Origin of the sequence: Amycolatopsis sp. NPDC049252 (assembly GCF_043197175.1) — a bacterium.
Lineage (GTDB): Bacteria > Actinomycetota > Actinomycetes > Mycobacteriales > Pseudonocardiaceae > Amycolatopsis.
The window spans coordinates 153124-208901 of record NZ_JBICSQ010000006.1 but is presented as its reverse complement, the minus strand read 5'-3'; the positions used below and the strand labels follow the sequence as shown (position 1 = coordinate 208901).

54 protein-coding genes and 1 riboswitch (1 of these 55 running past the window's edge) are annotated in these 55778 nt (G+C 71.9%); of the genes, 22 read left to right on the top strand and 32 right to left on the bottom strand.

Annotated features, from left to right (window positions below; all coding sequences use genetic code 11):
• From cysD to ACGFMK_RS12020, 5 genes are all read left to right on the top strand, one after another.
• Positions 1 to 654 carry the 3' portion of a sulfate adenylyltransferase subunit CysD gene (gene cysD / locus ACGFMK_RS12040; protein ID WP_392761014.1) on the top strand. The gene continues 267 nt to the left of window position 1, outside the view, so only the last 654 of its 921 coding nucleotides appear in the window; the start codon falls outside the window, past its left edge; its stop codon occupies positions 652 to 654.
• Positions 654 to 1916, top strand: coding sequence for a sulfate adenylyltransferase subunit 1 (locus ACGFMK_RS12035; protein ID WP_392761011.1), 1263 nt, complete (start codon positions 654 to 656; stop codon positions 1914 to 1916). Before cysD ends, ACGFMK_RS12035 begins: the two co-directional genes overlap by 1 nt.
• The gene (locus tag ACGFMK_RS12030) at positions 1913 to 2659 is read left to right on the top strand and encodes a sirohydrochlorin chelatase (RefSeq protein ID WP_392761008.1); all 747 of its coding nucleotides are present in this window, start codon (positions 1913 to 1915) and stop codon (positions 2657 to 2659) included. The genes ACGFMK_RS12035 and ACGFMK_RS12030 overlap by 4 nt, the downstream gene beginning before the upstream one ends.
• Before the next feature lie 193 nt (positions 2660 to 2852).
• On the top strand, positions 2853 to 3485 hold the full coding sequence (locus tag ACGFMK_RS12025; RefSeq protein WP_392761006.1) for a cyclase: 633 nt from the start codon (positions 2853 to 2855) through the stop codon (positions 3483 to 3485).
• 54 nt (positions 3486 to 3539) lie between these two features.
• Positions 3540 to 4052 carry a DUF3291 domain-containing protein gene (locus tag ACGFMK_RS12020; RefSeq protein WP_392761003.1) on the top strand — a complete coding sequence of 171 codons (513 nt, stop codon included), beginning with the start codon at positions 3540 to 3542 and terminating at the stop codon, positions 4050 to 4052.
• A 1-nt stretch (position 4053) separates the two neighbouring features.
• Here ACGFMK_RS12020 and ACGFMK_RS12015 read toward each other — a convergent pair whose 3' ends face one another.
• Positions 4054 to 5334 carry an alpha/beta hydrolase family protein gene (locus tag ACGFMK_RS12015; RefSeq protein WP_392761002.1) on the bottom strand — a complete coding sequence of 427 codons (1281 nt, stop codon included), beginning with the start codon at positions 5332 to 5334 and terminating at the stop codon, positions 4054 to 4056.
• 88 nt (positions 5335 to 5422) lie between these two features.
• Positions 5423 to 5998: an ArsR/SmtB family transcription factor gene (locus ACGFMK_RS12010; protein WP_392761000.1), complete on the bottom strand. Its 576-nt coding sequence runs from the start codon at positions 5996 to 5998 to the stop codon at positions 5423 to 5425.
• Between the two features lie 101 nt (positions 5999 to 6099).
• Between ACGFMK_RS12010 and ACGFMK_RS12005 the strand changes: the two genes are divergently transcribed.
• Positions 6100 to 6873: an enoyl-CoA hydratase family protein gene (locus tag ACGFMK_RS12005; RefSeq protein WP_392760997.1), complete on the top strand. Its 774-nt coding sequence runs from the start codon at positions 6100 to 6102 to the stop codon at positions 6871 to 6873.
• A gap of 103 nt (positions 6874 to 6976) precedes the next feature.
• Here ACGFMK_RS12005 and ACGFMK_RS12000 read toward each other — a convergent pair whose 3' ends face one another.
• Genes ACGFMK_RS12000 through ACGFMK_RS11990 form a run of 3 tightly spaced genes read right to left on the bottom strand, consistent with a single transcriptional unit; the run spans position 6977 to position 8012 of the window.
• A complete protein-coding gene (locus ACGFMK_RS12000; protein ID WP_392760994.1) occupies positions 6977 to 7336 on the bottom strand; it encodes a barstar family protein in 360 nt (119 codons plus the stop codon).
• Positions 7333 to 7797, bottom strand: coding sequence for a ribonuclease domain-containing protein (locus tag ACGFMK_RS11995; RefSeq protein WP_392760991.1), 465 nt, complete (start codon positions 7795 to 7797; stop codon positions 7333 to 7335). Before ACGFMK_RS11995 ends, ACGFMK_RS12000 begins: the two co-directional genes overlap by 4 nt.
• Before the next feature lie 11 nt (positions 7798 to 7808).
• Entirely contained in the window at positions 7809 to 8012 is a 204-nt protein-coding gene (locus tag ACGFMK_RS11990; RefSeq protein ID WP_392760988.1) for a hypothetical protein, read from the bottom strand.
• Positions 8013 to 8071: 59 nt separating this feature from the next.
• Here ACGFMK_RS11990 and ACGFMK_RS11985 point away from each other — a divergent pair, with 59 nt between their 5' ends.
• The 3 genes from ACGFMK_RS11985 to ACGFMK_RS11975 all read left to right on the top strand — a co-directional run bounded on the left by ACGFMK_RS11985 (position 8072) and on the right by ACGFMK_RS11975 (position 11781).
• Positions 8072 to 9037 (top strand): zinc-binding alcohol dehydrogenase family protein, encoded by a 966-nt coding sequence (locus tag ACGFMK_RS11985; protein ID WP_392760985.1) that lies wholly within the window; start codon positions 8072 to 8074, stop codon positions 9035 to 9037.
• Positions 9038 to 9187: 150 nt separating this feature from the next.
• Positions 9188 to 10237 (top strand): alpha/beta fold hydrolase, encoded by a 1050-nt coding sequence (locus tag ACGFMK_RS11980; protein ID WP_392760983.1) that lies wholly within the window; start codon positions 9188 to 9190, stop codon positions 10235 to 10237.
• Between the two features lie 89 nt (positions 10238 to 10326).
• A complete protein-coding gene (locus tag ACGFMK_RS11975) occupies positions 10327 to 11781 on the top strand; it encodes an amino acid permease (protein ID WP_392760980.1) in 1455 nt (484 codons plus the stop codon).
• Here ACGFMK_RS11975 and ACGFMK_RS11970 read toward each other — a convergent pair.
• The 3 genes from ACGFMK_RS11970 to ACGFMK_RS11960 all read right to left on the bottom strand — a co-directional run bounded on the left by ACGFMK_RS11970 (position 11778) and on the right by ACGFMK_RS11960 (position 13785).
• Positions 11778 to 12827 (bottom strand): NAD(P)H-dependent flavin oxidoreductase, encoded by a 1050-nt coding sequence (locus tag ACGFMK_RS11970; RefSeq protein ID WP_392760978.1) that lies wholly within the window; start codon positions 12825 to 12827, stop codon positions 11778 to 11780. The two genes, ACGFMK_RS11975 and ACGFMK_RS11970, sit on opposite strands and share 4 nt — an antisense overlap.
• A 29-nt stretch (positions 12828 to 12856) precedes the next feature.
• On the bottom strand, positions 12857 to 13213 hold the full coding sequence (locus ACGFMK_RS11965) for a nuclear transport factor 2 family protein (protein WP_392760975.1): 357 nt from the start codon (positions 13211 to 13213) through the stop codon (positions 12857 to 12859).
• 62 nt (positions 13214 to 13275) lie between these two features.
• On the bottom strand, positions 13276 to 13785 hold the full coding sequence (locus tag ACGFMK_RS11960; RefSeq protein ID WP_392760972.1) for a MarR family winged helix-turn-helix transcriptional regulator: 510 nt from the start codon (positions 13783 to 13785) through the stop codon (positions 13276 to 13278).
• A gap of 106 nt (positions 13786 to 13891) precedes the next feature.
• On the opposite strand from ACGFMK_RS11960, the gene ACGFMK_RS11955 reads away from it, so the two are divergent.
• Entirely contained in the window at positions 13892 to 15667 is a 1776-nt protein-coding gene (locus tag ACGFMK_RS11955) for a family 20 glycosylhydrolase (RefSeq protein WP_392760969.1), read from the top strand.
• Between the two features lie 86 nt (positions 15668 to 15753).
• Here ACGFMK_RS11955 and ACGFMK_RS11950 read toward each other — a convergent pair whose 3' ends face one another.
• Complete coding sequence (locus ACGFMK_RS11950; RefSeq protein ID WP_392760967.1) at positions 15754 to 16299, bottom strand: hypothetical protein; 546 nt, start codon at positions 16297 to 16299, stop codon at positions 15754 to 15756.
• Positions 16300 to 16394: 95 nt separating this feature from the next.
• Here ACGFMK_RS11950 and ACGFMK_RS11945 point away from each other — a divergent pair, with 95 nt between their 5' ends.
• From ACGFMK_RS11945 to ACGFMK_RS11935, 3 genes are read left to right on the top strand one after another with little or no spacing between them, the layout of a single operon-like run.
• On the top strand, positions 16395 to 16841 hold the full coding sequence (locus ACGFMK_RS11945; protein ID WP_392760964.1) for a pyridoxamine 5'-phosphate oxidase family protein: 447 nt from the start codon (positions 16395 to 16397) through the stop codon (positions 16839 to 16841).
• Positions 16842 to 16869: 28 nt separating this feature from the next.
• Positions 16870 to 17451 (top strand): hypothetical protein, encoded by a 582-nt coding sequence (locus tag ACGFMK_RS11940; RefSeq protein WP_392760961.1) that lies wholly within the window; start codon positions 16870 to 16872, stop codon positions 17449 to 17451.
• 20 nt (positions 17452 to 17471) lie between these two features.
• Positions 17472 to 17993 (top strand): PH domain-containing protein, encoded by a 522-nt coding sequence (locus ACGFMK_RS11935; RefSeq protein ID WP_392760959.1) that lies wholly within the window; start codon positions 17472 to 17474, stop codon positions 17991 to 17993.
• On the opposite strand, the gene ACGFMK_RS11930 is transcribed toward ACGFMK_RS11935, so the two are convergent.
• Both ACGFMK_RS11930 and lepA read right to left on the bottom strand, forming a co-directional pair.
• A complete protein-coding gene (locus ACGFMK_RS11930; protein ID WP_392761083.1) occupies positions 17973 to 18542 on the bottom strand; it encodes a Uma2 family endonuclease in 570 nt (189 codons plus the stop codon). The two genes, ACGFMK_RS11935 and ACGFMK_RS11930, sit on opposite strands and share 21 nt — an antisense overlap.
• 132 nt (positions 18543 to 18674) lie before the next feature.
• Positions 18675 to 20525, bottom strand: coding sequence for a translation elongation factor 4 (gene lepA / locus ACGFMK_RS11925; RefSeq protein ID WP_392760956.1), 1851 nt, complete (start codon positions 20523 to 20525; stop codon positions 18675 to 18677).
• A 115-nt stretch (positions 20526 to 20640) separates the two neighbouring features.
• On the opposite strand from lepA, the gene ACGFMK_RS11920 reads away from it, so the two are divergent.
• Positions 20641 to 21261 (top strand): class I SAM-dependent methyltransferase, encoded by a 621-nt coding sequence (locus tag ACGFMK_RS11920; RefSeq protein ID WP_392760953.1) that lies wholly within the window; start codon positions 20641 to 20643, stop codon positions 21259 to 21261.
• Here the strand turns inward: ACGFMK_RS11920 and ACGFMK_RS11915 are convergent.
• Both ACGFMK_RS11915 and ACGFMK_RS11910 read right to left on the bottom strand, forming a co-directional pair.
• The gene (locus tag ACGFMK_RS11915; RefSeq protein WP_392760950.1) at positions 21258 to 21632 is read right to left on the bottom strand and encodes a VOC family protein; all 375 of its coding nucleotides are present in this window, start codon (positions 21630 to 21632) and stop codon (positions 21258 to 21260) included. The genes ACGFMK_RS11920 and ACGFMK_RS11915 overlap by 4 nt on opposite strands.
• Before the next feature lie 23 nt (positions 21633 to 21655).
• Positions 21656 to 22537, bottom strand: coding sequence for an EamA family transporter (locus ACGFMK_RS11910; RefSeq protein ID WP_392760948.1), 882 nt, complete (start codon positions 22535 to 22537; stop codon positions 21656 to 21658).
• A gap of 353 nt (positions 22538 to 22890) precedes the next feature.
• Between ACGFMK_RS11910 and rpsT the strand changes: the two genes are divergently transcribed.
• The gene (gene rpsT, locus ACGFMK_RS11905; protein WP_247055174.1) at positions 22891 to 23151 is read left to right on the top strand and encodes a 30S ribosomal protein S20; all 261 of its coding nucleotides are present in this window, start codon (positions 22891 to 22893) and stop codon (positions 23149 to 23151) included.
• Between the two features lie 56 nt (positions 23152 to 23207).
• Here the strand turns inward: rpsT and holA are convergent, their stop codons facing one another.
• Positions 23208 to 24188, bottom strand: a complete 981-nt coding sequence (holA, locus tag ACGFMK_RS11900) for a DNA polymerase III subunit delta (RefSeq protein WP_392760944.1) — start codon at positions 24186 to 24188, stop codon at positions 23208 to 23210.
• Positions 24189 to 24323: 135 nt separating this feature from the next.
• A riboswitch (SAM riboswitch) is annotated at positions 24324 to 24457 on the top strand.
• Between the two features lie 13 nt (positions 24458 to 24470).
• Between holA and thrC the strand changes: the two genes are divergently transcribed.
• Positions 24471 to 25736 (top strand): threonine synthase, encoded by a 1266-nt coding sequence (gene thrC, locus ACGFMK_RS11895; RefSeq protein WP_392760941.1) that lies wholly within the window; start codon positions 24471 to 24473, stop codon positions 25734 to 25736.
• A 62-nt stretch (positions 25737 to 25798) separates the two neighbouring features.
• Here the strand turns inward: thrC and ACGFMK_RS11890 are convergent, their stop codons facing one another.
• From ACGFMK_RS11890 to nadD, 7 genes are all read right to left on the bottom strand, one after another.
• Positions 25799 to 28180, bottom strand: a complete 2382-nt coding sequence (locus ACGFMK_RS11890; RefSeq protein WP_392760938.1) for a ComEC/Rec2 family competence protein — start codon at positions 28178 to 28180, stop codon at positions 25799 to 25801.
• Positions 28177 to 28890: a helix-hairpin-helix domain-containing protein gene (locus ACGFMK_RS11885; RefSeq protein WP_392760935.1), complete on the bottom strand. Its 714-nt coding sequence runs from the start codon at positions 28888 to 28890 to the stop codon at positions 28177 to 28179. Before ACGFMK_RS11885 ends, ACGFMK_RS11890 begins: the two co-directional genes overlap by 4 nt.
• Positions 28891 to 29031: 141 nt before the next feature.
• Entirely contained in the window at positions 29032 to 29895 is an 864-nt protein-coding gene (locus tag ACGFMK_RS11880) for a DegV family protein (RefSeq protein ID WP_392760933.1), read from the bottom strand.
• A 4-nt stretch (positions 29896 to 29899) separates the two neighbouring features.
• Positions 29900 to 30628 carry a diglucosylglycerate octanoyltransferase gene (gene octT, locus ACGFMK_RS11875; protein WP_392760930.1) on the bottom strand — a complete coding sequence of 243 codons (729 nt, stop codon included), beginning with the start codon at positions 30626 to 30628 and terminating at the stop codon, positions 29900 to 29902.
• Between the two features lie 3 nt (positions 30629 to 30631).
• Positions 30632 to 31246, bottom strand: coding sequence for a histidine phosphatase family protein (locus ACGFMK_RS11870; RefSeq protein WP_247055188.1), 615 nt, complete (start codon positions 31244 to 31246; stop codon positions 30632 to 30634).
• Entirely contained in the window at positions 31243 to 31638 is a 396-nt protein-coding gene (rsfS, locus tag ACGFMK_RS11865) for a ribosome silencing factor (protein WP_323335992.1), read from the bottom strand. The genes ACGFMK_RS11870 and rsfS overlap by 4 nt, the downstream gene beginning before the upstream one ends.
• 59 nt (positions 31639 to 31697) lie before the next feature.
• Positions 31698 to 32267, bottom strand: a complete 570-nt coding sequence (nadD, locus tag ACGFMK_RS11860; protein WP_392761081.1) for a nicotinate-nucleotide adenylyltransferase — start codon at positions 32265 to 32267, stop codon at positions 31698 to 31700.
• A 197-nt stretch (positions 32268 to 32464) separates the two neighbouring features.
• Between nadD and ACGFMK_RS11855 the strand changes: the two genes are divergently transcribed.
• From ACGFMK_RS11855 to ACGFMK_RS11840, 4 genes are all read left to right on the top strand, one after another.
• Entirely contained in the window at positions 32465 to 34576 is a 2112-nt protein-coding gene (locus ACGFMK_RS11855) for a RecQ family ATP-dependent DNA helicase (protein ID WP_392760926.1), read from the top strand.
• A gap of 383 nt (positions 34577 to 34959) precedes the next feature.
• The gene (locus ACGFMK_RS11850) at positions 34960 to 36231 is read left to right on the top strand and encodes an MFS transporter (protein ID WP_392760923.1); all 1272 of its coding nucleotides are present in this window, start codon (positions 34960 to 34962) and stop codon (positions 36229 to 36231) included.
• A 131-nt stretch (positions 36232 to 36362) separates the two neighbouring features.
• Positions 36363 to 38084 carry an arginine--tRNA ligase gene (gene argS, locus ACGFMK_RS11845; protein WP_392760920.1) on the top strand — a complete coding sequence of 574 codons (1722 nt, stop codon included), beginning with the start codon at positions 36363 to 36365 and terminating at the stop codon, positions 38082 to 38084.
• A 12-nt stretch (positions 38085 to 38096) separates the two neighbouring features.
• Complete coding sequence (locus tag ACGFMK_RS11840; protein ID WP_392760918.1) at positions 38097 to 38498, top strand: PPOX class F420-dependent oxidoreductase; 402 nt, start codon at positions 38097 to 38099, stop codon at positions 38496 to 38498.
• On the opposite strand, the gene ACGFMK_RS11835 is transcribed toward ACGFMK_RS11840, so the two are convergent.
• Complete coding sequence (locus ACGFMK_RS11835) at positions 38485 to 39066, bottom strand: TetR/AcrR family transcriptional regulator (RefSeq protein WP_392760915.1); 582 nt, start codon at positions 39064 to 39066, stop codon at positions 38485 to 38487. The genes ACGFMK_RS11840 and ACGFMK_RS11835 overlap by 14 nt on opposite strands.
• A 58-nt stretch (positions 39067 to 39124) precedes the next feature.
• Here ACGFMK_RS11835 and ACGFMK_RS11830 point away from each other — a divergent pair, with 58 nt between their 5' ends.
• On the top strand, positions 39125 to 39838 hold the full coding sequence (locus tag ACGFMK_RS11830; protein ID WP_392760912.1) for an SDR family oxidoreductase: 714 nt from the start codon (positions 39125 to 39127) through the stop codon (positions 39836 to 39838).
• Positions 39839 to 39865: 27 nt separating this feature from the next.
• Here ACGFMK_RS11830 and proB read toward each other — a convergent pair whose 3' ends face one another.
• The 5 genes from proB to ACGFMK_RS11805 all read right to left on the bottom strand — a co-directional run bounded on the left by proB (position 39866) and on the right by ACGFMK_RS11805 (position 46360).
• Positions 39866 to 40975 (bottom strand): glutamate 5-kinase, encoded by a 1110-nt coding sequence (gene proB, locus ACGFMK_RS11825; RefSeq protein ID WP_392760909.1) that lies wholly within the window; start codon positions 40973 to 40975, stop codon positions 39866 to 39868.
• Positions 40972 to 42432, bottom strand: coding sequence for a GTPase ObgE (obgE, locus tag ACGFMK_RS11820; protein ID WP_392760906.1), 1461 nt, complete (start codon positions 42430 to 42432; stop codon positions 40972 to 40974). Before obgE ends, proB begins: the two co-directional genes overlap by 4 nt.
• A gap of 109 nt (positions 42433 to 42541) precedes the next feature.
• A complete protein-coding gene (rpmA, locus tag ACGFMK_RS11815; protein WP_323336009.1) occupies positions 42542 to 42802 on the bottom strand; it encodes a 50S ribosomal protein L27 in 261 nt (86 codons plus the stop codon).
• Between the two features lie 38 nt (positions 42803 to 42840).
• Positions 42841 to 43155, bottom strand: coding sequence for a 50S ribosomal protein L21 (gene rplU / locus ACGFMK_RS11810; RefSeq protein WP_392761079.1), 315 nt, complete (start codon positions 43153 to 43155; stop codon positions 42841 to 42843).
• Positions 43156 to 43318: 163 nt separating this feature from the next.
• A complete protein-coding gene (locus tag ACGFMK_RS11805) occupies positions 43319 to 46360 on the bottom strand; it encodes a translation initiation factor IF-2 N-terminal domain-containing protein (RefSeq protein ID WP_392760903.1) in 3042 nt (1013 codons plus the stop codon).
• Between the two features lie 540 nt (positions 46361 to 46900).
• Between ACGFMK_RS11805 and ACGFMK_RS11800 the strand changes: the two genes are divergently transcribed.
• Positions 46901 to 48331, top strand: coding sequence for a S8 family serine peptidase (locus ACGFMK_RS11800; RefSeq protein WP_392760900.1), 1431 nt, complete (start codon positions 46901 to 46903; stop codon positions 48329 to 48331).
• 298 nt (positions 48332 to 48629) lie between these two features.
• Here ACGFMK_RS11800 and ACGFMK_RS11795 read toward each other — a convergent pair whose 3' ends face one another.
• The 5 genes from ACGFMK_RS11795 to ACGFMK_RS11775 form a co-directional block, all read right to left on the bottom strand.
• A complete protein-coding gene (locus ACGFMK_RS11795; protein WP_392760898.1) occupies positions 48630 to 49460 on the bottom strand; it encodes an ABC transporter permease in 831 nt (276 codons plus the stop codon).
• Complete coding sequence (locus ACGFMK_RS11790) at positions 49460 to 50266, bottom strand: ABC transporter permease (protein ID WP_392760895.1); 807 nt, start codon at positions 50264 to 50266, stop codon at positions 49460 to 49462. Before ACGFMK_RS11790 ends, ACGFMK_RS11795 begins: the two co-directional genes overlap by 1 nt.
• Positions 50267 to 50552: 286 nt before the next feature.
• Complete coding sequence (locus tag ACGFMK_RS11785) at positions 50553 to 51497, bottom strand: ABC transporter ATP-binding protein (RefSeq protein WP_392760892.1); 945 nt, start codon at positions 51495 to 51497, stop codon at positions 50553 to 50555.
• Between the two features lie 42 nt (positions 51498 to 51539).
• The gene (locus ACGFMK_RS11780; protein ID WP_392760889.1) at positions 51540 to 54890 is read right to left on the bottom strand and encodes a phosphodiester glycosidase family protein; all 3351 of its coding nucleotides are present in this window, start codon (positions 54888 to 54890) and stop codon (positions 51540 to 51542) included.
• A gap of 113 nt (positions 54891 to 55003) precedes the next feature.
• Positions 55004 to 55729 carry a maleylpyruvate isomerase family mycothiol-dependent enzyme gene (locus tag ACGFMK_RS11775; RefSeq protein WP_392760886.1) on the bottom strand — a complete coding sequence of 242 codons (726 nt, stop codon included), beginning with the start codon at positions 55727 to 55729 and terminating at the stop codon, positions 55004 to 55006.
• Positions 55730 to 55778: the final 49 nt, after the last annotated feature.

Genomic DNA, 55778 nt, shown 5'->3' with positions numbered 1-55778 from the left:
GGGCTGCGCCTGGTCGTCGCGAAGGTCCAGGACTGGATCGACGACGGACGCCTGGAGGAACGCGCCGACGGCATGCGGAACCCGTTGCAGACCACGCCGTTGCTCGACACGATCTCGGAGAACAGGTTCGACGCCGTGTTCGGCGGCGGCCGCCGTGACGAGGAGCGCGCCCGGGCCAAGGAGCGGATCTTCAGCCTCCGCAACGCCTTCGGCCAGTGGGAGCCGCGTCGCCAGCGTCCCGAGCTGTGGAACCTCTACAACGGACGGCACCGCCCGGGCGAGCAGGTCCGTGTCTTCCCGCTGTCCAACTGGACCGAGGCGGACGTCTGGAACTACATCGCCCGCGAGAAGGTCGAGCTGCCGTCGATCTACTACGCGCACCGGCGCGAGGTGTACCTGCGCGACGGCATGTGGCTGGCCGAAGGCCCGTGGGGCGGACCGCGGCCGGGTGAAGACGTCCGCGAACGGACCGTGCGCTACCGGACTGTCGGCGACGGCTCGTGCACCGGCGCGATCGAGTCCACCGCGAGCACCGTCGAAGAGGTCATCGCCGAGGTGTCCGCCTCGCGGCTCACCGAGCGCGGCGCGACCCGCGCCGACGACCGGATGTCCGAGGCGGCCATGGAAGACCGCAAGCGTGAGGGGTACTTCTGATGTCCAGCCTACTGCGGCTCGCGACGGCGGGCAGCGTCGACGACGGCAAGTCCACGCTCGTCGGGCGCCTGCTCTACGACACGAAGTCCGTGCTGGCCGACCAGCTGGACGCCGTCACGCGCGCGTCCGTCGACAAGGGACTGTCCACACCGGACCTGTCCCTGCTCGTCGACGGCCTGCGCTCGGAACGCGAGCAGGGCATCACCATCGACGTCGCCTACCGCTACTTCGCGACGCCCAAGCGGTCGTTCGTGCTGGCCGACACGCCGGGGCACGTGCAGTACACGCGCAACACGGTGACCGGTGCGTCGACCGCGCAGCTGGCCGTGCTGCTGGTCGACGCGCGCAAGGGCGTCATCGAGCAGACGCGACGGCACGCGGCCGTGCTGGCGCTGCTCGGCGTGCCGCAGCTGGTGCTGGCGGTGAACAAGATCGACCTCGTCGGCTACGACGAGGCGACGTTCACCGTGATCGCGAAGGAGTTCGCCACCCACGCCGAGACGCTGGGCTACGCGCGCGGTTCGGTGCTCGCGATCCCGGTGTCGGCGCTGGAGGGCGACAACGTCGCGACGCGCTCCGACCGGACGCCGTGGTACTCCGGGCCGAGCCTGCTGGAGCACCTGGAAGACGTGCCGGTCGCGCCGGACCCGCACGACTCGGCGCTGCGGTTCCCGGTGCAGTACGTCATCCGGCCGCGCACGCCCGAGTACCCGGACTACCGCGGTTACGCGGGCCAGATCGCCGCGGGCACCGTGCGCCCGGGTGACGAGATCGTCGTGCTGCCGCAAGGGATCCGCAGCCGCGTCGAGCGGATCGACACCGCCGACGGCCCGCTCGAAGAGGCGGGTTCCGGGACGTCGGTGACGCTCTTGCTGGCCGACGACATCGACATCTCCCGCGGCGACCTGATCGCGGCCGCGGACTCGCCGCCGGAGGTGACCGACGAGATCACCGGCACGCTGTGCTGGCTCTCGTCGAAGCCGCTCAAGCCGGGCGCGCGGGTGCTGGTCAAGCACGGCGCGCGCACGGTGCAGGCGCTGGTCGGCGAGCTGCACGCACGGTTCGACGAGCAGAAGCTGGCCAGCGTCGCCGCGCCGGGTTCGCTGGAGCTGAACGACATCGGGCTGGTCACCTTGACGCTGGCCGAGGAGCTGAGCGTCGACGACTACGGCGTCAGCCCGCGCACCGGCGCGTTCCTGGTGATCGACCCGAAGGACGGCGACACCCTGGCCGCCGGGCTGGTGGGTGAGCGGTTCTCGTGACGCCTCCCCTGGTCGCCGTCGCGCACGGCAGCCGCGACCCCCGCTCGGCCGCGACCGTGCGGGCGCTCGTCGACGTCGTGCGTGACCGGGCGCCGGGTCTTTCGGTGCACGAGTCCTTTTTGGACCTCTCGACGCCCCGGGTCACGGATGTCCTGCGGGAGCTGTACGCGGCCGGGCACCGGACGGCGGTCGTGGTGCCGCTGCTGCTGGGTACCGCGTTCCACGCCCGCGTAGACCTCCCGGCGCTGGTGTCCTCGGTGACCGCCGAATGCCCCGGTTTCCGCGTCCAGGTGTCGGACGTGCTCGGCGCGGACCCGGCGGCGTTGGAAGCGGTCGCCCTGGACCGGCTTTCGTCGGCCCCGCGCCGGCGCGGCACGGGTGTGCTGCTGAGCGCGGTGGGTTCGTCCAACGCGTCGGCGAACGCCGCCGTGGCCGGCCTGGCCGCGCGCTGGGAGTCGCGGCTCGGGCTCCCGGTGACCGAGGCGTTCGCTTCGGCGGCGCAGCCCGACATCCCCGCGGCCGCCGCGCAGCTGTGGGAGCGCGGGGTGAAACACCTGGTCGTGGCGTCGTGGTTCCTGGCGCCGGGGCTGCTGCCGGACCGGATCGCCCGGCTGGCCCGCGAGGCGGACCCCGGCGCGTTCATCGCGGCACCGCTGGCGGACGACCCGCGCGTCGCGGACGCCGTGATCGGCCGCTACGCCACCGCGGTCACCGAGCTGCTGCGCGCCGGAGCCCACGTCTAGACCACTCTCGGTGGTCCGGAACGATCATGCGCGAAGATCACCACCGCCAAAAGGCGAGTCTTATTCACATTTCCGTTACCCACGGTGCCTGGGAACGGTAAATCCTTGACGGTCTACTTAACTTGCCGGTAACTATCTAAGCGCTGCGCAGCTCTCTTTACTCCCCTCCAAAACCGCAGGTAGGTGGATACAGATGAAAGCGCTTCACTTTTCCCGGCTGGCTGCTCTGACCGCGGCCGCGGTTCTTCCGCTGGCCCTCGCCGTCCCGGCCCAAGCGGCCACCACCACCATCGCCTTCGACTGCCAGGCCGACGCCCCGATCATCGGGCCGCAGCAGGTGTCGCTGAACCAGGACGCCGACGTCACCGCGCCCGCGACCGTCGCGCCCGGCGGCGCCTTCGACGTCGTCATCGACCCGGCGCCGAACGAGGTGCCCGGTGAGGTCAGCGGGAACACCGTGAAGAACATCAACACCTTCGCGCTGAAGTTCCCGATCCCCGCGAACTCGACCTTCGTCAGCGCCGACCTGGCCGGCGGCTCCGGCCTCGGCGCCACCGCTCCGACGATCGCCGTCGCGAACGGCGTCGCGACCCTGAGCTTCCCCGGCCCGATCGCCGGCGGCGCCACCTTCGAGCTGCCGACCATCACCGCGCACCTGACCGCGGGCGCGTCCGGCACCATCGAGACGAAGCTGTCCGGCACCGGCTACAGCGACCCCGGCCTGACCTTCAAGGCGGTGGCGGGCACCATCATCGGCGACCTCACCGCGCCCACCTCCTGCTTCCCCAACCCCAGCCCGGTCTTCACGACGACGACCATCGGCTGACCACCGCGTGAAACGGCCACCCCGCGGACGGCGAACCGTCCGTAGGGTGGCCGCATGGGGTACGAACTCGCAGAAGTGAACATCAGCCGGATGAAGACACCGCTCGACGACCCGTCCTTCAAGGACTTCGTCGACGGGCTCGAACCCGTCAACGCCCTCGCCGACGCCGCGCCGGGTTTCGTGTGGCGCCTGCAGACCGAGGACGGCGACGCGACCTCGATCCACGCCTTCGAATGGGACGTCCGCGGCACGTCCGGGATCCTCATCAACATGTCCGTCTGGACGTCGGTGGACACGCTGGCGGCCTTCGTCTACTCCCCCGGGCACCTGGCGATCATGAAGCGGCGACGCGAGTGGTTCCACCACGTCAAGGACGTGATGACCGCACTGTGGTGGGTGCCGGCCGGCTACCGGCCGACACCCGCCGACGCCGAGGAGAAGATCCGGCACCTGCGCGCCCACGGGCCGACGCCCGAGGTGTTCACGCTGAAGCAGCACTTCCCCGCCCCGGACGCGGCCGTCGTCGAAGCCCGCGAAGGCGACCCGGGCTGGCTCTGCCCGGCCTGAGTCAGGGCAGCAGCAGTCCCCAGTAGAGGGCCCACGGCAGGAAGGCGACACCGGCGGCCACCGGGAGCACCCGGCGGCCGGCCGGTTTCGCCACCGTGAAGCCGAACACCACCACCGTCGCGACGGCCAGGGCCTGCAGGGCCAGCCACGGCAGCGGACGGCCGAGCAGCACCGGCCCGAAGTCCTTCATCCCCGACGCCTGCGCCCAGCCGAGCAGGCCGAGGAACCCGGCGACGGTCACCAGGCCCAGCCCGCCCAGCCAGCGGGCCCGCCGGACCAGCGCGGCCACGAACCCGGCGAGCAGCACCAGCAGCACGATTCCCTGGGCCCACACCGATTCCCACCACGCCAGGGGTACGAGCGGCTCGGTCGGCCGCTGGGTGAACGACGGCGTCTCGACGTGCACGCCGTGCCGGTCGGCCAGCCACGCCGTGACGGCCGCGGGGTAGCCGGGCACGACGCGCGGCAGCCGGTCGAACCCGGCGTCGGTGGTCGCGTAGAGATCGGGACCGCCGCCGGGGACGAACCGGATGGTGTGGTCCGGGTTCGCGCGCAGAGCGTCGGCGAAGATCCGCGAGCTCTCCACCGGCGCGTGGCTGATGTCGAGGTCGCCCCACAGCGCCAGCATCGGCTGCTTGAGCCGTTCGAGCACCGGCACCGGGTCGTAGTACGCCTCGGGGAACAGCCCGGCGCCGACGGCGAAGCGGGTGCCCTGCACCGGCAACGTCCGCAGCAGCGAACCCGAGATCCCTTGGTGGCGCAGCACGTTGCCCCAGTACCACGACGTCTGACGGCCGCCGCCCATCCCGGCCGAGCCCTCGGTGATCACGTAGGAGACGGCCGGCGAACGCGTGGCGGCCAGGGGCGCGACCCAGCCGCCTTCGCTGACGCCCCAGACGCCGACGTCCGCCGGGTCGACCCCCGGCTGGGCGCGCAGCGCGCCGACGGCCGCGACGAGGTCGTCGGCGAGCACGCCGTAGTCGCGGTTGGTCTTCGAATACCCGGTCGTGCGGCGGTCGTAGACCAGGGTGGTGATGCCGAGACCGGTGAACATCTCGGCCTGCACGCGCAGGTCGTCGCGCACCTGCCAGTCCGAACCGCCCTGCAGGACGATCGCGGACTTCGGCGGCCCGGCCGGGCGGAACACCGTGCCGTGCAACGGGATCCCGCCGGCGCCGGTGAAGGTGAGGTCGTTCGGTGGCTGGGCGGACGCCGTTCCCGGCGTGACCGCGCCCAGCACGAGGACCGCGGCGGCGAGCCGCGATTTGCCCCAGGGCAGCATGAGGTGTTCTCCTTGCTTCGGGAGATCGTGAGCGGTTTTCCGTTTCCTGGGTGCCGAGTGGCCGCTCGGCACCCAGGGCCTTTCCTCGTCAGTCCAGGCCGGCCTCCTCCTCGGCCGGCGCGGGGAACGCGAGCAGCCGCGTCTCGACCCGGCGCGCGTCCGGCGGGGTTTCGCCGTCCGGGCGCTGGTAGCGCCGCAGGAGCGCGAGGTAGGCCTCGAAGAAGTCGGCGAGCTCCTCGAGGTTGACGCGGATGGCGCCGCGCGAGTACGGCACGGCGTCGGCCCATTCGCCCAGCTCCGGCCGTTCCCGCTCGAACCGGTCGTACAGCTCGGTGTCCCCGGCGAGCCAGAGCCGGTGCAGCTCGCCGATCGCGGCCTTCGCCGGGTCGTCCTGGTCGCCGGGCGGCGGCAGGCGGACGTCGTGCTCGACCGCGCGCCACCAGCGCTCCCGGCCGTGTGCCCGCTCCGGGATCTCCGCCACGAAGCCGTTGTCCGCCAGCACGCGCAGGTTGTAGCTGGTGCCGCCGCTGGTGACGCCGAGCTGCTGGGCGAGCGTCGTGGACGTCGCCGGGCCGCCGGCCGTGAGCAGTTCGAGGATCCGCTGGCGCAGCGGGTTCGCGAGGGCCTTCAACGCCTTGAGATCGGCGGTCCGCGGTTCGGGCATACCGCCACCGTAGCCTTGCACGAGTTTTCGTGCACGTATTTTCGTGCAAGTGCCCGGCATCACAGCGGCCGTGCGGCCCCGGGTGTGTAAAGGTGTCGGTCATGGCTGACGAACTGGTGCACTACGACGTGGTGGGCGGCACCGCCACGATCACCTTGGACTCCCCGCACAACCGCAACGCGCTCTCGGCGCAGCTGCGCCGCGAACTGTCGGAATCCCTGGTGAAGGCCGCGGTGGACGACGCCGTGCGCGTGGTCGTGCTGACCCACACCGGGCCGGTGTTCTGCGCGGGGATGGACCTGAAGGAGGCCCGCGGCGCCGGTGCGGGCGACCAGGGCGTCAACGAGTTCCCGAAGATCCTCGAGCAGCTGTGGAGCAGCCCGAAACCGGTCGTCGCGCGGCTGGCCGGGCCCGCGCGGGCCGGCGGCATCGGCATGGTCGCCGCGTGCGACATCGCGGTGGCGGTGCCGGAGGCGACGTTCGCCTTCTCCGAGGTGCGCATCGGCGTCGTCCCGGCGGTCATCTCGCTGACCGTGCTGCCGCGCCTCAACGCGCGCGCCGCACACGAGCTGTTCCTCACCGGCGACACGTTCGACGCGCGCCGCGCGGTCGAGATCGGCCTGCTCAACTCCACCGTCCCGGCCGAGGAACTGGACGGCGAGGTCGCCCGGTTCGTCAAGGCGCTGGCCCAGGGCGGCCCGAACGCGCTGGCCGCCACGAAGGCCCTGCTGAGCCGTCCCCGCCCGGCAACACCGTCGGACGGCTTCGACGACATGCTCGGCCTGTCCGCGAAGTTCTTCGCCAGCGAGGAAGGCCAGGAGGGCATCCTGGCCTTCGCCCAGAAGCGCAAGCCGAACTGGGTGCCGCAGGACTGAAGCGCCCCAATGTGGCGTTGGTTGCGTCCAACGCACCCAATGTGGCGTTCGGTGCATTGGACGCACCGAACGCCACATTGGGGCGCACGGGCCGGGGCGCCGCTCAGGCGTCCGGCAGCACGACCGTGAGCCGCCACGAGCCGGGGCTCGGCCCGAGTGCGCGCTGCGCGTCCGACAGCACGCTGCGGATCGCCAGATAGGTCTTGGGTTCGGCCTTGCGCAGCGCCTCCGAGCCCGGCCAGATCAGCACGTGCTCTCCCGGCGGCAGCCACGACAGGTCGGTCAGGCAGTCGTAGAGCGCGTCGAGGTTGTGGCCGAAGTAGTCCGGAAAGGACAGTGCGTCGGCGAACGCGCTCAGCGTGCTCGCCTTGTCCACGGTCGGCTGCGAATTCACCAGGTGCGGGTACGCGCCGCGCGCGAAGGCCTCTTCGGCGGCGTCCTTCGCCTGTTCTCCGGCGGTCATCGGGCGGGGTCCACGACGACGAACGACGCGTAGTGGTCGCCGGTGTAGAACAGCTCGTGCGCCTGGCCGGAGATCAGCCGTCGCGCGCCGCGGTCGGCGCTGCCCGGCGTCTTCACGGTGTACTCGTGGTAGTAGCCGGATTGCTTGCCGGGCAAGCGCTTCTCCCGGTTCTCGAACACGACGTCGTCGTTGCGGGGGTAGGGGAACGGGCCGCCCGCCTTGATCAGCTTCCACGTGTCGGCCGCCTGCGGCGGCAGCGTGGACAGTCCCTTGACCGGCAGGCCGGAGTCCGTGCCCGGCAGGGCCGAGCCGCCCTTGGCGGGCGCTGCGGACCCGGCGCTCGTGGTGGGAGCCGTCGAGGAGTTCGAGGAGCCGCCGAGGTTGTCCTTGACCAGCCAGCCCCCCAGCACCAGCACGAGGAGCCCGATCAGCGCGGCGGTGATCCGCCTTCGGTTGAACATGGTTCGCGACCCTATGCCGACCCGTCGGACCGGTCGTCGTCACGCCCCGGAGTGAGCCGCTTGGCGAAGAGCCCGACGAGCTTGTCGAGGGCCCAGGCGGCGGCCAGGCACAGTGGCACGACGACCACCATCACCAGCACGAACTGGACCGGGAACCACGCCTGGGCGAGCCACAGCTCGACCCCGTCCCACCAGTCGGCAAGCCCGTTGAACACGGTGTGAGCCTACGCGCGCTCTGCTGCCCCCGCGCCTCAGGGCCTGTAGGTTCCGGGACATGTTCGCCGTGTACGCGCAGGAACCCAATGCCGACAGCCCCTTGGACTCGCTCGTCGTCGGCGAGCGCCCCGAACCCGACGTGCCGGACGGCTGGGTCCGCGTGCACGTCAAGGCCGCCAGCCTCAACATGCACGACCTCTGGACGCTGCGGGGGGTCGGGATCAAGCCCGACCAGTTCCCGATGATCCTCGGCTGCGACGGCGCCGGCACCCTCGACGACGGCTCCGAGGTCGTCGTCCACTCGGTGATCAACGCGCCGGGCTGGCAGGGTGACGACACCCTCGACCCGAAGCGCACGCTGCTCACCGAGAAGCACCAGGGCACCTTCGCCGACCAGGTCGTCGTGCCGGCCCGCAACGTCGTCCCCAAGCCCGCCGGGCTGAGCTTCGCCGAGGCGGCCACGATGGGCACGGCCTGGCTGACCGCCTACCGGATGCTGTTCGTGAAGTCCGGCCTGCGGCCGGGGCAGACGATGCTCGTGCAGGGCGCCTCCGGCGGCGTCGCGACGGCGCTGGTGCAGCTCGGCCGTGCGGCCGGGTTCCGGGTCTGGGTCACCGGCCGCAGCGAGGAGAAGCGCGCGCTGGCCACGAGCCTCGGCGCGCACCAGGCGTTCGAGTCGGGCGCGCGGCTGCCCGAGCGGGTCGACGCGGTGTTCGAGACCGTCGGGAAGGCGACCTGGTCGCACTCGGTGAAGTCGCTCAAGCCGGGCGGGATCATCGTGGTCTCCGGCTCGACCAGCGGCCCGGACGCGAACGCGGAGCTGCAGCGCGTCTTCTTCCTGCAGCTGCGGGTCTCCGGATCGACCATGGGCACCCGTGACGAGCTCGCCGATCTGCTCGCGTACCTCGACCTGACCGGCGTACGACCGCAGATCGGCGCGGAACTTCCGTTCGCCGAGGCGGCCAAGGGCTTCCAGGCGATGCTCGACGGGGACACCGCCGGGAAGATCGTCTTCACCCGCTGAGCGCTGTGACCTGGGCGGATACGCCCGGAACCCGCCCAGGTCACCGCTTGTACCGGCTAGTTCGTGAATTGTCAACGGACTCTTATCGAGATCTGGTCGTTAGCACCAAAGGTCCACCAGAACTCCACTGTGGCCAGCTAATCTGTAGTCATGACCGCGACGAAGCGGCCCGCTCCGGCTGTACCGGGCGGCCGGCCCAGCAGCGACTCGGACCCCGTCCGGGTCTCCTTCCGGCGCTACGCCGGAGTCCGCACCCGCGTCCTCGAGGTCGGTGAGCCCGTCCCGGCCCCGGAGCAGTCCGCCTCGCGGCGCTCGCTGCGCCGCCGGGCCGCCGCACCGCACGTGCGGCCGTCCGCGCCGAGACTGGTGCTGCTGCACGGTTACTGCGACAGCGCCGACACCTGGCGCCCCGCCCTGGAGCAGCTCGCGGCCGCCGGCGTCCCGGCGATCGCCGTCGACCTCCCCGGGTTCGGGGACGCCCAGCCGCTGCGCCCCGGCCCGATGCTGCCGCAGCTCGACGCGTTCACCACCGCCGTCGTCCGCGAGCAGGCCGTGCTCGGCTCGGTCGTGCTGGCCGGGAATTCCCTGGGCGGCACCATGAGCCTGCGCGCCGCGCAGAACGCCCGGCTGCCGATCTCCGGCGTCGTCTCGATCGCCGCGCCGGGTTTCGTCGACTCGTGGCTGATCCGCACGATGGCGCGCTACCCGCTGCCGCTGCGGCTGTACTCGTCGCTGCCGGTCCCGGTGCCGGGTTTCCTGGTGCGCAAGGTCGCCGAGCAGCTCGTCCCGCGGTTCCTCTACGCCAACGCGGCGTCGGCCGACGCGACCCAGGTGCAGCGCTTCACCGCGCTCTTCCCCGACTACCGCGCCACCAAGAGCCGGCTCGAGCAGGCGCGGCAGCTCGTCGCCGAACTGGCCGACGCCTACCGGCTCGACTCGGTGAAGGTGCCGCTGCTGGTCGTCGCGTGCGGCAAGGACAAGCTCGTCACCGCGGCGTCGGGGCGGCAGCTGCACACGCTGGTGCCGCACAGCAGGCTGCTGGTCCGCGAGGACTGGGGGCACTGCCCGCAGCTGGACGACCCCGAGGAGATCGCCGAGCTGCTCACGTACTTCGCGGCGAGCGCGGTCCGGACCACGCAGGCGAAGCGCGCCGCGGCGAGCGCCGCCGACGGCGTGGCCGAGGACACCGCGGCCGGCTGAGCGCTCGCGCTGTAGCCCGGCGGCGTTGGCGGTAGGTTCCCCCGTTGGGTCCGTGATCCGGGCCGTTCACCGACGTTCGGGAGACGAGAATGTCCGCTCCAGGAGGCCTGGGCAGCAGCTCCGGCATCTTCCGGCGCAAGCCGATCGACCAGATCCCCGACACCTCCGAAGCCGCCGGCCTGAAACGCACTCTGGGCCTGTGGCAGCTGACCGCCATCGGCATCGGCGGCATCATCGGCGCGGGGATCTTCGCCCTCGCCGGCAGCGTCGCGCACGGCGACGACTCGGCGGGCATCCCCGGTGTCGGCCCGGCCGTGCTGATCTCGTTCCTCATCGCCGGCGTCGCCAGCGCCGCGGCCGCGTTCTCCTACGCCGAGTTCGCCGGCCTGATCCCGAAGGCCGGTTCGGCCTACACCTACGGCTACGCCGTGCTCGGCGAGGTCGTCGGCTGGTTCATCGGCTGGGACCTGCTGCTGGAGTACACCGCGATCGTGTCGGTGGTGGCGATCGGCATCTCCGGCTACTTCAGCTTCCTGCTCGGCCAGCTCGGGCTCGACCTGCCGGCGTGGATGCTGGGCGCGCCCGGCACCGGGCCCGGCCACAAGGTCGACCTGTTCGCCGCGCTGCTGTGCCTGCTGATCGCGTACCTGCTCAACCGCGGCATCCGCAGCGCCGCCCGGTTCGAGACGGTGATGGTCGGGATCAAGGTCCTGATCGTGCTGGTCGTCATCCTGGTGGGCTTCTTCTACGTCAAGACCGGCAACTACACGCCGTTCGCCCCGGCCGGCTTCGGCGGCGCGGTCACCGGCGCCGCGACGGTGTTCTTCGCGGTGTTCGGCTACGACGCGATGTCCACCGCGGCCGAGGAGTCGAAGGACGCGCAGCGGCACATGCCGAAGGCGATCATCTACTCGCTGGCCATCTCGATGGTGCTGTACGTGCTGGCCTGCCTGGTGCTGACCGGCATGCAGAAGTACACCGAGATCGACCCGAAGAGCGGCTTCTCGACGGCCTTCAAGTCGGTCGGCCTCGACGGGCTGGCCACCGTGATCGCGATCGGCGCGATCATCGGCATCCTGACGGTGCTGTTCACGTTCCTGATGGGCGCCACCCGCGTCGGCTACTCGATGAGCCGCGACGGCCTGCTCCCGCCGTGGTTCGGCAAGACCCACCCGAAGAGCCAGGTGCCGAGCCGGATGACGTGGATCCTCGGCGGCGCGTCCGCGATCATCGCCGGGGTGCTGCCGATCGGCGAGGCCGCCGAGCTGACGAACATCGGCATCCTGCTCGCGTTCGTCGTGGTCTGCGTCGCGGTGATCGTGCTGCACTACAAGCGGCCGGACCTCAAGCGCACGTTCAAGACGCCGGGCATGCCGGTGGTCCCCGCGATCGGCGTCGTGTTCTCGATCTGGCTGATCACATTCCTGCAGCCGGCGACCTGGATCCGGTTCGCGGTCTGGTTCGTCATCGGCATGATCATCTACTTCGCCTACGGCAAGCGGCACTCCCTGATGAACCGCACCGATTCCGCGCCGCGGGACTAGCGGATCCGGTCGAGGCGTGCGACGGCTTCGCGCGCCTCGACCTTCAGCCGTTCGATGATCACGGCAGCCGAGGCGTCGTACGCGAGCGGATAGGTCTGGCCGGCCCAGAGCGAGATCGCTTCCGGGTCACCGGCTTTCGCCGACGCCTTGCGCACCGGCCCGGCCATCCGGTTGATCTGCGGGTACGCGGCGGGCGCGCCGTCGGACAGCTCGTCCATGAACCGGTTGACCAGCCCGCGCGCCGGGCGTCCGCTGAAGGCACGGGTGAACGCCGTCTCGCGGTCGGCGAGGACCAGGGCCTTGCGGTGCGCCTCGGAGGTGCCCGCCTCGTCCGCGCGCAGGAAGACCGTGCCCAGCTGGGCGGCGGCCGCACCGGCGGCGAGCACGGCCGCGACGTCCGCGCCGTGCACCAGACCGCCGGCTGCGATCAGCGGCACGTCCACGCGGGCGGCGACCAGGCGCAGCAGCGCGAGGGCGCCGTACTCCGCGCCGCCGCCGGGCCGAGCGGCGTCGTCGGTGAACAGCGACCGGTGCCCGCCGGCTTCGAACCCCTGCAGGACGAGCGCGTCGGCGCCGAGATCGGCCGCACGCACGCCGGCTTCGGGCGTGGTGACGGTGACGAGCACCTTGCTGCCGGCCTCGTGCAGCCGCACGACGTCCGACGGCGAAGGGGGCCCGAAGGTGAACGACACCACGGGAACGCGCTTCTCGAGCACGACGTCCAGCTTCGCGGGGTACGCGTCGTCGTCCCACTTCGCTTCGCCGAGCTCGACGTCGTACTCGCGGGCGACGGCGAGCAGGCGCTCGGCGTAGGCCGTGAGGTCGGCGCCGGTGTCCGGCTGCGGGACGAAGACGTTGACGCCGAAGGCACCGGTGGTCAGCTCGGCGGTCCGGTCGATCTGCGCGGCCAGGGCCGCGGGCGTGAGCATCCCGGCCGCGAGGAAGCCGAAGCCGCCGGCCTCGGTCACCGCGGCGACCAGGTCGGGAGTGGTCGGGCCACCGGCCATCGGCGCGGCGATCACCGGGAACGTCAGCTCGTCGAACATGCCTCCGAGCCTAATCGCCCAGTCACGTCTCAGTTCGGCAGCAGCATGGTGTAGAGCTTCTTGATGCGCCCGTCCTCGACGAGGGCGACATCGATCCCCCGTGCCACCGGCGGCGCGCCCGCCGGGCCGAAAGCCCACGCCAGGTGCCCCAGGTCGTGGTTGACCAGCACCGGACCGGCCGCGGAGAACACGAACCCCGGCGACCGGTCCAGCAGGCCCTTGGCCTTGGCGTCCAGTTCGCCGTGCCCGGTCGCCACCCCTTCGGGGTCGGCGAACGTGACGTCGGCCGCATAGGTCGCGGCGATCGCCTTGGCGCGCCGCTCGTCGTCACGTTCGTTGAACACCTGCAGCAGGTTGGCTTCCATCAGCTCGGCCACCGTCGCCATCGCGCACCCCTTTTCCCGAACGGACCGAGCACCACATTACGTGAAACATCACGCAATCGGGATCAGGGGTGGTCCGCCGGCCGGGGCAGGCTGCCGCGCTCGACGAGCGCGTCGAAGACCCGCTCGAGCGAGGTCGCCAGCCGCGCCATCTCACCGGGTTCGAGCGCGTCCAGGAAAGCCTTGCGCACGAACTCGACGTGGTCCGGCGTGGCCTGGCGCAGCGTCTCCCAGCCGGCCTCGGAAAGCACCACGTCGACGGCCCGGCGGTCCTCGGGGTTGGCGCCGGTCTCCACCAGGTCGCGCTCGCGCATCCGCTTCAGGTGGTGCGAAAGCCGGCTACGCTCCCAGCCGATGCGGATCGCGAGGTCGGTGACCCGCATCCGGCCGCCGGGCTCGCTCGTCAGGGCGACCAGAACGTGGTAGTCGGCGAGGGAGATGCCGCTGTCCTCCCGCAGCTGCCGGTTCAGCTCGTACTCCAGGCGGAGGTGCACCTTCATGTACGCGTACCAGACGGCCGTCTCGCCGCCGGAAAGCAGCGCGAACGGCGATCCCGGCTCGAAGTCCCGCGGCACGGCGCGAGCTTAACCACCCGCTTTGGTCTAGACCATCGTCGGCAGAAATGCGACGATCCGGGCAGGCGCGACGGTGAGGTGGCGCCCTTCCTACCAGGAGGACCCGGTGAAGACATCCCGCGCGCGGCGCCTCGGCCGCGCTCTCGCCGTAGTGGCCCTGGTCGGGGCCAGTACGACGGCCGCCCAGCTCACCCCGGTCGCCACGGCGGCCACCCCCGCCCTGCAGTCGATCGTGCCGGTGCCGGTGTCGGTGACCCCGGCGGCCGGGGTCACCTTCCCGCTGGTCGCGACGACGAAGATCGTCACCGAGGCCGGCTCGGCGCCGGCCAAGGACGTCGGCGACTACCTGGGCGGTGTCCTGCGCCGGTCGACCGGCTACGCGCTGCCGGTGTCCGACGCCCCGGCGTCCGTACCCGCGGACAGCATCGCCCTGCTGCTCAGCGGCGCGCCTTCCAGCGTCGGCGCCCAGGGGTACCAGCTGGTGTCGACGGCGTCGTCGGTCACCGTGCGGGCCCAGACAGCGGACGGGCTCTTCGCCGGCGTCCAGACGTTGCGGCAGATGCTGCCCGGCAGCATCGAGAGCGCGACGGCGCAGCCAGGACCGTGGAGCGTCCCGGGCGCGACGATCGTGGACTACCCACGGTTCGGCTACCGCGGTGCGATGCTCGACGTCGCCCGGCACTTCCACCCCGTGTCGACGGTGAAGCGGTACATCGACCAGCTGGCCCAGTACAAGATCAACAACCTGCACCTGCACCTGGCCGACGACCAGGGCTGGCGCATCCAGATCGACAGCTGGCCGCGGCTGGCGACGTACGGCGGCAGCACCCAGGTCGGCGGCGGCGCGGGCGGCTACTACACCAAGGCGCAGTACACGGACATCGTGAACTACGCGCTCTCGCGGCACATCACGGTCATCCCGGAGATCGACATGCCGGGGCACGTGAACGCGGCGCAGGCGTCGTACGCGGAGCTGAACTGCAACGGGGTGGCGCCGGCCCTGCGGACGGACACAGCGGTCGGCTACAGCTCGCTGTGCATCTCGAAGGACGTCACGTACACGTTCATCGCGGACGTCCTGCGCGAGCTGGCGGCCCTGACCCCGGGCCCGTACCTGCACATCGGCGGCGACGAGGCGTCCTCGACGTCGGCGGCGGACTACCTGGCGTTCGTGAACAAGGTCCTCCCCCTGGTGGCGGCCACGGGCAAGACGGCGATCGGCTGGCACGACATCGCGAAAGCTTCCTTGCCCGCGTCGGCTACCCCGCAGTTCTGGGGAACCACCACGTCGGACGCGGGCGTGTCGGCGGCGGTTTCCCGTGGCAGCAAGGTGATCCTGTCGCCGGCGAACAAGGCGTACCTGGACATGAAGTACACCAGTTCAACGCCGATCGGCCTGTCGTGGGCGGGTTACGTCGAGGTCCAGGACGCGTACAACTGGAACCCGGGCGCCTACCTGTCGGGCGTGGGCGAGTCCGCGGTCCGCGGCGTGGAATCCCCGCTGTGGACGGAAACGGTGGTCACCCCGGCGGACATCGACTACCTGGCGTTCCCGAGGTTGGCGGCGCACGCGGAGCTGGGCTGGTCCCCGTGGTCGACGCACGACTGGACGGCGTTCCGCACCCGCCTGGGCGCCCAGGCACCGCGCTGGGTGGCCCAGTCGATCACCTTCTACCGCTCGTCGCAGGTCGCGTGGGACACGGGCGGCACGACCAACCCGGGGACGTGCACGGACCCGGCGTGGAGCGCGTCGCAGGTGTACACGGGCGGCAACGTGGTGTCCCACAACGGCCACAAGTGGACGGCCCAGTGGTGGACCCAGGGCGAGGAGCCGGGAACGACCGGCCAGCGGGGAGTGTGGACCGACAACGGCCCCTGCTGAGCCGGCCCGAGCGCGAGGTCCCCCGCCCTTCCCGGCTGCGCCGCACGGTGATCCGGCGGTGCTGGGCGACCGGTTGAGGGCGCGCTTCAGCCGGCCATGACCGTCGCCGCCAGGGCGATCCGGTGGTCCTTGGTCCACGGTGGGCCGAGCGCCGCGCGGGGGGCGTGCAGGACCTCGTCGGCGCGCGGGCCGAGGATGGCCGCGGACTGGCGTTCCACGTCCTTGGCCTCGTACAGGTGGACCGCCCAGCCTCGGGCTTCGGCCAGTTCGGCCAGGACCTGGCGGTACATCACCGAGTCGGCGCGGGCCTCGTACGGCACCCGGCGCTGGGTGGCGAGGTCGGCCGGGAAATCCGGTGGCCACGCCCTCAGCGACATCGACACGATCGGTTCGGGCAGCTCGGCCGCGAGCCGGTCCAGTTCGGCCGACGCCGCCCGGACCGCCGATGCGCGCACCTTCGCCACCAGGTCCGCCGCGGCGTCGTCGTCGAGGTGCTTGCCGTCGTGGTGGATCGGTGCCGCCGCCATCCCGGGCTCGACCAGCTCGATCCGGCGGCGATCCGCCACCCGGTGGTCGGCCGTCGCCGTCACTGCCACTGCCCACCCGAAGTGGTGCGCGATGCCGAGCCGCATGGACCGAGGTTTCCCCGGCCACTGCGGACAGTCAAGGCCGCACTCCACCCGGTGAAACCGGAACACCGGGCGCGACTACCGGGTTAGCTTGGGGCATGAGCGTTGATCTCGAGCAGGTTCGCACGCTGTCCTTGCAGGAAAACGGCCTCGCCACCGTCTCCACGACGCGCGCCGACGGCACCGTCCATTCCTCCGTGGTCAACGCCGGGGTGTTCGCGGACCCGGTGACCGGTGCGCCCGGCGTCGCCTTCGTCGCCATGGGCAAGGCGCACAAGCTCGCCCTGCTGCGCCGGGCCGGGCACGCCACGGTGACCTTCCGGCGCGGCTGGAACTGGCACTCCGTCACCGGCACCACCCACCTCATCGGCCCGGACGACCCGGACCCGGCCTTCGACGCCGCCGGGCTGCCGAAGCTGCTCCGCGACGTCTTCATCGCCGCCACCGGCACCCACGACGACTGGGCCGAGTACGACCGGGTGATGGCCGACGAACGGCGGGTTGCCGTGTTCGTGACGGCGGACCGGATAATCGGCAACCGCTGAACCCCCGTCCAGCCCAGGAGCCGTCCCGTTGTCCGAGTCCCCGCCCCGCCTCACCATCCCGGCGAAGGTCCTGATCGGCCTGCTCGTCGTCATCGACGCGGGCTTCGGGGCGGCGCTCGCCCTCGGGCTGGTGCGCGGCCTGCCCGTCTGGGGCATCGCCGGCGCCTACGCGGCGACGGTGCTCCTCGCGGTGCTCGTCTACCGAACCTCCCGGGCCCGCCTGCTCAAGCGGGGTTTCGAGGGGCTGCGCGACCTCACCCTGGGCGACGAAGGCATCCGCCTGCCCGCGGGCACGATGAGCACCCGGCTCGTGCCGTGGGCGGAGATCGCCGACGTCACCGCCCGGCGCTCGGGCCGCTTCGGCGACGGCTACCTGCGCGACGCGATCTGGCTCGACCTGGTCACCGGCGAAGGCGTCGAGAGCTCGGTGCAGTGCTTCACGCCGCGCAAGCTCCTCGAGCCGGCACCGGCCCGAAGACGGCAGTTCGAGCAGACCGCGATCCTCGACCCCGCCCTGTTCGACGCCGTGATCGACCGCCTCCGCCGCGAGCTGCGCCACCGCAAGCTGCACGCCGGCACCCGCGGCGAACCCCGCCTCCGGCGTCGCTGACGCTCGGGCATACTTCCGCCATGAGCGAATGGCAGCGCATCTCACCTCCCGAGGCGCACCGGCGTCTCGCGAAGCGCAACGCCGTCGTCCTCGGCGCCATCGGACTCGCCCTGACCTGGGTGTCCTACTCCCTGGGTCACCTGCCTCAGGCCATCTTCCTCCTCGTGTTCATCGCCGTCGCCGGCGTAGTGATGGCGCTCAACGCCCTCTCGGGGATCCAGGCCGGTCCGGCCGGACTTCGCCTCCGGCGGCTCCTGACCGTCCGCGAGCTGCCGTGGTCCGCGGTCGCCGACGTCACGACCGCACCCGCGCAGCACGGGGGCGCCGACACCTCGTACACCGCGCTCTGGATCGTCACCGCCGCCGGCGAGCGGATCCAGACCCAGGTGGTGCGCTACGACCACCCGCCGCAGGGCGAGCGGATGAGCACGCGCAGCTGGCTCAAGCTCGGGCCGGCCGAGTTCACCGCCGTGGTCGAGGAGCTGCGCGACGCGGTGCGCCAGGCCCAGGAGCAGCCGGGCTCAGCCGAGCCGGCCCAGTAGCTCCCGCGGCACGATCCGCACCGGGAACGGCCGCTGCGCCTCGAAGACCTCGTCACCCGCGGCCTTGGCCACCTGCTGGTAGTTCCCGTCCACGTCCAGCTCGAACACCGTCAGCGCGGGCTCGGCCGGGTCGATCACCCAGTAGCTGTGCGTGCCGAGCCGCTCGTAGATCGCTTTCTTGGTGTTGAGATCGTGGATCGCGGTACTCGGCGACAGCACCTCGACCGCCAGCACTGGCGGCGCCGGAAGATCCTTCTCGGTGAAGTCTTCGTCCCTGCCGACCAGGACGTCCGGCTGGAGCTCGATCTTGTCGCCGTGATGCACCGCGAACGGAGCTCCGAGAACGTCGAACTCGGGCGGGCACGCGGCTTCCAGTACGCCGTAGAGCCGATAAGCGATCTTCTGGTGTCTCTGTCCAGGCGCGGGGCTCACGACGAGCACCCCGTCGATGAGCTCGTGTCTTCGCCCGTCATCCGGCATCCCCTCGAGGTCCTGCACCGTCAGGGGCCCCGAATCGGCGGGATGCTCGATGTCAGCCATGACCGTCATGGTGCTCTCCTTTCGCTCTTCGCACCAGAGCACACCAGAGGGCACCGACAGAAACGGCGTCGAACACGGGTTCGGCGCCGGCATTCACACGGAAGCGTGAATGCCGGCGCCGGTGTCACGTCAGCGGAACACTTACTTCTTGTTCTTGCCGGAGTCCTCAGTGGACAGTGCGGCGACGAAAGCTTCTTGCGGGACCTCGACCCGGCCGACGGTCTTCATCCGCTTCTTGCCTTCCTTCTGCTTTTCCAGCAGCTTGCGCTTGCGCGAGATGTCACCGCCGTAGCACTTCGCCAGAACGTCCTTGCGGATCGCGCGGATCGTTTCGCGCGCGATGATCCGGGCGCCGATGGCCGCCTGGATGGGCACCTCGAAGTTCTGCCGGGGAATCAGCTCGCGCAGCCGGTTCACCATCCGGTTGCCGTAGGCGTAGGCGTCGTCCTTGTGCACGATCGCGGAGAACGCGTCCACACCTTCGCCCTGCAGCAGGATGTCCACCTTGACCAGGTCCGCCGCCTGCGTGCCGGCCTCTTCGTAGTCCAGCGACGCGTACCCGCGCGTGCGCGATTTCAGCGTGTCGAAGAAGTCGAAGATGATCTCGCCCAGCGGCAGGTTGTACCGCAGCTCGACCCGGTCCTCGGACAGGTAGTCCATGCCGAGCAGCTGGCCGCGCTTGTTCTGGCACAGCTCCATGATCGTGCCGATGAACTCCGACGGCGCCAGGATGCTGACCTTGCTGAGCGGCTCGAGCACCTTGTCGATCTTGCTGCCGGTCGGCCAGTCCGACGGGTTGGTGACGTGGATTTCCTTGCCGTCGTCCAGCACCACGTCGTAGACGACGTTCGGCGCCGTGGAGATCAGGTCGAGGCCGAACTCGCGCTCGAGCCGGTCGCGCGTGATCTCCAGGTGCAGCAGGCCGAGGAAACCGCAGCGGAAGCCGAAGCCCAGCGCCACCGACGTCTCCGGCTCGTAGTCGAGCGCGGCGTCGTTCAGCTGGAGCTTGTCGAGCGCCTCGCGCAGCTCGGGGTAGTCGGAGCCGTCCACCGGATACAGTCCGGAGTAGACCATCGGCTTCGGTTCGCGGTACCCCGCCAGCGCGTCCTTGGCGCCGTTGCGTTCGGACGTCACGGTGTCGCCGACCTTGGACTGGCGGACGTCCTTCACACCGGTGATCAGGTAGCCGACCTCGCCGACGCCGAGCCCCTTGCTGGCCTTCGGTTCCGGCGAGATGATGCCGACTTCCAGCAGCTCGTGGGTGGCACCGGTGGACATCATCTTGATGCGCTCGCGCGGGGTGATCTTGCCGTCGACCACCCGGATGTAGGTGACGACGCCGCGGTAGGTGTCGTACACCGAGTCGAAGATCATCGCGCGGGCCGGCGCGTCCGCGTCGCCCTGCGGCGCCGGGACCATCTTGACGACCTCGTCGAGCAGCGCGCCGACACCCATGCCGGTCTTGGCCGAGACCCGCAGCACGTCGTCGGGCTCGCAGCCGATGATGTGGGCCAGCTCACCCGCGTACTTGTCGGGGTCGGCCGAGGGCAGGTCGATCTTGTTGAGCACCGGGATGATCTGGAGGTTGTTCTCCAGGGCCAGGTACAGGTTGGCGAGCGTCTGGGCCTCGATCCCCTGCGCCGCGTCGACCAGCAGGACCGCGCCCTCGCACGCCTCCAGCGCCCGGGAGACCTCGTAGGTGAAGTCCACGTGGCCCGGCGTGTCGATCATGTGCAGGACGTGGTCCTTGCCGTCGACCTGCCAGGGCAGGCGGACGTTCTGGGCCTTGATCGTGATCCCGCGCTCGCGCTCGATGTCCATCCGGTCGAGGTACTGCGCGCGCATGGCCCGCTCTTCCACGACGCCGGTGAGCTGCAGCATGCGGTCGGCCAGGGTGGACTTGCCGTGGTCGATGTGCGCGATGATGCAGAAGTTCCGGATGAGCTCCGGAGGCGTGAAGGTGGTGTCGGCGAACTTGTTGAGCGCTGTCACTCGAATGAGTCCTCGGAAAGTCGGGGATGGCCACGTCTATGCTCCCATGGCGCTCCGGGTGCGGGTGGGGGTCATCCCCGATGCGAGCCCACGTGATCCGTGGTGCCCTCGAAGTATGAGCACTTCGCACCAGCCGGCACCACCTCCCCAGCCGGATCCGGACGGTTTCGGCCGTGTCCTCGACCGTGCCTTCGGTCACCCTTCGGGCGTGCTCGGCCGCCTCGGCGGCTGGGTGATGGCCCGCGGCAACTCCGCCACCGAACACCGCGTCGTCGACCTGGCGAAGCTCGAGCCGGACGAGACCGTCCTGGTCGTCGGGCCCGGCCCCGGCGTCGGCCTGCACGCCGCCGCCCTGCTGGCCGGGCGCGCGATCGGCGTCGACCCCTCCCCCGAGATGCTGGCCCTGTGCCACGAGCGCTGCGGCGACCGGGCCGAGCTGCGGGAGGGATCCGCGGCGCGCACCGGCGAGCCCGACGGGTCCGTGGACGTCGTCCTGACCGTGAACAACGTCATGCTCTGGGAGGACCGCGCGGCCGGCTTCGCCGAGCTGTTCCGCGTCCTGCGCCCCGGCGGGCGGCTGCTGCTCTCCGCGCACGAGAAGTGGCTGCCCGTGAGCAGGCACGTCCTAGCCAACGAAGCCGCCGAAGCGGGCTTCGCCGACCTGCAGACGTGGACCTGGGAACCGCCCGGTTTCGCCGCGCTCGCCGCGCAGCTGCGCGCCGTCAAGCCCGCTTAGCGGGTATCCGTGCGGATCGGGTGGCCCTCCGGGACCTCGACCAGCACGATGCGCGTGCCGTCCGGATCGGCGATCCAGGCCTCGTCGAGGCCCCAGGGCTCGCGCTGGGCGTCCCGCACCGGCGTCAGGCCGTTTGCCTTGAGCTCGGCCAACGTGCCGGCCAGGTCCCGTACCTGCAGCCAGAGCACCAGATCGGGTGACGCGCCCGCCTCGCCCCGGCCGGAGACCTCCACCGAGCCGTGGCCGAGGAAGAACACGGTGCCGCCGGGGAACTCACGCTCCACGGCCAGGCCGAGGGTGTCGCGGTAGAACGCGGTCGTCGCCTCGACGTCCCGCGGGCGGATCAGCAGCCTGCTCTTCAGGACTTCCATCCGACCATCCCTACCCGAGGTGCTCAGGCCGCCGCAATCGCGGCGATGCCGGACAGCACGATGACCGACCCGGCCAGCCGCCGCACGGCGTCCCGCTCGCCCAGCACCAGCCACGCGGCAAGGCCACCGAGCACGATGCTCAGCTCACGGGCGGGGGCGACCAGGCTGACCGGCGCCATCGTCAGCGCGAACAGCACGAGGATGTAGGCGATCGGCGACAGCAGCCCGACGATCAGCACCTCGCGGCGCTGGTCGCGCCAGAGCCGTGTCACCTCGGCACGGCCGGTCCGCGCGCTGGGCAGGAGCAGGACGCTCTGGATGAGCGTGCCGAGGCCGAGGTAGACGATCGGCGGCATGCCGATACCGGTCACCGAGTGCGCGTCCCAGAGCGTGTAGCCGGCGATGACGGCCCCGGTCAGGACGCCGTAGAAGATCCCGGCGCGCCGGGCCCTGGCGGCGGCCGGGTCGTCGGCGGCGGCGCCCCGGCGGCCGGTGCTGATCACGAGCACCCCGGTGATCACCAGGAACGCGCCGAGCAGGCCGAGCCGGCCGGGCCGTTCGCCGAGGACCAGGACGGCGGCCAGCACCGACAGCAGCGGCCCGGTGCCCCGCGCGACGGGGTAGACGACGGAGAGATCGCCTACGCGGTAGCCGCGCTGCAGCACGATGCCGTAGGCGACGTGCAGCACCGACGTGCCCGCCGCGGCCAGCAGCCAGCTCCACTGTGGACGCTGCGGTTCGACGACCAGCAGCACCACCGTCACCGGCAGCAGGGCGACGGCGGAAACCGTGTAGTAGAGCCAGACGAACTGGGTGCCGCCGGCCTGGATGCGTTTGGCGGCAAGGTTCCACGCGGCGTGCACGACGGCCGCGACGACGACGAAGGACAGAGCGGTGGTGTTCACAGGACCCCTTACGGGTTTTCGCGCGCGCGAAAACCCGGGTCCTCCAGGCTTTTGTCCCGTCAGATGAACGGCAGGCCGTCCGGACCCGCCGATGGTGCCGCTCGGACCAGACCCACCGGTTCCTGGTTGTCCTGCTGGCTGGGGCGGACCGGTGACGGAACCCTAGGCACTACCGCCGTCCACCGTACTCCCGGTGATCAGCGCCTCGCCGGACGCGGTCGCGGGCGGTCCGAGCTGGGCTGTTAAGGTTGACGCTCGTTGCCGTGCGGCATTCCGTCATGGAGGAAACCCGCTTTTCGCGGGGCCACACGAGCGCGGCGGCGGATCTCACCGAGTGAAAGCAGGAGCGCCTCATGGCCAACATCAAGTCGCAGATCAAGCGCATCACCACGAACGAGAAGGCGCGTCAGCGCAACCAGGCGATCCGGTCCTCGGTGAAGACCGCGATCCGCAAGGTCCGCGAAGCCGCCGACTCCGGTGACAAGGCCAAGGCCGTCGAGCTGCAGCGCGACGCCGCCCAGAAGCTGGACAAGGCCGTCTCGAAGGGCGTCATCCACGCCAACCAGGCCGCCAACAAGAAGTCGGCGCTCGCGAAGCGCGTCAACTCGCTCTGAGCCGACTGACTGATTTTCTGGAGAAGCCCCGGCCCCGGCCGGGGCTTTCTTCATGGTCAGCGGTCGCCCTTGGCCGCCGCCACCTGCAGGACAGCCCGCTCCAGCGCGTAGCCCGGGTCCGCCGCGACGCCCTTGACCTCGGCGTTCAGCCGGGCGACCACCCGCATCGCGGTGGCGAGGCCGTCCTGGTTCCAGCCGCGGGACTGGCCCTGCGCCTTGCGGACCTTCCACGGCGGCATGCCCAGCTCACCGGCCAGCTGGTTCGGGTTGCCGCGGCCCGCACCGGAGACACGGGCGATCGTGCGGACCGCGTCGGCCAGCGCGTCGGCGACCAGGACGTGCGGGACGCCGAGCTGCATCGCCCAGCGCAACGACTCCAGCGCCGCCGACCGGTCACCGCTCACCGCCTTCTCGGCCACGGCGAACCCCGTCACGTCGGCGCGGCCGCGGTGGTAGCGGTGCACGGCGTCGGCGTCCACGACGCCGCCCGCGTCCGCCACGAGCTGCGTGGCCGCGGAAGACAGTTCCCGCAGGTCGGAGCCCACGGCGTCGATGAGCGCGGCGACCCCGGCCGGGTCGATCTTGCCGCCCGCCCGGCGCACCTCGTGGCGGACGAACTGCTCCCGCTCGGCGGGCTTGGTCATCTTCGGGCACTCGGTCACCTCGGCGCCGGCCTTCTTGAGCGCCGCGGGGAGCGTCTTGCCCGCTTTGCTGCGCCCGCCGCCGGTGTGCACGACGACGAGCACGACGCCGTCCGCCGGGTCCTTCAGGTACGACGCCACGGCGTCGGACAGCTCCTGCGAGATGTCCTGCGCCGACTCGAGGACGATCACCCGGCCCTCGCTGAACAGCGACGGGCTGACCAGTTCGGCCAGCTCGGGCGCTGTGAGATCGGACACCCGCGCCCGCGTCAGCTCGGCCGTCGCGTCCATCGCGCGGGCGGCGGCGAGCGTGTCACGGACGGCCCGCTCGATCAGCAGTTCTTCCTCACCCAGGACCAGGTGCAGCGGGGCCGGGGCGGTGGCTTGCGCGGTCACCCCGGAATCTTCTCACTTGCGCGATCGTGCGCCCGCTCCGGTGATGTCGAGCGGACACCATGGCACGGCTCGAGGGCCATGTCGTACGGTGTCTTCGAGGCAGCGCTCGTTCGGTGCGCGCCGAAAACTGAATACCGCTCATCCAGAGGGGCAGAGGGAACGGCCCGACGAAGCCCCGGCAACCGGCGTACAGCCTGTCATCCCGCGATCGCGGGGTAGCTGACGACCACGGTGCCAATTCCGGCCCGCTTCGGCGGGGCAGATGAGGAAAGGAACCTCGCGATGACCGCAACCCTCGGCACGACCTCCACCACCAAGACCCCGGATCTCGGACCGGCCGTCGAACTGGTGTCGAAGGAAGAGGGCCACCGGCAGCCGCTCGCCCCCGAGTTCGTCTCCGCCGAAGACTTCTCGCCGCTCGAAGTCGCCTACGACTTCGGCCGCGTCCGCCGCGAAGACATCGAGGCCGGCCCCAAGAACATCTGGCGCTACAAGAAGCTCCTCCCGGTTCCGTCCAACATCGAAGAGATCCCGAACACCGAGCCCGGCGCGACGCGGCTGATCCGCGCCGACCGCCTGGCCAAGGAGCTCGGCCTCAAGCGCCTGTGGGTCAAGGACGACACCGGCAACCCGACGCACTCCTTCAAGGACCGCGTGGTCGCCGTCGCGCTGGCCGCGGCCCGCGAGTTCGGCTTCGAGGTGCTCGCCTGTCCCTCGACCGGCAACCTGGCCAACGCCGTCGCCGCCGCGGCGGCGCGCGCGGGCTGGAAGTCGGTCGTGCTGATCCCCAAGTCCCTCGAGCGCGCCAAGATCCTCACCACCGCGGTGTACGACGGCGACCTGATCGCAGTCGACGGCAACTACGACGACGTCAACCGCCTCGCCACCGAGCTGGCCGGCGAGCACCCGAGCTGGGCGTTCGTGAACGTCAACGTCCGCCCGTACTACTCCGAGGGTTCGAAGACGCTCGCCTTCGAGGTCGCCGAGCAGCTCGGCTGGCGGATCCCGCCGCAGATCGTCGTGCCGATCGCCTCCGGTTCGCAGCTCACCAAGGTGGACAAGGGTTTCCGCGAGCTGGGCCAGCTCGGCCTCGTGGACGCCAGCCCGTACAAGGTGTTCGGCGCCCAGGCCACCGGCTGCTCGCCGGTCTCGGCCGCGTTCCGCGCCGGCCACGACGTCGTCCAGCCGGTGAAGCCGGACACCATCGCCCGCTCGCTGGCGATCGGCAACCCGGCCGACGGCCCGTACGTGCTCGACATCGTCAACCGTACCGGTGGCTCGATCGAGGACGTCACCGACGAAGAGGTCGTCGAGGGCATCCGGCTGCTGGCCCGCACCGAGGGCATCTTCACCGAGACGGCCGGCGGGGTCACCGTCGCCACGGCGAAGAAGCTGGTCGAGACGGGCAAGCTGGACCCGGACGCCGAGACGGTGCTCCTCATCACCGGCGACGGCCTCAAGACCCTCGACGCCATCGAGAACCACGTGGGCCCGAAGGCGACCGTGCCGGCGTCAGCCGCGGCCGTGAACGAGGCCCTCGGCTACTGACGTCTCCCCGCCGGGGCGAGCCAGGCTCGCCTCGGCGGGAACGCGGTGCGGGACAACGGAAGTCAGCGGTGAGGCGGGCCGCGTGGCTCACCTCGGCGGGCTATCGCCGGGCCTGACGGGTCCGGCACCACAGCTGTGTCGCCGTCGACGTCGGTCCGGGTCACCAGGGCACCCAGCGCCGTCAGTGTGTCCACTGTGGACTTACTCGGGTGGCCGTAGCTGTTGCCCGCGCCTACGCTGATGAGCGCCGTCCGCGGTGCCACCGCGGCGAGGAACGCCGGCAGCGAGTAGCGCGAACCGTGGTGTGGCACCTTGAGCACCTCCGCTTTCAGGTCGCCGACATCGGCCAGGAGATCGGCCTGGGCCGCCAGCTCGACATCACCCGTCATGAGCACGCGGCCGGCCGCCGTCTCCGCGCGCAGGACGACCGAACTGTTGTTGATCGTCGTACCGTCCTGCTGAACGGCCGAGCGCGACGGCACGTAGCGAGGGCCGAGCACGTCGAGCGTCAGGCCGGGCAGGTCGACCCGCTCTCCCGGGCTCAGCTCCACCAGCGGCACCCCTTCGCGGGACGCTTCCGCGGCGACCTGCCGCCACGCCCAGTCCGGCGCCCGCCCCGGCCCGATGGCGATGCCGCCGACCGACCGGCCGTCGAAGACCGACACGAGCCCGCCGATGTGGTCGGCGTGCAGGTGACTCAGTACCAGCAACGGGATCCGGTCGACCGACAGCCGGTGCAGGCACTCGTCGACCGGCCCGGGCTCGGGCCCGGTGTCCACCACGACCGCCCGCCCCGGCTCCGACGTCGCCAGCACGACGGCGTCACCCTGGCCGACGTCGCATTCGACCATCGCCCAGTTCCGCGGCGGCCAAGCCGGTGCCAGCACCCGTACCGGCACGAACACCAGCAGCGCGCCGACGACCAGGATCGCCAGGAGCACCCGCATCTGCCGGTACCGCACGGCGAACACCAGCACCGCGAGCACGCCGGCCGCGAGCAGCGCGCCCGCCCAGCCGCCGGGCCAGGCCACGACCGCGCCCGGCGCCCGCGCGCCGTGCCGCGCCACGAAAATCAGCCACTCGGCCTCCGGCCCGGCGAGGTGCACCAGGAACGCTCCGGCTCCCGGCCACCAGGGCCCGGCGACCGTCGCCAGCACCCCGAGGACCGTGGCCGGGGCGACGACGGGCGCGGCGAGGATGTTGGTCACCACCGACACCAGGCTCACCGTGCCCGCCATCCCCGCCAGCACCGGCGCCGTCACCACGAAGGCGGCGAGCGGTACGGCGAGCCCTTCGGCGAAGCCCGGTGGGACGCCGCGACGGACCAGCACCCCGGCCCAGCGCGGGGCCAGCAGAACGAGCCCGGCCGTGGCGAAGACCGACAACGCGAACCCGAAGTCCGTGGCCATCGCCGGGTCCGCCACCACCAGCACGCACACCGCGAAAGCCAGCGCGGGCAGCGCCGAACCCCGGCGTCCCAACGCCAAGGCCAGCAACGCGACCGCCGCCATGACCCCGGCGCGCAGCACGCTCGGCTCCGGGCCGACCAGGACCAGGAACCCCACCAGGCACAGCCCGGCCGCCACGGCCGACAGCCGAGGGCCCAGCCGAAGGACGCGCAGCAGGAGCAGGACCGCACCACACGCGACGGCGAGGTTTCCCCCGCTGACCGCGGTCAAGTGAGCCAGGCCCGCCGTGACGAACTCCTGCTCGACCCGGGGTGACAACGCGCTCGTGTCGCCCAGGACCAGGCCCGGCAGCAGGCCCGCGGGTTCTTCCGGCAGGGTCTGGCTCAGGTCGTGCAGGCCGGATCGCAGCCCGGCCGCGGCCTCCTGCCACCACGGCGCCGGACCCGGCTCGCCGGGTGGACCGCGCACGGACAGCACCGCCACGGTGAGGTCCGGCCCACGCGGCGGCATCAGCAGGCCCGCCACCGAGACCTCCTGGCCCGGCAACATGCTCGCCCACGCCGCGACCGGTGCGAGCAGCAGGACCCGCCCGGACGACCCGACGGGCTGCCCGTCGACGGACGCCGTGCGGACGTCGGCGGACAGGACCACGGACCGGGCGCCCGCCTGTTGATCAGCGTAGCCCGCGCTTCGCACCGGCCTCGGCCGTTCCGCGACGACCACCCTGAGCGTCGCGGGCAGCCCCTGGGCAGCGGCCACGCGCAGGCTGTCGTGCTCGGCATCGCGAATCCGCCAGGCGACCGGACCGGCGATGACCAGGCCGAGCACCAGCAACGCCGCTGCCGCGCCGAGCGCTCGTGGCCGGCCACGAGCCCGCCAGAGCACCACACCGGCCAGGGCCGCCGACGCGAGCCCGACAGCGACCGCCGTCCACCAGCCGAGCAGCAGCCCGGACAGAGCCGCGAGCCAGCACGCGAGGGCCGCCGGGACCAGCCGCATGTCCTGCCGGGTGTCAGTCGCAGGAAGGATGCTCATCCGACCGTCACCTGCCCGCGGAGCTTCTCGAACTTGCTTTCGCCGATGCCGTCGACGTCGCGCAGTTGCTCGACCTTCGTGAATCCGCCGTGTTCCGTGCGCCATTGGACGATCCGCTTGGCCATCACCTCGCCGACACCGGGCAACGTGTCCAGCTGGTCCGTGCTCGCCGCGTTGAGGTCGACCTTCCCGCCGCCTTCGGGGACGCCGGGTGGTGCGGCAGGCGCCGGGATCCCGACCGCGAGCTGTTCGCCGTCGGTCACCTTGCGCGCGAGGTTCACCGAGCTGAGGTCCGCGCCGGGATCGGCTCCCCCGGCGGCCCGCAGGACGTCCGCGACCCGCGAGCCCTGGGGCACTGTGACCAGGCCGGGCGACCGGACGCGGCCGATGACGCTGACGACGAGACCGGCCTTCGGCGCCGCCGCCGCTTCACCCGCGGGTTTCGCGCTCGGCAGCGGCGGCGGTGGCTCGGGTGCCGGACGGCCGCCCAGCAGCGCGACCGAGCCGAGGACGAGCAGCACGACGGCCGCGAAGACGCCGGCGATCGCCCAGCGGCGACGGCCCGCGCCGGTCGCGCCGCCCGGCAGCCAGCGCCGGACCAGCCGGCCGCCCGGCCCGACCGTGCTCGCATCGGGCGAGAGCTGGTCGGCCAGCCAGGCGAGCCGGTCGTTGACGGGGAGGCCCGGATCCCGGGCGGGCTGCTCGAACACACGATCGACGTTAGGGGTCGCGGGGAGGCGCCGACAGGGGCGCCGCCGCGTCCTGTGGACAACCGGGGTGTTGTGGATGGATCCCGCCGGACCGGTCCGGGTACGGCCGTTTTCGTCGTACCCGGATGAGATGCTGGAGGGTCAGGCGTCCGGCCGGGCCGGGACCCTGCGCTGCACCACCACGCCCAGCACCCCGGGCCCGGTGTGCGCGCCGATCACCGCGCCCAGCTCGGAGACGACGCAGCCCGCCGACCGGGGCACCGCCTCCTCCAGCCGGTTCGCCAGCTCGACCGCCCGCTCCGGCGAGGCCAGGTGGTGGACGGCGAGCTCGACGTCGTCGTCGTCCGCGGCCCGGGCCGCCAGCTCGACCAGCCGCGCGATCGCCCGGTTCATGGTGCGGACCTTCTCCAGCGGCAGGATCCGGCCGTCGGACATGTGCAGCACCGGCTTCACCGCCAGCGCCGTCCCCAGCAGCGCCGCGGCCGGGCCGATCCGGCCGCCGCGGCGCAGGTACTCCAGGGTTTCCACGACAAACAACGTCGACGAGCACTTGGCCGCGGTCATCGCCGCCGCCTCGACCGCCTTCGGATCCGCGCCGGCCGCCGCGGCGTCCGCGGCGTGCAGCGCGGCGAACCCCAGGCCCATCGCAGTCGTGCGGGAGTCGACCACGCGCACCCGGTCCGGCCCGACCTCCTGCGCGGCCAGCACCGCCGCTTCCCACGTGCCCGACAGCTCACGGGAAAGGTGGACCGACACGACCGCGTCCGCGCCGTCGGCGAACGCCGCCCGGAACTCCTTCGCGAACTCGGCCGGGGTCGGCCGGGACGTCGTGACGATCTTGCGCTGGCTCATCGCCTCGGCGACCGCCGCCGGGCCGGTCTCCACGCCGTCGAGCGACACCACGCCGTCGACCAGGACGTGCAGCGGCACCACCCGGACCTCGTGCCGTTCGGCGAACCCCTCCGGCAGGTGGGCGGTGGAATCCGTGACTACGGCGACCGACACGCCGTCAGCCTACGTGGCCGCGGGCCGCCACCGGCGCCAGCAACACGGACATCGCCTGGCCCACCGCGGCGTGTCCCGCCCAGCCCCAGTGCATGCCGTCGGGGTTGCCCGCGCCGCTGAGGACGTGCTCGCCGACGACCTCTTTCAGGTCCAGCAACGGAACGCCGGCGCGCTCGCCCCAGGCTCGCATCGCGGCCTCGGCCGCCGGACGCGCGGTGTGCACCCCGCCGTAGGCCGCGGCCCGGTGCACCGACGGCAGCATCCCGAAGATCGGCAGCTCGGGACGCAGGACGCGCAACGCTTCCACGGCGGTGTCGAGGTACTGCACGGTGAGCTTCACCGGCAGCACCCGGGGACGGCCGCGGAACGCGACCGACAGCCGCGGCTGCGCGGCGAGATAAGCCTTGCGCACCACCCGCCGCACCGGGTCGGGCCGCAGGTACTTCAGTCCCGAGCGCAGGTAGGTCGGCAACGGCGACGGCAGGGTGTCCATGCTCCCGATCGCCAGCACGACGGCGTCGGCGTGGTGCAGGTCGGCCCAGACGCGCGGATCGCCGGTCAGCGACCACCACACGTCGCGGGCGGTCCAGCCGATCCCCGCGACCAGCTCGGCGGTACCGCCGACGGCCGCCGCGGCGACGTTCGGCCACAGGCGCGGCTCGTCCGCGGCGCAGGGCCCCTCCGGGCCGTGAAAGCTCAGCGAATCGCCGAACACCAGCAGGCGTGGCCCCATCGGCTAGCCGGTCATCCCCGCGTTGTAGGCGTGCAGCCGCCACTTGCCGTCGCGCAGGCCGAGCTCGACCCAGTGGCAGTTGGCGATCCCGCCGAGGGACGGCCAGATCTCGACCGGCAGCTTCAGCAGCCCGGCCGTGAGCGCGATGATCAGCCCGCCGTGCGCGGCCAGCAGGACGGTGTCGCCGACGTCGGAGTTGGCCTGCTGCAGGTCGGACACGACCTCGCCGGCGCGCTCGGCGACGTCGAGACGGTTCTCGCCGCCGGGCGGTGCCCACGTCGCGTCGGTGCGCCAGCGGGCGCGTTCACCGGGGTACTCGGCGTCGACCTCGGCGCCGGTCTTGCCCTGCCACTCGCCCAGGTGCGTCTCGCGCAGCCGCTTGTCGATGCGCAGCGGGACGCCGATGGCGTCGGTGAGCACGGTGGCGGTGTCGGTGGCGCGGCGCAGGTCGGAGGCGATCACCAGGTCCGGGGAGAACCGGGCCAGTGCGGGGACGGCGAAGCGGGCCTGGTTCCAGCCGACCGGGGTCAGCGCCGAGTCGAGGTGACCCTGCATCCGCCCGGCGGCGTTGTAGTCCGTCTCGCCGTGGCGCCAGAGCACCAGCCGCCGCGGGCTCACCGGGCGTCCGCGTCCTCATCGGCGGGCGGCTCCTCGAGGCCGGCCACCTCGATCCGCGGGCAGTCCTTCCACAGCCGCTCGAGGCCGTAGAACGTGCGCTCCTCGACGTGCTGGACGTGCACGACGACGTCGACGTAGTCGAGCAGGACCCAGCGGCCTTCGCGGGCGCCTTCGCGGCGGACCGGCTTGTGCCCGCTCTCCCGCAGCTTCTCCTCGACGTTGTCGACGATCGCGCCGACCAGGCGCTCGTTGGACGCGGAGGCGATGACGAAGGCGTCGGTGATGACGAGCTGCTCGGACACGTCCAGCACGACGACGTCGCTGGCCTTCTTGTCCGCCGCCGCGTGTGCGGCCGCTACGGCCAGCTCTCGTGCCTCGGACGTGGCTGTCACGGTGCTCCTTTTCGGATCGGGTTCGCCCGAGAAGGGTACCCGCCGCGACCAGCGGTGCTTCAGTCGCTCTTCCGGTACAGATCCTTTTTGGTGATGTAGCGGACGACGCCGTCGGGAACGAGGTACCAGACCGGCTCGCCGCGCTCGACGCGGTCGCGGCAGCCGGTGGACGAAATCGCCATCGCGGTGACCTCGACGAGGCTCACCTTCCCGCTGGGCAGGTGGTGCGAGTTGAGCCGGTAGCCGGGCCGCGTGACGCCGATGAAGTGCGCGAAGTCGAACAGCTCTTCGGCCTTGTGCCAGGTGAGGATCTGCTCGAGGGCGTCGGCGCCGGTGATGAAGTAGAGCTGGTCTTCGGGGTACTCGGCGTGGAGGTCGCGCAGGGTGTCGACGGTGTAGGTCTGGCCGGCGCGGTCGATGTCCACGCGGCTGACCGAGAAGACCGGGTTGGACGCGGTCGCGATGACCGTCATCAGGTAGCGGTCCTCGGCCTTGGTGACCTGGCGGTCGGTCTTCTGCCAGGGCTGGCCGGTGGGGACGAAGATCACTTCGTCGAGCCCGAACCGGGACTGGACCTCGCTGGCCGCGACGAGGTGGCCGTGGTGCACGGGGTCGAAAGTGCCGCCCATGACCCCGATCCGCCGTGGTGACATGGGACCCGAGCCTATACACCGGAACCGCGGGCCGTCCGGTCCAGCAGCACACCTCGCCCGACCGTGCGAAGTTTGTGATTCAGATCACATTACGGCCGGTATTCGACACGAACGGTCCGTTCGCGACGCCGCCGATTCCCGGATCGTCGGTGCCATGGGGTAGACGTGGGGACGTGGACACGACCAGCACCACCCCAGCACTCCGCGAACGCGCCGAGACCCTCCTCCGGGCCCTGGCCGGCGATTCGGCGAAGCTGCGCGAAGACCAATGGACGGCCATCGAGGCCCTGGTCGCGCAGCGGCGTCGCGCGCTCGTCGTGCAACGCACCGGGTGGGGCAAGTCGGCGGTGTACTTCCTGGCCACCGCCTTGCTGCGGGAACAGGGCAGCGGGCCGACGGTGATCGTCTCGCCGCTGCTGGCGCTGATGCGCAACCAGATCTCGGCGGCGGCGAAGGCCGGGATCCACGCGGCGACGATGAACTCCGCGAACCCGCAGGAGTGGGAACAGGTCCAGGCGTCGGTGGCGGCCGGCGAGATCGACGTGTTGCTGGTCAGCCCCGAACGGCTGAACAACCCGGACTTCCGCGACAACGTGCTGCCGAAGCTGACCGCGAGCACCGGGCTCCTGGTGGTCGACGAGGCGCATTGCATCTCCGACTGGGGCCACGACTTCCGGCCGGACTACCGGCGCCTGCGCACGCTGCTGGGCGATCTGCCGGACGGCGTACCGGTGCTGGCCACCACCGCGACGGCGAACGACCGTGTCGTCACTGACGTCGCCGAGCAGCTGGGCCTGGGCACCGGCGGCGACACGCTCGTCCTGCGCGGCACGCTCGACCGGGAGAGCCTCCGGCTGTCGGTGTGCCGGCTGCCGACGTCGCAGGCGCGGCTGGCGTGGCTCGCCGAGCACCTGGCGGAGCTGCCGGGGTCGGGGATCATCTACACGCTGACGGTCGCGGCGGCGCACGACGTCGCGTCGCTGCTGAAGGATCGTGGCTACCCAGTGGCGGCCTACACCGGCAAGACCGATCCAGCCGACCGGCAGGCGGCGGAAGACGATCTGCTCGGCAACCGCGTCAAGGCGCTGGTCGCGACTTCCGCGCTGGGCATGGGGTTCGACAAGCCGGACCTCGGGTTCGTCGTGCACCTGGGAGCGCCGTCGTCGCCGATCGCGTACTACCAGCAGGTCGGGCGCGCCGGGCGTGGCGTGGAGCGCGCGGAGGTCGTGCTGCTGCCCGGCGAGGAGGACCGGGCGATCTGGGCGTACTTCGGCTCGCTGGCGTTCCCCGACGAGCTGCGGGTGACGCAGGTGCTGAACTCGCTCGCCTACGCCGACCGTCCACTTTCGACGGCCGCGCTCGAGCCGTCGGTGGAGCTTTCCCGCTCCCGGCTGGAAATGGTGCTGAAGGTGCTGGACGTCGACGGCGCGGTCCGGCGCGTGAAGGGCGGCTGGGAGAGCACGGGCGAAGACTGGCAGTACGACCGCAGCCGCTACCAGCGGGTCGCGGAAGCGCGTGACCGCGAACAGGAGGCGATGCTCGGCTACCTGGCGACCGACGGCTGCCGGATGGAGTACCTGCGGCGCCAGCTCGACGATCCCGAGGCGACTCCGTGCGGCCGGTGCGACAACTGCACCGGCCAGTACTGGGACACGTCGGTGGCCAACGAGGTCGTCGACGCGACGCGGGAACGCCTGCAGCGTCCGGGAGTCGAGGTCGCGCCGCGGAAGCAGTGGCCCACCGGGATGTCCTCTTTGGACGTCCCGGTCTCCGGCCGGATCGGCGCCGACGACCAGGCCGAGCCGGCGCAGGTCCTCGGGCGGCTGACGGACGTCGGCTGGGGCAACCGGCTGCGGGAGCTCGTCGGCCCGGCGGCGCAGGACACGGACGTGCCCGACTCGGTGTTCAAGGCGTGTGTTCAGGTGCTGGCCGGGTGGCAGTGGTCGGAACGGCCGGTGGCGGTGGTCGCGGTGCCGTCGTCGACGCGGCCGAAGCTCGTCTACAGCCTGGCGACGCGGCTGGCGGACATCGGCAAGCTGGACTTCCTCGGCGCGCTCGACGCGGACGGCCCGCCACCGCGGCAGGCGAACAGCGCGCAACGGCTGGCCGACCTGTGGCGGCGGCTGAGCATGCCGGCCGACCTGGCCGCGACGTTGCCGTCGGGGCCGATCCTGTTGGTCGACGACGTCATCGACACCGGCTGGACCATGACGCTGGCAACCCGGCTGCTGCGGCGGGCCGGGGCACCGGCGGTGCTGCCGTTCGCGCTGGCCAGCACGGCCTGATCCGGGCCGCTCGTCGGGTTCCGCGTGCCGGACGGGGCCGAAGGACGTACTTGGAGGCCGAACTCGCGTGATCGATGGCGGGGCAAGCGGTTTCGAAGGCGGATCTCGTGTGATTGAGGGCGGGACTCGCGTGATTGGGCGGGCATCGCGCGTGCTTTGAGGGGCACGACTCGTGATTGAGCGGGCATCACGCGTGATGGAACGGACGACACGCGTACTCAGATGGACGACACGCGTACCTGGCGGGACGACACGCGTACCTGGAGAGTCGGCTCGCGTGTCTGGAGGGGAGGGGCGGGAGCGGGAAGGGATGGTGGGGATCTTTCGGACTGTGGGGGGATGTGGCAAAGTCGCGTCCACCTTCGGGGGACGTGGAGGCTGCCATGACCGTGCAGGTTCAGCACCGGCTGCCCGTGCGCAAGCTGTTCGCGGCGAGCGCCGGCAACGCGCTGGAGTGGTTCGACTGGACGATCTACGCGACGTTCAGCATCTACTTCGCCGGCGCGTTCTTCCCCTCCGGCAACGACACCCTCGCCCTGATCAACACATTTGCCACCTACGCGCTCGCGTTCTTCTTCCGTCCGCTCGGCGGCGTCCTGCTCGGGCGCTTCGCCGACACCCGCGGCCGCAAGCCGGCCATGATCCTCACCATCCTGCTCATGGCGGGCGGCTCGGTGGCGATCGGCGTGCTGCCGACGTTCGCGCAGGTCGGCTGGCTCGCGCCGCTCCTGCTGCTGCTCGCCCGGATCGCGCAGGGCCTCTCGCTCGGCGGCGAGGTGTCGAACGCGTCGGCCTACCTGGGCGAGATCGCGCCGGCGGAGCGGCGGGGCCGGTACTCGGCGTTCTTCTACATCTCGACCGGCTCCGCGGTGCTCGTCGCGACCGTGCTCGGGTTCGTGCTCGCGCGGACGTTGGACAAGGCGCAGCTCGCGTCCTGGGGCTGGCGGCTGCCGTTCCTGCTGGGCGGTGTCTTCGGCCTGGTCGGGTTGTGGCTGCGCCGCAGTCTCGCCGAGACCGAGCTGTTCGAGCAGACGAAGACCAAGGCGCGCAAACTCGAGCGGCCGCTGCTGACCACGTTGACGCACCACCCGAAGGCCGTCGGACGGCTCGTCGGCTTCTCCATGCTGTCGACGCTCTGCTACTACACGTTCTTCAGCGCGCTCACGTCCTTCGCGGTGAAGAACCGGCACGCCGACGCCGATGCCGTGTTCCTCGCGCTTTCGGTCGGCACGGCCTTGTTCATCGCGCTGCAGTACCCGATGGGCGCGCTCGCGGACCGCGTCGGGCGGAAGCCGCAGCTGCTCGTGTGGTCCGGTGCCACCGCGGTCGTCATCGTGCCACTGTCCACTTTGATCGGCCCGGACCTCGGCGGCCTGCTCGTCGTGTTCTGCGTCGGGCTCGGGCTGTACACGGCGATGACGTCGATCGCGCCGGCCATCATGAGCGAGCTGTTCCCCACCGAGCTGCGCGGGCTGGGGATCGGTGCCTGGTACAACCTCACCGTCGCGATCTTCGGCGGGACCGCTCCCCTGCTCATCACCGTGTTCGGCGCGATCTCGCCGACGCTCTACTTCTGGTACGTCGCCGCCGGTGCCGCGATCGCGTTCGCCGTGATCCTGACCCTGCCGGAGACCAAGGGCAGCGAGCTGGGGTAATCCCTTCGTCGCCGGCCGGTGGCGCTCGCTAGGCTGTGACATCCGGTGCTCCGCCCCGCGCCGGGGGCTTCGCCACCCGGACCCCCTCAAGCGGTCGAGGGCTCCGCTGACCGAGCCGAAGGAGGGACACCGTGCACACCGCCGACGTTACCGAGGAGCTGGCGCGCCGCGTGGTGGCCGCCGCCGGCCGGGCCCTGGACGTGGAGCTGACGCCCGAGCAAGCGCTGATCCAGGCGTCGCCGCGTGACGGCGTCGACTACCAGGCCAACCTCGCGATGAGCCTCGGCAAGAAGCTCAGCCGTCCGCCGCGTGAGGTCGCCACGCTCCTCGCCGGCGCGCTGGAGCTCGACGGCGTCGCGGAGACGCCCGAGGTCGCCGGGCCCGGGTTCCTCAACTTCGTGCTGCGCAAGGATTGGCTGGAAACCCGCGTCGCGTCGGTGCTCGGCGACGCCCGCCTCGGCGTGCCGCGGACGGCCGAGCCCCGCACGATCGCGCTCGACTACAGCAGCCCGAACGTCGCGAAGGAGATGCACGTCGGGCACCTGCGCTCGTCCGTGATCGGCGACGCCCTCGCGCGGCTGCTGCGCTTCGCGGGCCACGAAGTGTTGCCGCACAACCACCTCGGCGACTGGGGCACGCCGTTCGGCATGCTCATCGAGCACCTGCTCGACGTGCCGTCCGACCAGCGCGCGATCGCCGACCTCGACGCGTTCTACCGCGAAGCACGCCGGAAGTTCGACAGCGACGAAGCGTTCGCGACGCGGGCGCGCCACCGTGTCGTGCTGCTGCAGAGCGGCGACGACGAGACCCTCGCCGTGTGGCAGACCCTCGTCGACGAGTCGACCCGGCACTTCAACGAAGTCTACGCTCTGCTCGGGATCTCCTTGACGGACAAGGACATCTACGGTGAGAGCTTCTACAACCCGTACCTCGCCACGGTCGTCGACGACCTGGAGACGGCCGGGCTGACCGAAGTCAGCGACGGCGCCGTCTGCGTGTTCCCCGAAGGCTTCCGCAACCGGGACGGCGACCGGCTGCCGCTGATCGTCCGCAAGCGCGACGGCGGCTACGGTTACGCCGCCACGGACCTGGCCACGGTTCGGTACTGGACGGCCGAGCGTGGCGCGACCGACCTGCTCTACGTCGTCGGATCGCCGCAGGCGCAGCACTTCGCGATGGTGTTCTCGGCCTGCCGCACGGCCGGCTGGCTGACCGGCCACGCCGAGCACGTCGGCTTCGGCACCGTGCTGGGCGCCGACGGCAAAACGATGCGGACGCGGGCCGGCGAGACGATCAAGCTGGTCGACCTGCTCACCGAAGCCGTGACGCAGGCCGCCGTGGTCGTCGCCGAACGCAGTGAGCTCGACCCGGCGGGGCAGGCCGAGGTCGCCCGGGCCGTCGGCATCGGCGCGGTCAAGTACGCCGACCTCTCCGGTGACCGCGAGCGCGACTACGTCTTCGCCTGGGACCGGATGCTCGCGAAGGAGGGCAACACCTCGGTGTACCTCCAGTACGCGCACGCGCGGACGCGCTCGATCCTGCGCAAGGCGGGCGGCGAGCCCGAGGGCACGCGGATCCTGCTGGACGAGCCGGCGGAACGCGCGCTCGCGCTGAAGCTGCTGCGGTTCGGCGAGGCCCTCGAGGCCGCGACGAACGCGTACGCGCCGCACAAGCTCTGTACCCACCTTTACGAGGCCGCGGTCGCGTTTTCCCGGTTCTACGACGATTGCCCGGTCCTCAAGGCGCCGGCCCCCGAGCTGCGCGCGTCCCGGTTGCGGTTGACTACGCTGACGGCGAACACGCTCGCGCTCGGGCTCTCCCTGCTCGGCATCGCAGCGCCCGACCAGCTGTAGTGAGAGACCGCTTTGGAGACCACTGTGGAACTGCCCGGCGATCTGCTCGCTCTGCTGCGCGAGCCCAGCCTCTGCTTCCTGGCGACGTCGATGCCGGACGGCTCGCCGCAGCTCACCCAGACCTGGGTGGACACCGACGGCACGCACATCCTGGTGAACACCGTGCTGGGCCACCAGAAACAGCGCAACATCGAGCGTGACCCGCGGGTGGCGCTCAACGTCGCCGACCGTGAGCGGCCGTCGCGCTACTACGCGATCCGCGGGCAGGTCGTCGAAATGACCGAGGACGGCGCCGTCGAGCACATCGAGAAGCTGGCGCAGCGCTACCTCGGCGGCCCGTACCCGTGGTGGGGCGGGCGCGACCAGACGCGGCTGCTGCTGACGATCAAGCCGGACCGGATCAACCCGACGTAGGCGCCAGCAGCGCCACCAGTTCTTCGGCCATCGCGGGACCGATCGGCTCGCGGGTGGCCAGGAGCCGGTACCACAGCGTGCCGAACACGACGTCGATCACCGTGCCGGGGGCGACCCCGGACGGGAGTTCGGCGCGCTTGCGGGCGCGTTCGACGATCTCGCCGAGCGCGTCGCGGCGCCGGAACAGGAAGTCCTCGCGGAACCGCTTGCCGAACTCCGGGTCGATCTGCGCCTGCGCCATCAGCGCCCGCAGGGTGTCCGCGACCTGGGACTTCGTGCCCAGCGCGTAGGTGCGGTCGAGGAACAGCGCGAGGTCGGCGCGGAACGACCCCTCGTCGGGGATCGGGACCTGCAGGTCCGCCTTCGTCGCGAGCGCGTCGAGCAGGACGTCGGCCTTCGACGGCCACCAGCGGTAGATCGTCTGCTTGCCGACGCCGGAGCGTGCCGCGATCCCTTCGACGGTCAGCGCACCGTAGCCCGCTTCGGCGGCCAGTTCGAGCGTCGCGGTGAGGATCGCGAGCCGGCTCTGCTCACTGCGCTTGCGGCCGGGACGGGACTGGTCGGTCATGGGATCCGATGGTACCGTCGATTTCGAAACGAGACGTACCGGTTCGAAATGGGGAAACATGAGTATCGCTCTTGTCGCCGGCGGCACCTCGGGCATCGGCCTGGCGACCGCGCGGAGGCTGCACAGCCGGGGCTACGACGTCCACATCACCGGGCGGGGCAAGGAACGCCTCGACGACGTCGCCGCGAGCGACCCGCACCTCACCGGGCACCAGGCCGACGGCGGGGACGCGGCGGCGATGGCCGCGCTGGCCGGGTCGCTCGGCACGGTCGACGTGCTGGTGGTGAGCCTGTCGGGCGCCGAAGGGCTGGGGCCGATCGCGGAGCTGGACCTGGCGATGCTACGCCGGGCCTTCGACGCGAAGTTCTGGGCGCACCTGACGACGATCCAGGCCGTGCTGCCGCACCTGGCCGCGGACGGCTCGATCACGCTGCTCGGCGCGATCAGCGCCCGGGCTTCGATGCCGGGCACCGCCGGGATCGGCGCGCTCAACGCGGCGGTCGAAGCCCTGGTCAAGCCGCTGGCGGTCGAACTGGCGCCGCGGCGGGTCAACGCGGTCTCCCCCGGCGTCGTCGACACGGCGTGGTGGAGCGGGTTCCCGGAGGAGATGCGGGCGGGGTTCTTCGCTCAGACGGCCGCGCAGGTGCCGGTGCGGCGCGTCGCGACAGCAGACGACGTGGCCGAGGTGGTCGCCCTCGCGGCGACCAACGCCAACCTGAGCGGCACGGTGCTGGAAGCCGACGGCGGGGCGCACCTGGTGTCAGTCGGCTGACGGCACTTTCCCCACGAAAGTGCCGCTTCAGCGGCGCAGGGGGACGAGGTCGTCGGCGTGGACGACCTCGCGTCGCTGCTCCGCGGGCAGCTCGGGGGTGGAGCGGCCGATCAGGTCCGGCAGCTCCGTCGCGTCGAAGGCGACCACGCCGCGGGCCACCGCGCGGTCGTTCGCGTCCACCAGGTCGACCACGTCGCCGGCCTGGAAGTCGCCGTCGACGCCGGTGATCCCGGCGGCCAGCAGCGAACGGCGGCGGCGGACCACCGCCGTCACCGCGCCGTCGTCGATGCGGAGCTTGCCGGTGGTGTCCGCCGCGTAGCCCAGCCAGAACCGGCGGGCCGACAGGCGGGTGTCGGCCGGGGCGAACGCCGTGCCCGGCGACGCCGTCGTCAGGGCCGCCGACGCCTCCGAAGCCGCCGCGAGCAGGACCGGGATGCCGGCGCCGGCCGCGGTGCGGGCGGCGGCCAGCTTGGACACCATGCCGCCGGTACCGAGGCCGGAGCTGGAGATCCCGACCGCAATACCGTCCACATCGGACTCCGAGAGCACCTCGGTGAGCTTGCGGGTGGCGCCCTCGCGCGGGTCACCGTCGTAGAGACCGTCCACATCGGACAGCAGGATCAGCGCGTCGGCGCCGATCAGGTGCGCCACCAAGGCGGCGAGGCGATCGTTGTCGCCGAAGCGGATTTCCTCGGTGGCCACCGTGTCGTTCTCGTTGACCACCGGGACCGCGCCGAGCGCCAGCAACCGCGAGAACGTCCGCTGCGCGTTGCGGTAGTGCGAACGCCGCACGACGTCGTCGGAGGTGAGCAGCACCTGCCCGACCGTCAGCGAGTACCGCCCGAACGACTCGGCGTACGCGTGCGCCAGCGCGAGCTGGCCGACGCTCGCCGCCGCCTGCTGGGTGGCGAGGTCCTTCGGCCGCTTGGCCAGCGAAAGCGGAGCCAGGCCGGCGCCGATCGCACCCGACGAAACCAGCACGATCTGCGTTTCCCGGGCGACCCGGGCCGCGATCGCGTCGACCAGCGCGCCGAGCCGGACCGGGTCGAGACCACTGCCCGCGGTGGTCAGGGCCGAGGAACCGACCTTGACCACCAGCCGCCGGGCGGCGGCGATGGCCTCCCGCGTGCCGCTCACGCGTCCAGGTCCACGTCGGCGCCTTCCGGCTCGTCCGGGCCGTCACGGCGGATCCGGCGGGCTTCCTTGCGCTCGGCCGCGCCGACCCGGTCGTGGTTCTCGAGGCGGACGTCGGTGCCGCGCCCGGACAGGTGCATCGCGACGCTCGGCGTCGACGGCTCCCACTCGAACTGGACGTCGCCGATGGTGACCGGGCTGCCCGGCCGCGCACCGAGCTTCGCCAGCTTGTCCTCGACGCCGAGGCGGTTGAGGCGGTCGGCGAGGTAGCCGACGGCCTCGTCGTTGCCGAAGTTCGTCTGGCGAATCCACCGCTCCGGCCGCGAGCCGCGCACGATGAACGCGCCCTCCTCCTCGGGATCGAGGTCGACGGAGAACCCTTCGTCGTCGACGGCGAGGGGCCGCAGCACGATCTTCTCCGGCTCCAGCACCGGCTGCATCTCGCGGTACTGCTCGACCACCTTGGCGAGGGCGAAGGTCAGCTCCCGCAGGCCCTTGCGCGACGCCGTGGAGATCTCGAACACCTGCAGGCCGCGGGCTTCGAACTCCGGACGGACGAACTCGGCGAGCTCGGCGGCCTCCGGGACGTCGATCTTGTTCAGGACGACCACCCGCGGCCGCTCCTCGAGCTTCCCGCCGAGACCCGGCGTGTACTTCGCCAGCTCCAGTTCCAGAGCGTCCACATCGGACACGGGATCGCGGCCGGGCTCGAGGGTCGCGCAGTCGACGACGTGCACCAGCACCGCGCACCGCTCGATGTGGCGCAGGAAGTCGAGGCCGAGGCCCTTGCCTTCGGACGCGCCGGGGATCAGGCCGGGGACGTCGGCCATCGTGAAGACGGTGTCGCCGCCGGTGATCACGCCGAGGTTCGGCACCAGCGTCGTGAACGGGTAGTCGGCGATCTTCGGCTTGGCCGCCGACAGCACCGAGATCAGCGACGACTTGCCCGCGGACGGGAAGCCGAGCAGGCCGACGTCGGCGACCGAACGCAGCTCCAGCACGAGGTTGCGGGCCTCACCCGGCTCGCCCAGCAGCGCGAACCCGGGCGCCTTGCGGGCCTTCGACGACAGGGCGTGGTTGCCGAGACCGCCGCGGCCGCCCTGGGCCGCGACGAACGTGGTGCCCGGGCCGATCAGGTCGGCGACCATCTCGCCGTCCTCGGTGAACACGACGGTGCCCGAAGGCACCTTCATCACCAGGGTCTCGCCCGCCGCGCCCGCGCGGTTGCCGCCCTGGCCCATCTTGCCGCTGCCCGCCTTGGCGTGCGGGCGGAAGTGGAAGTCGAGCAGGGTGTGCACGTTCGGGTCGACGACCAGCAGGACGTCGCCGCCGTTGCCGCCGTTGCCGCCGTCCGGGCCGCCGAGGGGCTTGAACTTCTCGCGGTGCACCGAGGCGCAGCCGTTGCCCCCGTCACCGGCGGTCAGGTGGATCACCGCGCGGTCCACGAAACGGGACGCCATGACTTGCCTCTTTCATTCGCGAGCAGGGGATACACAAAACAAACGAGGGGTGGCACCGGATATTCCGGTCCCACCCCTCGTTCGAGGTCTAGCGTCGAGAACCGAAGACTCAGGCCTCGGCTGGCACGACGATGTTGATCGTCTTGCGACCACGCTTCTCGCCGAACTGGACCGCACCGGCGGCCAGCGCGAACAGCGTGTCGTCGCCGCCACGGCCGACGTTCACGCCCGGGTGGAACTTGGTGCCACGCTGGCGGATCAGGATCTCGCCGGCGTTGACTTCCTGGCCGCCGAAGCGCTTGACGCCGAGGCGCTGCGCGTTCGAGTCACGACCGTTGCGGGAGCTGGACGCACCCTTCTTGTGAGCCATAGCTCAGTCCTCTTTCTTACGAAGATCCGGGAAAGTCGTCAGATGGAGATGGCGGTGACCTCGACGCGGGTCAGCTTCTGCCGGTGACCCTGACGCTTGTGGTAGCCCGTCTTGTTCTTGAACTTGTGGATCCGGATCTTCGGACCCTTGGTCTGCTCGACGACCTTGCCGGTGACCGAGACCTTCGCCAACGCGTCGGCGTCCGTGGTGACCTCGCCACCGTCGACGTACAAAACGGCGGGGAGGATGTGCTCGGTGCCCGGCTCGCCCACGAGCTTCTCGACCTCGACCACGTCGCCGACGGCAACCTTGTACTGCTTGCCGCCGGTCTTGACGATCGCGTACGCCGACACGGAAGTCTCCTGCATTACTCGACAATGGGTGGGGGCCCCGCGCGATCGGCCCGCCTCCGGGAAGGCGGTCCTGCTCTCACGCAGGCGGCCTACTCTGGTGGTAGGCCGTACTACAGGTTACGTGGGGTGCCCCGGTGCGTTACCACCGGGGTCCCCTAGTTGTTCAGTTAGCGCTCTGCTCCGAGGCTTTGACCGGCGGCCCGGCCGGGCGTGACGCGGCCCGGCGCGGACGGCGCCGGGTCGAGCGCACGGCCGGTTCGGGCACGCTGACCTCGGGTTCGGCGACCGGCTCGGCGGCCTCCGAAGACTCTGTGACGGGCTCTTCCGCCGGCTCGGGCGCCGACGACCGCTCGACGGGCGGCTCGTCCTGCGGCACCGGCGTCTCGTCCGCCTCGGTGGTCACGGGGGTGTCCGCGACCTCCTTGGCGGGCACAGCCGGCTCCAGCGTGGCCGACTCCGGCGTCTCGGTGGCCTGGGAGGCCTCCGCCGTGTCGGTCACCTCGGGGACGGGCCCGTTGCCGTTGAGGGCGCCGTGCTCGTGGGGCTGTTCCTTCACGGCCTTGGACGCGTTCGCCATGGCCGCCACCGCGGACGCGATCGACTCGCGCTTCTCCGGCGGCGGAACGACGTGCACCTCGTCCTTGGCCACTTCGGCCGGCTGCGGCGCGGCTTCCTCGCCCTTGCCACCACGGCCGCGCGACCGGCGGGAGCTCTTCTCCCCGCCGCCACCGCCGCCGTTGCCACCACCGTTGCTGCCGCCGTTGCCACCGTGGGAGTGGCCCGTGCCGCCGGCCGTGCGCTGCGGCTCGGTCGAGACGATGACACCGCGGCCCTTGCAGTGCTCGCACGGCGTCGAGAACGCCTCGAGCAGCCCGGTGCCGATCTTCTTGCGGGTCATCTGGACCAGGCCCAGCGAGGTGACCTCGGCGACCTGGTGGCGGGTGCGGTCGCGGCCGAGGCACTCGGTGAGGCGGCGCAGCACCAGCTCGCGGTTGGACTCGAGCACCATGTCGATGAAGTCGATCACGATGATGCCGCCGATGTCCCGCAGCCGCAGCTGGCGGACGATCTCCTCCGCCGACTCCAGGTTGTTGCGGGTCACCGTCTCCTCGAGGTTGCCGCCCGAGCCGGTGAACTTGCCGGTGTTGACGTCGATGACCGTCATCGCCTCGGTGCGGTCGATCACCAGGTAGCCGCCCGAGGGCAGCCAGACCTTGCGGTCGAGGGCCTTGGTGATCTGCTCGTCGATCCGGTGGTCGGCGAACGCGTCACCGGTGCCGGTGTAGCGCTTGACCCGCTCGGCCAGCTCCGGCGCGACGTGCCGGACATAGTCGTTGATGGTCTCCCACGACCGGTTGCCCTGGATCTCCAGCTTGGCGAAGTCCTCGGTGAAGAGGTCACGCACGACCTTGACCAGCAGGTCCGGCTCTTCGTAGAGCATGGTCGGCGCGCCGCCCTTGCGGCCGGAGCCGGCGTCGGCCTTCTCCTTGATGACGTCCCACTGGGCCTTCAGGCGGTCGACGTCGCGGCCGAGCTCCTCCTCGCCGATGCCCTCGGAGGCGGTGCGGATGATGACACCCGCGTCCTCCGGGACGATCCGCTTGAGGATGTCCTTGAGCCGGCGGCGCTCGTTCTCCGGCAGCTTGCGGGAGATGCCGGTGGCGCCGCCCGCGGGGACGTACACCAGGAAGCGGCCGGGCAGCGAGATCTGCGTGGTCAGCCGGGCACCCTTGTGCCCGACCGGGTCCTTGGTCACCTGGACCAGCACGGAGTCGCCGGTGGAGAGCGCCTGCTCGATCTTGCGGGCCTTGCCCTCCAGGCCGGCGGCGTCCCAGTCGACCTCACCGGCGTAGAGCACGGCGTTGCGGCCGCGGCCGATGTCGATGAACGCGGCCTCCATGCTCGGCAGCACGTTCTGGACGCGGCCGAGGTAGACGTTGCCGACGATCGAGCCGGAGCCCGACTGCGTCACGAAGTGCTCGACCAGCACGCCGTCCTCGAGCACGGCGATCTGCGTGGAGTCGCCCTTCTCGAGGACGACCATCGTGCGATCGACCGACTCGCGGCGGGCGAGGAACTCGGCCTCGGACAGGATCGGGGCGCGGCGGCGGCCGGCCTCGCGGCCGTCACGGCGGCGCTGGCGCTTGGCCTCCAGGCGCGTCGAGCCGCGGACGCTGCGGACCTCGTCGCGCGCCGGGCGCTCGCGCTCGGCGCGTTCGGCCTGCTCGGCCTTGGCCTGGCGGACGTGGGTGACGGTGTTGGGCGGGTCGTCGGTGCCCGAGTCCCCGCTGTCGTCGCCGTCCGAGCCCTTGCGGCGACGGCGGCGGCGACGGCGCTTGCTGCCGCCTTCACCGTCGTTGTCGCTGTCGTTGTCGGAGTCGTCTTCGGGCTCCTCCGCGGTGTCCGGCTCGTCCTTGACGGCCTTTTCGTCCGTGGTGCCGTTGCGGGAGCGGCGGCGCGCCGGCGGCTGCTGCGGCTGCTCCTCCTCGGCCTGGGCGTCTTCGCCGTCGTTCTCGTCACTGCCGTCGGCGCCCTTGCCCCGGCCGCGGCCACGGCGGCCACGGCGTCGACGGCGGCGGCTGTTGGCGTCGTCACCGTCGTCGTCACCGGAGTCGGTGGCCGGCGTGGTGTCCTCGGCCTCCTCTTCCTCGGCGACCTCGGGCTCGGGCTGCTGGTGCCGCTGCTTCACCGGGGCCGGCGGCTCCGCGAACGGGTCGGCCGGCTTGCGGGCCGGCTTGGCCGCGGCGGGCTCGGGCGGCAGGAAGACCGGCGACGGCGCGGCGAACACCGGCAGGTGCGCGCGGGTCTTCTGCCGCGGCCGCGGCTTCTCGGCCTCGGCGGCCGGGACCTCGGGCACGACCGGAGCGGCCTCGGCCCTGGTGCGCCCGGCCGGGGTCACCTCGACGTCGCCACCGGAAGCCGGCGCGACCTCGACGTCACCGCCGGAGGCCGGAGCCGCTTCGACGTCGCCGCCCGAGAAGGCTTCGGCGACCTTGAGTGCCACTTCCCTGGTCACGCTCGACTGCGCGCTGCGGACGCTTTCGCCCAGTTCGGCCAGCTTCGCGAGGACGTCCCGGCTGTGCGACCCGAGCAGCTTGGCCAGCGCGTGCACCCGGATCCGGGCGGGCAGGTCGGCCAGCGGGCCGGTCGTGGGTGTGGCGGGATTCCCGCCGGTGTGCTCGGCGGGTGTTTCCGCGTTCGACATGTGTCTCCTCCGCCCCCGGGCGCGTCTGCCGGTTCAACCCGGCAGGGACGCGGCCGCGCAGGGGCCCCTTTCTGTTCGTTCCGCCGTGGTGGTCACCAGCGGCGGGAATCCTTGCCCGACGACCGGGCGCCGCACCACCGACTCCCGATGGCGCGCAACCCGGTCAAAGGTCTGCTCGGCGGCGTGCGTGCCCAGGCCTCACGGCCCCCGGGCCGCCCGCCACGTCGTCCAGCCACCCGGCTCGCGGGCGGCGACGCGCGTGGTGCTGGTTCATGCACTTCACCGGGCCACCGCTCCGCAGGCAGCACCTCTCACGTGCGCCCCGCGGCCCAGCGGCCATCCGCAGTATCCCACACCCGGTGACTGCTCCGGTGTACTCGGTACCTCCGGCAGGCCGCCCGGGCGCGCCGCGAGGGCACCGGCCGGGGGAACTTGGCCGCAGAGCTTGTCCGCCGGGCGCGCGGTGGCTAGCGTGCGGCTCGGGGTGGCCGGGCGCGCACGCGACGGCACCCGCGGTTCCTGCGTCCGGTGGGAGGTCCGGTGTCCCTGCTGGCGCGGCCGATGCGGGCGGCCGTGTGCACCGTCCTGGTGTTTTCGGGATGCGTCACCGCCGGTCCGGCGGCGGCCGACGAGTCCTCCTGCGCCCACGGGCGGACCCTGCGCTACGTCGTCACCTTCGACCGCGGCACGGCCGAGACCGCCGCACGTTCGGAGATTTCCGGCGCCTGTGGCGCCACGACCGTGTACTACCCGCAGATCGCCGTCGCCGTGGCCACCTCCGGCGATCCGGGGTTCGGGTCGCGGATCGGGCTGGACCGGACGTTCAGCGCCCAGGGCGAGCGGCTGGCCGCCCAGCGCGCGACCGACCCGGTGAAGCCCCAGCCCGCGCGGGCCGCGCTGGCGGCGACCGACCCCGCCGCGGTACCTGCCACGGACCTCAGCGACCGGCAGTGGGACATGCAGGCGATCAACGCGGGCTGGGCGCACAAGGTGTCCGACGGCAGCCGCGACGTCGTGGTCGGCGTGCTCGACTCGGGCATCGACCCGGTCCACCCGGACCTGACCGCGGCGCTGGACCGCGACGACTCCGCCGGCTGCCTCACCGGCGCCCCCGACCAGGACCGCAGCGCCTGGGCGCCGACGACGTCCGTGCACGGCACGCACGTGGCCGGGATCATCGCGGCGGCCGACGACGGCCACGGCGTCACGGGTGTGGCGCCCGGCGTGCGCGTCGCCTCGGTCAAGGTGATCGACGACCGCGGTTACGCCGACCCGGAGGCTGCCGTGTGCGGGCTCATGTGGGCGGCGTCGCGGCACATGCAGCTGACGAACAGCAGCTTCTTCGTCAACCCGTGGTCGCTGTCGTGCATCCGCGGCGACGATCGCGGGGTGGTGCACGAAGTGCTGGCCAGAGCGGTGGAGTACAGCACGTCGGCGGGCACGCTGAACGTCGCGGCGGCGACCAACGAGGCCGTCGACCTGACCCCGTCCGCCCGTTCGGGCACCCCCGGCGCGGGCACCGGCTGCGAGGCCCTGCCCGCCGGCCTGCGGGACGTCGTCGCGGTGTCGGCCGTCGGCGCGGACCGGGTGAAGGCGGGGTACAGCTCGTACGGGCTGGGCGTGATCGACGTCACCGCGCCCGGCGGCGAGACCGGCCAGTGCGTGCTCTCGACGGTCCCGGGCGGGTACGCGCCGCTGTGCGGGACGTCGATGGCGGCCCCGCACGTCGCCGGGGTGCTCGCGCTGCTGGCGTCTACGCATCCCGGCGCGGGCCCGCGGCAGCTGCGGCGGATCCTGGACGGGCAGGCGGCGCCGATGCCCTGCCCGGCCGACTACGACCTGACCGGGGACGGCACCCAGGACGCGTACTGCGCGGGGTACGAGGGGTTCAACGGCTTCTACGGGCACGGGATGGTGGACGCGATGGCAGCGGTGGCGCCGCGGAGCGGGCGGCCGGACCCGGCTCGCTGAGCCGCGTCACCACCCGGTTCTCGCGTGATCGGGACGGGACTCGCGTGACGGGAAGGGCATCTCGCGTGATTCGACGCGGGACTCGCGAGGTTCGGTTCGGAATTCCGCGTGATGGGGACGTAGGTCACGAGCCTTGCGGAGCCACTCGCGTGATGGGGCGGTCGAGTCTCGTGATCGGAGGGTCGACACGGGTGATCCGACGGACGACACGCGTACCTGGGTGGACGACACGCGTACCTGGGTGGACGACACGCGTACCTGGGTGGACGACACGCGTACCTGGGTGGACGACACGGCGTCAGGTGAGCAGGAGTTTCGCGATGCGGCGGGTCGAGGCCCAGAGGCCCACGCCGCCCAGGACCAGCAGGTAGGCGAGGTTGCCCAGCATGCCCGGCGAGAGGATGCCCGTCGCCAGGCCGCGCATCAGCTCGATCGCGTGGTAGAGCGGGAAGCAGCGGACCACCCACTGCAGCGGCTCGGGGTACACCGTCAGCGGGAAGAACGTCGTCGAGAACAGGAACATCGGCATCAGCACCAGCTGGATGTAGTCGAACTGGGCCGTCGACTTGACGAACGTCACCAGGGCCATGCCGATCGCCGAGAAGGCCAGGCCCACCAGGAGCGCCGCCGGGACCATCAGCAGCGCCCACCACGACGCCAGCAGGCCCATGGCCGCTGCGACGGCGAGGAACGCCACCGCGTAGACGCCGCCGCGCAGGATGGCCCAGCCGATCTCGCCCAAGGCGACGTCCAGCGGGCCGATCGGGGTCGCCAGCATCGCGTCGTAGAGCTTCGCGTAGCGCAGCTTGAAGAACAGGTTGAACGTCGACTCGAACACGGCGCCGTTCATCGCCGATGTCGCCAGCAGGGCCGGGGCGACGAACGCGACGTAGCTCATCGGACGGCCGTCGGGGCCCGTGACCTCGCTGACGAGCCTGCCGAACCCCAGCTGGAACGCCAGCAGGTAGAGGAACGGCTCGGCGGCGCCGGACAGGAAGATCAGCCAGCTGTTGCGGTAGACCATGGTCGCGCGCTCGATCAGCGCGCTGGCCCGGCCGGCGTACAGCCCGGGCGGGAGGATCCGCAGCAGCAGCCCGACGCGCCGCGGCGGGGCCTGGACGCTCACCATCACACCACCAGCCTCTTGTAGAACGCCCGGTGCGCCAGCGCCCACCCGGCCGCGAACAGGGCCGCGAGCACGGCGAAGTGGCCGAGCATCGCCCAGCCACCGACCCCGCCGACGCTCACCCCGCGGGCCAGCTGCGAGCCGTGCCACAGCGGGGAGAGCCAGGCCAGCCAGCGGATCGCGGCGGGCAGCTGGGAGATCGGGAAGAACGTGCCGGAGAACAACGTCATCGGCATCACGACGAAGCGGAAGATCAGCCCGAACCGCTGGCCCTCGTCGGAGGTGCGGGCCGCCAGCGCGGTCATCGGCGTGGTGCAGGCGAGCCCGGTGACCGTGCCGGCGACGATCACCAGCAGCACGCCGGGCCCGGTCCAGGCGCCGAAGAACACCGCGACGAACGCGTAGATCGCGCCGGCCAGGGTCAGCCGCAGCGCCGACCAGATCAGGTGGCCGCCGAGCACCTGCCCGGGTGACACCGGCGTGGCGGTGACGGCCAGGTAGTCCTTCTGCCACTTGAACCCGGAGAGCACGGGGTAGCTCGATTCGCCGACCGCCTGCTGCGCGGCACCGGCGGCGAGCAGCGCGGGCGCGATGTACTGCAGGTAGGAGAGCCCGCCGGTGACCGCGCCGGGCCGCACCTGCGACCCGAAGCCCAGCCCCATGGCGGCGAGGAACAGCACCGGCTGCAGGCCGGTGGAGTACAGGGTGGTCAGCCAGTGCCGGCGGTACCAGGTCCAGTGCCCTTCGACGCGCAGCCAGGCGCCGTGCCACCGGCCGACCACCCGGCCGGAGGACTCGACGGTGGTCATGGCCGGTCCCTTCGCAGGAGGCGCGATCGCCGGATCTCCCGGCGGGGGTGCGCGCGTGAGCCACGCTCCCGCGGGTCTCTCCGGCGAGGGGCATCGGCAAGATCCCGGCAGAGTCGTGGCCGGGGCCGCCGGGCCAGGGCGACGATTGCGACCGGAACGACCGACTCGCCACCCGCAACGGCCGACTCGCCGACCGGAACGGCCAGCTCGCCGACCGGAGCGGCCGACTCGCCGGGAGGACGAAGCGGCGCGAGGCGGCTATGGGCGCAAAGGGAACCTGGGAGCATCAGTCCACCAGGGTCCGGCCGGTCAGCCTGAGGAACACGTCCTCCAGGGAGCTGCGGCGCACCAGGCTCGACAGCGGCCGCAGGCCCCGGGCGTGGGTGGCTTCCAAAGCCGCCTCGCCGTCGTTGCTGTAGAGCAGCACCCGGTCCGGCAGCACCTCCACCCGCTCCGCCAGGCCCTCCACCTGCGAAGCCGCCGACTCCTGCTCCCCCGACGCGAACCGCAGCTCGACCACTTCGCGGGTCGAGTAGCGGCTGATCAGCTCGGCGGGCGAGCCCTCCGCGGCGATGCGGCCGTGGTCCATCACCACCAGCCTGTCGCACAGCTGCTCGGCTTCGTCCATGTAGTGCGTCGTGACGATCAGCGTGGTGCCCTGGGCCTTGAGCCGGAACAGCCGGTCCCACAACAGGTGCCGGGCCTGCGGGTCCAGGCCGGTCGTCGGTTCGTCGAGCAGCAGCAGCTCCGGGTCGTTGACCAGCGAACGCGCGATCGTGAGGCGCCGCTTCATGCCGCCCGACAGCGGGTCGACCTTGTCGTCCGCGCGGTCGGTCAGCTGGGCGAACTCCAGCAGTTCCGCCGCTTTGCGACGAGCAGAAGCCCGCGACAGCCCGAAGTAGCGGGCGTACACGATCAGGTTCTCCCGGACGGTCAGCTCGACGTCCAGGTTGTCCAGCTGCGGCACCACGCCGAGGCGCGCGCGGATCCGCGGGCCCGCCGCGTCCGGGTCCAGGCCGAGCACCCGCAGGTCGCCGTCGGTTCTCGGCGACACGCACGCGATCATCCGCATGGTCGACGACTTCCCGGCGCCGTTCGGGCCGAGGAAGCCGAACGCCTCCCCGCGCCGCACCTCGACGTCGATCCCGCGCACGGCTTCGAACTCGCCGAACCGCTTCACCAGTGCCTTGGCCTGCACCAGCGCCGGTTCCCGCTCCTCCGTTTGGTCCACGTCCCGAACCCTAGGACCCGCCACCGACAAAAACCGAACGGTTTACCCGCGAACGGTCGAAACCAGCGTTTTCGTCACCCCGTTGACCGTCACCGACAACCGCGCGACACCCGGGCGCAACGCCGTCAGCACGCCGGTCGACGGGTCGAACGACGCCACGTCCCACGGCGCCGGTGGCCAGCCGCCCGAGGCGATGTGCGTGCCCCACGCCCCCGTCCAGTCCGCGCTGACCGGGTACGACACCGGGACGTCGCGGGTGCCTTGACGCAGCGTCGCGCGCACGTCGGCGCGGGCGCCCCGGGAAAGCACCGCGGGACCGGTGATGCTCAGCGCATCGACGTTCGGCCGCGTCTCGAACCGCACCGGCTGCGCGCGGTCGGCCGGGTCGACGCGCAGCAGCGTCCAGCCGACGAACCCGCCGTCGCCCGGCGCGGCCGCGGGCGTCTTGCCCGAGTTGCCGTTGACCAGGTACGGCACACCGTCCACACGCGACAGTGAGAACACGCCCGCGTGCGAGGCGATCGACGCCGCGGGCTTGCCGGACACCTGCTCGAAACCGGTCAGCCACCTGGTCAGCAGCGCGGCTTCCTTCGGGTCCGCGAGCTGGGAGTTGCCGGTCGGGCTCGGGTCCTTCACCGGGTGGTGCATCGCGACGACGACCCCGCGCACGTTCCGGTCGGCGGCCGCCGAGTCGAGCGCCGAGCGCAGCAGCCGGACCTGGTCGAACCCGCCGGCCCGCAGCGAGCCGCGCGAGGAGTCGAGCAGCACCAGCCGGATCCCGTGCAGGTCGACGACGCGGTGGGTGTCGCCGAAGACGGCCTGGAAGCTGGCCAGCCCGTTGCCGCCCTCGGCCTCGTGGTTGCCCGGCACGTAGTACCACGGCGCCTTGCCGTCCAGTTCCTCGGAAATCACCTGCCGCGCCAGCGTGAAGTCGGGCGGGGTGCCGCGGTCGACGAAGTCGCCGTTGATCAGCACCAGGTCCGGCTTCGCCGCGACGGCCTCGCGCAGCGCCCGCCGCGCCTGGGCGACCAGCGGTCCGGTGGGGTCGTCCGCGGTGAACTGCGCGTCGCTGACGACCGCGACCCGCAGGCCGCCGGCCAGCGTGCCGTCGGTGACCAGGGCCGGGTCGTGCGGCGCCGGGTCCGCGGGCACGGTCGCCGACGGCGCCACCTCGAACGTCAGGTCGTCGAACACCAGCCGGCCCTCGTGCTGCTGGTCCGGCACGTTTTCGACGGCGTAGAACCGTGCCAGCCGCTGCCCGTCGGGCAGCCCGGCGGGCACCGTCGCGGTGACGTACCGCCAGCCCGTCCAGTCCACGCTCAGCGCAAGGTCCACAATGGACGCGACGTTCGCGCCGTCGCGCAGTTCCGCCCGCAGCCAGGCGCCCTTGCCGTCGCCGTTCACCCACAGGCCGATCTTCTGCGTGCCCTTCGGCACCGGCAAAGCCGCCGCCGGCGTCACGTAGGCGGCGCGGGTCGCGGTCGTGCCCGTGAGGCGGTAGTCGAGGGCCAGGCCCTGGCCGCCGTCCCGGCCGGGTGCCGCCGACAGCGCCGCGCCGACGACCGCCGGGTACACCGTGGCCGCCCAGCCCGCCGGGCCGTCCAGCGGGGCCGCGACCTGCGGAACCGTGCCGACCGAAGCGGCCAGGTGGGTGGTCAGGCCCGCGGCCGTCGCGGTGATCGCGGAGGCGCCGGACGCGGTCAGCGCCGTCACCGAGTAGCCGTCGCCCGCCGGGGTCACGCGAATGACCGAGTGGTCGTAGTCGAGCTTGACGTCGTCGGGCTCCAGCCAGGTGCCGTACCCGTCGGCGTCGTAGCCGTAGACCTTGAACGTGCTCGTCGCGCCGGCCGCCGACAGGGCCACCTGCTCGGTGCTCGTGCCGAGCCGGACCGGCTTGCCCAGCACCGAAAGCGCCGTCTTCCCGGACGCCCGGCCCGCCCTCGCGACGACGTCGACACCGCCGGGACCGTGCCCGGTCACCACCCCGTGCGTCACGGTCGCCCGCCGGAGGTCGGACGTCGTCCAGCGCGGGTCGGCGGCGACCGCGGCGCCGGTCTCGTCGTGGCCGTCGGCGACCAGGTGCCGGGTCAGGCCGGACAGGACGCGGGTCGCGTCGGCCGTCACGACCGCGGGGGCGGGCGCGAAGGCGGTCAGCTTCCCGCTGCCGGGGACCGTGCCGAAGCCGATCCCGTTGGGCACCAGGCGTTCCCCGCCGTCGGAGGGCGAGTTGCGGACGCTCGGCGCCGCCTCGCCCTCGTTGCGCGCCAGCAGGGTCGAGGAGCCGCCGCCGTCGAGGTTGATCGCGTCGTCGGCGCCGAGGCTCTTCAGGTGCCGCGCGAGTTCCAGCTCGGTCATGCCGCGGCTGTCGGCCTGCCGTCCGTCCACAGTGGCCAGCCACAGCTTCGTGCCGTCGGCGGAGAAGCCGACCGCGGTGCGCGGGGCCAGCGCGACGTTGTCGACGGGCTGCACGACCCCGTCGCGCAGCAGGACTTCGTTGCCGCCCACCGCGACCGCGACCTTCCCGGCGTCCGTGCGGGGTGCGTACGCGACGCCGACCGCGTCACCCGGCTTCAACGCGGCGAGCGCGTCCGCGCCGGCTTCGCGGGCCAGGAGCACGGTCGTGCCCGCCGCGATCGGGCCGTCCGCCGGCGCGGTGCGCACCTGGGTGACCACGCCGTCGCGCAGCTCCACCTCGAGCACCCGGGACGCACCGGCCACCGAAGTCGCACGGCCGGAAGCACCCCACAACGGCGTGTAGACGCCGATCGCGTCGCGGCCGAGGACCGGGCTGTTGAAGTTCGTGGCCTTCACCGCGGTGCCGCCGGGGAGCGTCACCGTGGCTTCGAGGAAGACCGAAGCGAGACGCGCCTTGCCCTCGTCGGTGATCGACGCGGTGAGGTTGTGCCCGGCCTCGGGCGCGGTCTGCAGCTGCCCGTGGTCGACGCCGACGCCGATCGGCGCGCCGGTGGCGTTGATGTCGAAGAAGTCGCCGTTCACCCCCGCGACCGCGCCGGCGCGCGCGACCTGCTGCGAGAGCGGTGTGCGCGCGGAAACCGTGCCCGGGCTCAGGTAGGTCGGCTTGAGCACCTTGCTGCCGAGGTCGACGGCGAGGGTGTCACCGCGGATCCAGCCCGCCGGGCCGTAGCGGTCGAACTGGGTGAGGTCCAGGCCGGGCGCGACCTCGGTGGTCGCGCTGCCGGTGACCAGGCCGTCGTCCGGGTCGGCTGCGGCGAAGGTGACCGGGCCTTCGTGGGCCGACGACGCGGCGGGCGCGGCCTCGATCGGCGGCGTCCCCAGCGGCGCGGCGAGCGGATCGGCGTGCGCCGGGACGACGATCCCCGACGCGAGCAGCGCGATGAGCGCGCCGGAGAGCACTGTGCGTGACTTCTTCACCGGGTACCCCAGTATCGAGTGAGGGAGTGAGCCGGATCAGCACAGCGCAGCGGCACGGCCACGGGAAGGCTTCCCGGTGAACGCCGCCTGAATGGTCTAGAACAGCTACCGCGTCAGGGGGTGAGCGGTGAGGCGAGCAGGGCGGCCGCGGCGGCGCCCTCGGTCCGCGGCGCCGGGCCGGTGCGCTTCCACAGCCGCAGCAGGAGGTCCCGCGCCGGGGCTTCGACGGTCGCGGCGCAGTCGGCGGCCGGACCCAGCGCGGGCGGTTCGCCGGGGTGGACGGTCCAGACGTCACCGGTGTCGGTGGCGTGCAGCGCGACCGGTCCGGGCAGGTGGGGCACGGGGTGCCAGCGGGTGACCCGCGGCATCAGGACGGCGAGGACCTCGTCGACGCCGTCGGCGGCCACGGCCGGGTCGAGCGCGAAGTCGTGGCCCGCCGCACCACGCGCGTCGGCGAGGTGGACGGCGGTTTCGTGGACCTGGCGGCGGTACCAGAACGCCTTGGTCTTCTCGGCGCCGCCGAAGTGCCAGCAGCGGTCGCCGGGGTTCGCGGCTTCGAGCGCGTCCAAGAGCTGCTCGGCGCTCGAGGCGTACCAGGACGCGAGGTCGGCGCCGGGGCCGTCCGCGAAGTTCTGCCGCTGGGATTCGCCGGTCGTGACGACGGAGGCGGCCCAGCGGTGGACGTTCCCGAGGTGCGTGCCGAGGTCGGCCAGCGTCCACTCGCCGCAGTCCGCCACCGGGGCGGCCGGGTCGGCGGTGCGCAGGACGTCGGTGAACCCGCCGGTCAGCTCCCGCAGCACGGGAAGGTAGTCGCGGGCCGGGAACGGCATCGTCGTCACGGGGCCTCCGGGAGGGAACCGGGGCCACGCGCGAGCGTGGCCCCGGTGT

Excerpts from the sequence above, each read along its gene's own strand:
- ACGFMK_RS11950 (WP_392760967.1), bottom strand. The coding sequence starts at position 16,299 with ATGCGGCTCGGCATCGCGCACCACTTCGGGTGGGCAGTGGCAGTGACG.
- ACGFMK_RS11980 (WP_392760983.1), top strand. The coding sequence starts at position 9,188 with ATGACCGCGACGAAGCGGCCCGCTCCGGCTGTACCGGGCGGCCGGCCC.
- ACGFMK_RS12015 (WP_392761002.1), bottom strand. The coding sequence starts at position 5,334 with ATGCTGCCCTGGGGCAAATCGCGGCTCGCCGCCGCGGTCCTCGTGCTG.
- obgE (WP_392760906.1), bottom strand. The coding sequence starts at position 42,432 with ATGGCGTCCCGTTTCGTGGACCGCGCGGTGATCCACCTGACCGCCGGT.
- ACGFMK_RS11945 (WP_392760964.1), top strand. The coding sequence starts at position 16,395 with ATGAGCGTTGATCTCGAGCAGGTTCGCACGCTGTCCTTGCAGGAAAAC.
- nadD (WP_392761081.1), bottom strand. The coding sequence starts at position 32,267 with ATGGGCGGCACTTTCGACCCCGTGCACCACGGCCACCTCGTCGCGGCC.
- ACGFMK_RS12000 (WP_392760994.1), bottom strand. The coding sequence starts at position 7,336 with ATGACCGCCGGAGAACAGGCGAAGGACGCCGCCGAAGAGGCCTTCGCG.
- rpsT (WP_247055174.1), top strand. The coding sequence starts at position 22,891 with ATGGCCAACATCAAGTCGCAGATCAAGCGCATCACCACGAACGAGAAG.
- ACGFMK_RS11790 (WP_392760895.1), bottom strand. The coding sequence starts at position 50,266 with ATGACCACCGTCGAGTCCTCCGGCCGGGTGGTCGGCCGGTGGCACGGC.
- ACGFMK_RS11850 (WP_392760923.1), top strand. The coding sequence starts at position 34,960 with ATGACCGTGCAGGTTCAGCACCGGCTGCCCGTGCGCAAGCTGTTCGCG.
- ACGFMK_RS11890 (WP_392760938.1), bottom strand. The coding sequence starts at position 28,180 with ATGAGCATCCTTCCTGCGACTGACACCCGGCAGGACATGCGGCTGGTC.
- ACGFMK_RS11920 (WP_392760953.1), top strand. The coding sequence starts at position 20,641 with ATGAGCACTTCGCACCAGCCGGCACCACCTCCCCAGCCGGATCCGGAC.
- ACGFMK_RS11985 (WP_392760985.1), top strand. The coding sequence starts at position 8,072 with ATGTTCGCCGTGTACGCGCAGGAACCCAATGCCGACAGCCCCTTGGAC.
- ACGFMK_RS11830 (WP_392760912.1), top strand. The coding sequence starts at position 39,125 with ATGAGTATCGCTCTTGTCGCCGGCGGCACCTCGGGCATCGGCCTGGCG.
- ACGFMK_RS11995 (WP_392760991.1), bottom strand. The coding sequence starts at position 7,797 with ATGTTCAACCGAAGGCGGATCACCGCCGCGCTGATCGGGCTCCTCGTG.
- ACGFMK_RS11835 (WP_392760915.1), bottom strand. The coding sequence starts at position 39,066 with ATGACCGACCAGTCCCGTCCCGGCCGCAAGCGCAGTGAGCAGAGCCGG.
- rpmA (WP_323336009.1), bottom strand. The coding sequence starts at position 42,802 with ATGGCTCACAAGAAGGGTGCGTCCAGCTCCCGCAACGGTCGTGACTCG.
- ACGFMK_RS12025 (WP_392761006.1), top strand. The coding sequence starts at position 2,853 with ATGAAAGCGCTTCACTTTTCCCGGCTGGCTGCTCTGACCGCGGCCGCG.
- ACGFMK_RS11935 (WP_392760959.1), top strand. The coding sequence starts at position 17,472 with ATGAGCGAATGGCAGCGCATCTCACCTCCCGAGGCGCACCGGCGTCTC.
- ACGFMK_RS12005 (WP_392760997.1), top strand. The coding sequence starts at position 6,100 with ATGGCTGACGAACTGGTGCACTACGACGTGGTGGGCGGCACCGCCACG.
- ACGFMK_RS12010 (WP_392761000.1), bottom strand. The coding sequence starts at position 5,998 with ATGCCCGAACCGCGGACCGCCGATCTCAAGGCGTTGAAGGCCCTCGCG.
- ACGFMK_RS11915 (WP_392760950.1), bottom strand. The coding sequence starts at position 21,632 with ATGGAAGTCCTGAAGAGCAGGCTGCTGATCCGCCCGCGGGACGTCGAG.
- ACGFMK_RS11970 (WP_392760978.1), bottom strand. The coding sequence starts at position 12,827 with ATGTTCGACGAGCTGACGTTCCCGGTGATCGCCGCGCCGATGGCCGGT.
- octT (WP_392760930.1), bottom strand. The coding sequence starts at position 30,628 with ATGGGGCCACGCCTGCTGGTGTTCGGCGATTCGCTGAGCTTTCACGGC.
- ACGFMK_RS11805 (WP_392760903.1), bottom strand. The coding sequence starts at position 46,360 with ATGTCGAACGCGGAAACACCCGCCGAGCACACCGGCGGGAATCCCGCC.
- thrC (WP_392760941.1), top strand. The coding sequence starts at position 24,471 with ATGACCGCAACCCTCGGCACGACCTCCACCACCAAGACCCCGGATCTC.
- ACGFMK_RS11965 (WP_392760975.1), bottom strand. The coding sequence starts at position 13,213 with ATGGCGACGGTGGCCGAGCTGATGGAAGCCAACCTGCTGCAGGTGTTC.
- ACGFMK_RS11930 (WP_392761083.1), bottom strand. The coding sequence starts at position 18,542 with ATGACGGTCATGGCTGACATCGAGCATCCCGCCGATTCGGGGCCCCTG.
- ACGFMK_RS12035 (WP_392761011.1), top strand. The coding sequence starts at position 654 with ATGTCCAGCCTACTGCGGCTCGCGACGGCGGGCAGCGTCGACGACGGC.
- ACGFMK_RS11975 (WP_392760980.1), top strand. The coding sequence starts at position 10,327 with ATGTCCGCTCCAGGAGGCCTGGGCAGCAGCTCCGGCATCTTCCGGCGC.
- ACGFMK_RS11795 (WP_392760898.1), bottom strand. The coding sequence starts at position 49,460 with ATGGTGAGCGTCCAGGCCCCGCCGCGGCGCGTCGGGCTGCTGCTGCGG.
- ACGFMK_RS12020 (WP_392761003.1), top strand. The coding sequence starts at position 3,540 with ATGGGGTACGAACTCGCAGAAGTGAACATCAGCCGGATGAAGACACCG.